Source organism: Methanoregula sp. (assembly GCF_041645475.1).
In the GTDB taxonomy this organism is placed as follows: domain Archaea; phylum Halobacteriota; class Methanomicrobia; order Methanomicrobiales; family Methanospirillaceae; genus Methanoregula.
Genome location: NZ_JBAZQA010000011.1, coordinates 57672 through 104088, shown reverse-complemented (window position 1 = coordinate 104088; position 46417 = coordinate 57672). Strand labels below are relative to the sequence as shown.

Annotated in this window: 54 protein-coding genes and 1 pseudogene (1 of these 55 running past the window's edge); 30 read left to right on the top strand and 25 right to left on the bottom strand. The window is 53.6% G+C overall.

Annotation, left to right across the window (positions count from 1 at the left end; genetic code table 11):
* From WC598_RS10155 to WC598_RS10130, 6 genes are all read right to left on the bottom strand, one after another.
* Positions 1-205: 40S ribosomal protein S19 (locus tag WC598_RS10155; RefSeq protein ID WP_372961381.1), on the bottom strand; the 205-nt coding region annotated here is incomplete at its 3' end.
* A 222-nt stretch (positions 206-427) separates the two neighbouring features.
* Positions 428-682: a YhbY family RNA-binding protein gene (locus tag WC598_RS10150; RefSeq protein WP_372961380.1), complete on the bottom strand. Its 255-nt coding sequence runs from the start codon at positions 680-682 to the stop codon at positions 428-430.
* Positions 666-992 carry a ribonuclease P protein component 4 gene (locus WC598_RS10145; protein WP_372961379.1) on the bottom strand — a complete coding sequence of 109 codons (327 nt, stop codon included), beginning with the start codon at positions 990-992 and terminating at the stop codon, positions 666-668. The genes WC598_RS10150 and WC598_RS10145 overlap by 17 nt, the downstream gene beginning before the upstream one ends.
* 116 nt (positions 993-1108) lie before the next feature.
* Positions 1109-1714: a phosphoribosylglycinamide formyltransferase gene (purN, locus tag WC598_RS10140; protein ID WP_372961378.1), complete on the bottom strand. Its 606-nt coding sequence runs from the start codon at positions 1712-1714 to the stop codon at positions 1109-1111.
* A gap of 36 nt (positions 1715-1750) precedes the next feature.
* Entirely contained in the window at positions 1751-3040 is a 1290-nt protein-coding gene (locus WC598_RS10135; protein WP_372961377.1) for a hemolysin family protein, read from the bottom strand.
* Positions 3041-3126: 86 nt separating this feature from the next.
* Entirely contained in the window at positions 3127-3948 is an 822-nt protein-coding gene (locus WC598_RS10130) for a sugar phosphate isomerase/epimerase family protein (protein WP_372961376.1), read from the bottom strand.
* A 42-nt stretch (positions 3949-3990) separates the two neighbouring features.
* Between WC598_RS10130 and xseA the strand changes: the two genes are divergently transcribed.
* Both xseA and xseB read left to right on the top strand, forming a co-directional pair.
* Positions 3991-5241 carry an exodeoxyribonuclease VII large subunit gene (gene xseA, locus WC598_RS10125; RefSeq protein ID WP_372961375.1) on the top strand — a complete coding sequence of 417 codons (1251 nt, stop codon included), beginning with the start codon at positions 3991-3993 and terminating at the stop codon, positions 5239-5241.
* Complete coding sequence (gene xseB, locus WC598_RS10120) at positions 5225-5410, top strand: exodeoxyribonuclease VII small subunit (protein WP_372961374.1); 186 nt, start codon at positions 5225-5227, stop codon at positions 5408-5410. Before xseA ends, xseB begins: the two co-directional genes overlap by 17 nt.
* On the opposite strand, the gene WC598_RS10115 is transcribed toward xseB, so the two are convergent.
* Positions 5394-5822, bottom strand: coding sequence for a DUF371 domain-containing protein (locus WC598_RS10115; protein ID WP_372961373.1), 429 nt, complete (start codon positions 5820-5822; stop codon positions 5394-5396). The genes xseB and WC598_RS10115 overlap by 17 nt on opposite strands.
* A gap of 33 nt (positions 5823-5855) precedes the next feature.
* Between WC598_RS10115 and WC598_RS10110 the strand changes: the two genes are divergently transcribed.
* Positions 5856-6431, top strand: a complete 576-nt coding sequence (locus tag WC598_RS10110; protein ID WP_372961372.1) for an HVO_0476 family zinc finger protein — start codon at positions 5856-5858, stop codon at positions 6429-6431.
* Here WC598_RS10110 and WC598_RS10105 read toward each other — a convergent pair.
* Together WC598_RS10105 and WC598_RS10100 are read right to left on the bottom strand one after the other, a co-directional pair.
* Positions 6426-6686 (bottom strand): thioredoxin family protein, encoded by a 261-nt coding sequence (locus tag WC598_RS10105; RefSeq protein ID WP_372961371.1) that lies wholly within the window; start codon positions 6684-6686, stop codon positions 6426-6428. The genes WC598_RS10110 and WC598_RS10105 overlap by 6 nt on opposite strands.
* Before the next feature lie 48 nt (positions 6687-6734).
* Positions 6735-7421, bottom strand: coding sequence for a hypothetical protein (locus tag WC598_RS10100; RefSeq protein ID WP_372961370.1), 687 nt, complete (start codon positions 7419-7421; stop codon positions 6735-6737).
* A gap of 155 nt (positions 7422-7576) precedes the next feature.
* On the opposite strand from WC598_RS10100, the gene WC598_RS10095 reads away from it, so the two are divergent.
* The 3 genes and pseudogenes from WC598_RS10095 to WC598_RS10085 all read left to right on the top strand — a co-directional run bounded on the left by WC598_RS10095 (position 7577) and on the right by WC598_RS10085 (position 8907).
* The gene (locus WC598_RS10095) at positions 7577-7765 is read left to right on the top strand and encodes a hypothetical protein (protein ID WP_372961369.1); all 189 of its coding nucleotides are present in this window, start codon (positions 7577-7579) and stop codon (positions 7763-7765) included.
* Positions 7741-7959, top strand: a pseudogene (locus WC598_RS10090) (Hsp20/alpha crystallin family protein); the annotation flags it as partial. The gene WC598_RS10095 and the pseudogene WC598_RS10090, both read left to right, overlap by 25 nt.
* A 162-nt stretch (positions 7960-8121) precedes the next feature.
* Complete coding sequence (locus WC598_RS10085) at positions 8122-8907, top strand: CBS domain-containing ParB/RepB/Spo0J family partition protein (RefSeq protein WP_372961384.1); 786 nt, start codon at positions 8122-8124, stop codon at positions 8905-8907.
* Between the two features lie 32 nt (positions 8908-8939).
* Here the strand turns inward: WC598_RS10085 and WC598_RS10080 are convergent, their stop codons facing one another.
* Entirely contained in the window at positions 8940-10118 is a 1179-nt protein-coding gene (locus WC598_RS10080) for a sugar phosphate nucleotidyltransferase (protein ID WP_372961368.1), read from the bottom strand.
* A gap of 105 nt (positions 10119-10223) precedes the next feature.
* Here WC598_RS10080 and WC598_RS10075 point away from each other — a divergent pair, with 105 nt between their 5' ends.
* Both WC598_RS10075 and WC598_RS10070 read left to right on the top strand, forming a co-directional pair.
* On the top strand, positions 10224-10490 hold the full coding sequence (locus WC598_RS10075; RefSeq protein ID WP_372961367.1) for a hypothetical protein: 267 nt from the start codon (positions 10224-10226) through the stop codon (positions 10488-10490).
* A gap of 77 nt (positions 10491-10567) precedes the next feature.
* Positions 10568-11320, top strand: coding sequence for a radical SAM protein (locus WC598_RS10070; protein WP_372961366.1), 753 nt, complete (start codon positions 10568-10570; stop codon positions 11318-11320).
* Positions 11321-11389: 69 nt separating this feature from the next.
* Here the strand turns inward: WC598_RS10070 and WC598_RS10065 are convergent, their stop codons facing one another.
* Positions 11390-12832, bottom strand: a complete 1443-nt coding sequence (locus tag WC598_RS10065) for a cobyric acid synthase (RefSeq protein WP_372961365.1) — start codon at positions 12830-12832, stop codon at positions 11390-11392.
* 191 nt (positions 12833-13023) lie between these two features.
* On the opposite strand from WC598_RS10065, the gene yciH reads away from it, so the two are divergent.
* Positions 13024-13329, top strand: coding sequence for a stress response translation initiation inhibitor YciH (gene yciH, locus WC598_RS10060; RefSeq protein ID WP_320161541.1), 306 nt, complete (start codon positions 13024-13026; stop codon positions 13327-13329).
* A 106-nt stretch (positions 13330-13435) separates the two neighbouring features.
* On the opposite strand, the gene WC598_RS10055 is transcribed toward yciH, so the two are convergent.
* From WC598_RS10055 to WC598_RS10035, 5 genes are all read right to left on the bottom strand, one after another.
* Entirely contained in the window at positions 13436-14470 is a 1035-nt protein-coding gene (locus WC598_RS10055; RefSeq protein ID WP_372961364.1) for a type II secretion system F family protein, read from the bottom strand.
* Positions 14471-14472: 2 nt separating this feature from the next.
* Complete coding sequence (locus WC598_RS10050; RefSeq protein ID WP_372961363.1) at positions 14473-15396, bottom strand: type II secretion system F family protein; 924 nt, start codon at positions 15394-15396, stop codon at positions 14473-14475.
* Positions 15389-17776, bottom strand: a complete 2388-nt coding sequence (locus tag WC598_RS10045; protein WP_372961362.1) for an ATPase, T2SS/T4P/T4SS family — start codon at positions 17774-17776, stop codon at positions 15389-15391. The genes WC598_RS10050 and WC598_RS10045 overlap by 8 nt, the downstream gene beginning before the upstream one ends.
* A gap of 170 nt (positions 17777-17946) precedes the next feature.
* Entirely contained in the window at positions 17947-18669 is a 723-nt protein-coding gene (locus tag WC598_RS10040; protein WP_372961361.1) for a roadblock/LC7 domain-containing protein, read from the bottom strand.
* 10 nt (positions 18670-18679) lie between these two features.
* A complete protein-coding gene (locus tag WC598_RS10035; RefSeq protein ID WP_372961360.1) occupies positions 18680-19027 on the bottom strand; it encodes a roadblock/LC7 domain-containing protein in 348 nt (115 codons plus the stop codon).
* A 231-nt stretch (positions 19028-19258) separates the two neighbouring features.
* Here WC598_RS10035 and WC598_RS10030 point away from each other — a divergent pair, with 231 nt between their 5' ends.
* The 3 genes from WC598_RS10030 (at position 19259) to minD (ending at position 21405) form a co-directional block, all read left to right on the top strand.
* Complete coding sequence (locus WC598_RS10030; RefSeq protein WP_372961359.1) at positions 19259-19945, top strand: hypothetical protein; 687 nt, start codon at positions 19259-19261, stop codon at positions 19943-19945.
* A 26-nt stretch (positions 19946-19971) separates the two neighbouring features.
* Entirely contained in the window at positions 19972-20547 is a 576-nt protein-coding gene (locus WC598_RS10025) for a hypothetical protein (protein WP_372961358.1), read from the top strand.
* Between the two features lie 63 nt (positions 20548-20610).
* Positions 20611-21405 carry a cell division ATPase MinD gene (gene minD / locus WC598_RS10020; RefSeq protein ID WP_372961357.1) on the top strand — a complete coding sequence of 265 codons (795 nt, stop codon included), beginning with the start codon at positions 20611-20613 and terminating at the stop codon, positions 21403-21405.
* Positions 21406-22061: 656 nt separating this feature from the next.
* Here the strand turns inward: minD and WC598_RS10015 are convergent.
* From WC598_RS10015 to WC598_RS10005, 3 genes are all read right to left on the bottom strand, one after another.
* A complete protein-coding gene (locus WC598_RS10015; protein ID WP_372961356.1) occupies positions 22062-22856 on the bottom strand; it encodes a response regulator in 795 nt (264 codons plus the stop codon).
* Positions 22857-22929: 73 nt separating this feature from the next.
* Positions 22930-24033: a V4R domain-containing protein gene (locus tag WC598_RS10010; protein ID WP_372961355.1), complete on the bottom strand. Its 1104-nt coding sequence runs from the start codon at positions 24031-24033 to the stop codon at positions 22930-22932.
* 101 nt (positions 24034-24134) lie between these two features.
* On the bottom strand, positions 24135-24746 hold the full coding sequence (locus WC598_RS10005) for a hypothetical protein (protein ID WP_372961354.1): 612 nt from the start codon (positions 24744-24746) through the stop codon (positions 24135-24137).
* Positions 24747-24907: 161 nt separating this feature from the next.
* Here WC598_RS10005 and WC598_RS10000 point away from each other — a divergent pair, with 161 nt between their 5' ends.
* The 3 genes from WC598_RS10000 to WC598_RS09990 all read left to right on the top strand — a co-directional run bounded on the left by WC598_RS10000 (position 24908) and on the right by WC598_RS09990 (position 27161).
* Positions 24908-26089 (top strand): A24 family peptidase C-terminal domain-containing protein, encoded by a 1182-nt coding sequence (locus WC598_RS10000; protein WP_372961353.1) that lies wholly within the window; start codon positions 24908-24910, stop codon positions 26087-26089.
* Between the two features lie 13 nt (positions 26090-26102).
* The gene (gene hisI, locus WC598_RS09995; RefSeq protein WP_372961383.1) at positions 26103-26468 is read left to right on the top strand and encodes a phosphoribosyl-AMP cyclohydrolase; all 366 of its coding nucleotides are present in this window, start codon (positions 26103-26105) and stop codon (positions 26466-26468) included.
* Positions 26469-26567: 99 nt separating this feature from the next.
* A complete protein-coding gene (locus WC598_RS09990) occupies positions 26568-27161 on the top strand; it encodes an antibiotic biosynthesis monooxygenase (RefSeq protein WP_372961352.1) in 594 nt (197 codons plus the stop codon).
* Between the two features lie 17 nt (positions 27162-27178).
* Here the strand turns inward: WC598_RS09990 and WC598_RS09985 are convergent, their stop codons facing one another.
* Positions 27179-27406 carry a ferredoxin gene (locus tag WC598_RS09985; protein ID WP_372961351.1) on the bottom strand — a complete coding sequence of 76 codons (228 nt, stop codon included), beginning with the start codon at positions 27404-27406 and terminating at the stop codon, positions 27179-27181.
* A gap of 134 nt (positions 27407-27540) precedes the next feature.
* Between WC598_RS09985 and WC598_RS09980 the strand changes: the two genes are divergently transcribed.
* The gene (locus WC598_RS09980; RefSeq protein WP_372961350.1) at positions 27541-27936 is read left to right on the top strand and encodes a hypothetical protein; all 396 of its coding nucleotides are present in this window, start codon (positions 27541-27543) and stop codon (positions 27934-27936) included.
* A 10-nt stretch (positions 27937-27946) separates the two neighbouring features.
* Here the strand turns inward: WC598_RS09980 and WC598_RS09975 are convergent, their stop codons facing one another.
* Positions 27947-28213, bottom strand: coding sequence for a hypothetical protein (locus WC598_RS09975; RefSeq protein ID WP_372961349.1), 267 nt, complete (start codon positions 28211-28213; stop codon positions 27947-27949).
* A gap of 149 nt (positions 28214-28362) precedes the next feature.
* Here WC598_RS09975 and WC598_RS09970 point away from each other — a divergent pair, with 149 nt between their 5' ends.
* Positions 28363-28950: an archaellin/type IV pilin N-terminal domain-containing protein gene (locus WC598_RS09970; RefSeq protein WP_372961348.1), complete on the top strand. Its 588-nt coding sequence runs from the start codon at positions 28363-28365 to the stop codon at positions 28948-28950.
* A 31-nt stretch (positions 28951-28981) separates the two neighbouring features.
* Here the strand turns inward: WC598_RS09970 and WC598_RS09965 are convergent, their stop codons facing one another.
* Positions 28982-29539 carry a hypothetical protein gene (locus WC598_RS09965; protein ID WP_372961347.1) on the bottom strand — a complete coding sequence of 186 codons (558 nt, stop codon included), beginning with the start codon at positions 29537-29539 and terminating at the stop codon, positions 28982-28984.
* A gap of 175 nt (positions 29540-29714) precedes the next feature.
* On the opposite strand from WC598_RS09965, the gene WC598_RS09960 reads away from it, so the two are divergent.
* The 4 genes from WC598_RS09960 (at position 29715) to WC598_RS09945 (ending at position 32977) form a co-directional block, all read left to right on the top strand.
* A complete protein-coding gene (locus WC598_RS09960; protein WP_372961346.1) occupies positions 29715-29858 on the top strand; it encodes a hypothetical protein in 144 nt (47 codons plus the stop codon).
* Positions 29859-29970: 112 nt separating this feature from the next.
* Positions 29971-30543, top strand: coding sequence for a DJ-1/PfpI family protein (locus tag WC598_RS09955; protein ID WP_372961345.1), 573 nt, complete (start codon positions 29971-29973; stop codon positions 30541-30543).
* Positions 30544-30625: 82 nt separating this feature from the next.
* Positions 30626-31450, top strand: coding sequence for a hypothetical protein (locus WC598_RS09950; RefSeq protein WP_372961344.1), 825 nt, complete (start codon positions 30626-30628; stop codon positions 31448-31450).
* An 87-nt stretch (positions 31451-31537) separates the two neighbouring features.
* Positions 31538-32977 carry a solute carrier family 23 protein gene (locus tag WC598_RS09945; protein ID WP_372961343.1) on the top strand — a complete coding sequence of 480 codons (1440 nt, stop codon included), beginning with the start codon at positions 31538-31540 and terminating at the stop codon, positions 32975-32977.
* A 175-nt stretch (positions 32978-33152) separates the two neighbouring features.
* On the opposite strand, the gene WC598_RS09940 is transcribed toward WC598_RS09945, so the two are convergent.
* Both WC598_RS09940 and WC598_RS09935 read right to left on the bottom strand, forming a co-directional pair.
* A complete protein-coding gene (locus tag WC598_RS09940) occupies positions 33153-33314 on the bottom strand; it encodes a hypothetical protein (RefSeq protein ID WP_372961342.1) in 162 nt (53 codons plus the stop codon).
* A gap of 297 nt (positions 33315-33611) precedes the next feature.
* Positions 33612-34346, bottom strand: coding sequence for a metal-dependent hydrolase (locus tag WC598_RS09935; protein ID WP_372961341.1), 735 nt, complete (start codon positions 34344-34346; stop codon positions 33612-33614).
* A gap of 336 nt (positions 34347-34682) precedes the next feature.
* On the opposite strand from WC598_RS09935, the gene WC598_RS09930 reads away from it, so the two are divergent.
* Positions 34683-35483, top strand: coding sequence for a hypothetical protein (locus WC598_RS09930; RefSeq protein WP_372961340.1), 801 nt, complete (start codon positions 34683-34685; stop codon positions 35481-35483).
* A gap of 267 nt (positions 35484-35750) precedes the next feature.
* Here the strand turns inward: WC598_RS09930 and WC598_RS09925 are convergent, their stop codons facing one another.
* Complete coding sequence (locus WC598_RS09925; protein ID WP_372961339.1) at positions 35751-36506, bottom strand: hypothetical protein; 756 nt, start codon at positions 36504-36506, stop codon at positions 35751-35753.
* A 157-nt stretch (positions 36507-36663) separates the two neighbouring features.
* Here WC598_RS09925 and WC598_RS09920 point away from each other — a divergent pair, with 157 nt between their 5' ends.
* The 8 genes from WC598_RS09920 to WC598_RS09885 all read left to right on the top strand — a co-directional run.
* Positions 36664-37182: a hypothetical protein gene (locus WC598_RS09920; RefSeq protein WP_372961338.1), complete on the top strand. Its 519-nt coding sequence runs from the start codon at positions 36664-36666 to the stop codon at positions 37180-37182.
* A 290-nt stretch (positions 37183-37472) separates the two neighbouring features.
* The gene (locus WC598_RS09915; RefSeq protein WP_372961337.1) at positions 37473-38795 is read left to right on the top strand and encodes a hypothetical protein; all 1323 of its coding nucleotides are present in this window, start codon (positions 37473-37475) and stop codon (positions 38793-38795) included.
* A 27-nt stretch (positions 38796-38822) separates the two neighbouring features.
* Complete coding sequence (locus WC598_RS09910; RefSeq protein WP_372961336.1) at positions 38823-39935, top strand: hypothetical protein; 1113 nt, start codon at positions 38823-38825, stop codon at positions 39933-39935.
* 641 nt (positions 39936-40576) lie between these two features.
* Complete coding sequence (locus tag WC598_RS09905) at positions 40577-40912, top strand: type II toxin-antitoxin system HicA family toxin (RefSeq protein WP_372961335.1); 336 nt, start codon at positions 40577-40579, stop codon at positions 40910-40912.
* A 10-nt stretch (positions 40913-40922) separates the two neighbouring features.
* The gene (locus WC598_RS09900; protein ID WP_372961334.1) at positions 40923-41150 is read left to right on the top strand and encodes a type II toxin-antitoxin system HicB family antitoxin; all 228 of its coding nucleotides are present in this window, start codon (positions 40923-40925) and stop codon (positions 41148-41150) included.
* Between the two features lie 658 nt (positions 41151-41808).
* Complete coding sequence (locus tag WC598_RS09895; protein WP_372961333.1) at positions 41809-43161, top strand: hypothetical protein; 1353 nt, start codon at positions 41809-41811, stop codon at positions 43159-43161.
* A gap of 133 nt (positions 43162-43294) precedes the next feature.
* Positions 43295-43819 (top strand): hypothetical protein, encoded by a 525-nt coding sequence (locus WC598_RS09890; protein WP_372961332.1) that lies wholly within the window; start codon positions 43295-43297, stop codon positions 43817-43819.
* 1491 nt (positions 43820-45310) lie between these two features.
* On the top strand, positions 45311-46417 hold the 5' portion of the coding sequence (locus WC598_RS09885; RefSeq protein ID WP_372961331.1) for a hypothetical protein. The gene runs 204 nt beyond the window's last position; 1107 of the gene's 1311 nt are visible here — the first part of the coding sequence; its start codon is at positions 45311-45313; the stop codon falls past the right edge of the window.

The following is a 46417-nucleotide window of genomic DNA, read 5'->3' as shown; positions in this document are numbered from 1 at the left end:
CCAGGGGGCCGTCGACATAGACGCGTCTCAAAACTGCTGCTGCCCGGGTAAACCACCAGTCGGGGTCTTCGGGGGGCATCTCTTTGTGTACCCCGGTCTTTGCAAAGGCAGCCCATGCGGGGGGAACGATCTCCTTCCGCTTCTTGAGCTCCTCGGCGGTCCGTCTGATGATATGGTCCGCGGGGACGTCATATACTGTTGTCATCTAATACCTCACTGTTGATAATGAAATAACAGTCTTTACATATATGTGAAGAGGGTTCTTATACGTTTCCAAGGGTAGAACCTTCGACGGATACTCAAAAAGGGAACGGGGATGTGGGTTTCTGCATTGTTCCGGACAAGTGAATGTACGGGTCCTGCAAACTTGGTCGTTTCCTGGATAGTGAAACCGGAGATGGTGCCGGATCCGGAATGATCCGTTGGATCACTTCTTTGGTGCGTTTCTCTTCTTCTCGGCAAGTACCATGGTCCGGCCCCGGACTTCGACCAGTGTGGCTTTTGCAGCTTCAGCCACTGCATCCGGATCCACTTCCGTGTTCTGGAGCCACTTCACCTTGATCATCTTGCGTGTCTTGAGTTGGGCTACGATCTCTTCGATCATGGTCTCGGAGCAGCCCTGCTTGCCAATCCAGACCGTCGGCTTGAGGTCCTGCATTGAATTATCAGTTGGTTTTTGCATCTGGTCTCACCACACGGTATCGTGTTGTTCTTTTGCAGGTTCTGCAGGTGACAACAACGTTGCCCCGGTGCACCCGCACCCGCATGTTTCGTCCCGGTACAAGGTAGGCATAGCAGTGATGGCAGTACTGGCGGCGGAGTTCCCGGTCGATCCGGATCCGCTGCCGCATGGCAATCTTCCGTGCGAGTTCTACGTAACGGTTGCTCCGTTCCGGGTGCACGGCGTATGCCAGCCGGGCCTGCTCGAAGAGCACCCCGATACGTTCCCGGGCAATCCGTTTGCCGGCCGGATTCTTGGATCGCACCTTCATGCTACTATCACCGGGATCTTTGTGTGCATACTATCAGTGTCATGGATATAAAAAGCGCCTGTCGCCCGGTACTCTGTACTTGCGGGGAAATGCTGTTCGGACGTACCGATCTGTTTTTAGCGGATGATGACTTTCCGCCCCACAATCGTAAGCCGGTCTTCACAGAAGAGCCGGACCGCTTCCGGGAAACAGATGTGCTCCTGTACGAGAATGCGATTGGCCAGTGAATCCTCGTCGTCATCATCCAGCACCGGGACAATTCCCTGGAGGATGATCGGACCCCCGTCAAGGCTCTCGTCAACGAAGTGGACCGTGCAGCCGGCGATTTTAACGCCATACTCCACGGCCTGCCGCTGGGCATGAAGCCCGGTGAAACTGGGCAGGAGCGCCGGGTGGATGTTCACCATTTTGCCTGGAAACGCCCGGACAATTGACGTACCGAGAATCCGCATGTAGCCCGCCAGGACAAAGAGATCCGCGTTGACTTCCTGCATGGCAGAAAGGAGGGCACGTTCGTAGACTTCACGTGACGGAAACGAGGTATAATCGATGACAATGCGGGGGATCCCTGCCTTCTCTGCCCGCTCAATAGCGTACGCTTTCGGGTTGTCGGTGATCAGGGCTACGCAGTCAGCCGGGATCTGGCAAGCCTGGATTGCATCAATCATGGCCTGGAAATTCGAACCCCGTCCCGATGCAAGTACCGCAATCCGTTTTTTCATACAAATCCCTCTGCACTCAATTTCATACCTGCCGTCCTACTTATTCCCGCCTGATGACCCATCCCCGGCACTGGTCATGGGACGAATAACTATCTTGACCTTAACGATCCGGCGGCCGTGCATCTGGAGGACAACGAGCGTTATCTTACCGTCATCGATCTCCACTTTCTCGCCCGGGTGAAGGGGTAGGTGCCCGAGCCGGTCGATGACAAGCCCGCCCACGGTCTCGTAGGAATCGTCCGTGGGAAGGGAAAGACCCCGACGTTCATTGACATCCTCGACCCACATCTTGGCGTCCACGACAATGACCCCCGGTGCAAGCTCCTGAACCTCGGGCTCATCCTTGTCGTACTCGTCGAGAATATCCCCGACAAGTTCCTCAAGGATATCCTCGACCGTGACAATCCCGACAAAACTGCTGTACTCGTCTACAACAATCGCCATCTGGACCCGGTGGACCTGGAGTTCCTTTAACAGGTCGTCGATCTTCTTGGTATCGGGAACGAACGTGGGGTCGTACATGACCTCCTTGACGGTGGAATCTTTCCGGTGGGAGACCATTGCCGAGAATACATCCTTGACATTGATGATACCGGTGATGTTGTCGATCTGGTCGTGGTATACCGGGATGCGGGAGAACCCGGTCTCGTTGAAGGTGCGGATGGCCTCTTCGAATGTGATCGAATCCTCCATGACAATGACATCCACCCGGGGGGTCATGATCTCGCGGGCGGTTGTGTCCCCGAATTCGAGTACCGAGTAGAGCATGTCCTGCTCGCCCTGCTCGATGGTCCCCTCTTCCTTCCCCACATCGATCCATTCCTTGATCTCCTCCTCGGTTACGGTCGGCTCGGCTGTATCCTTCCCGATACCCAGCGTCGGGCTGACCCGCTCGACCAGCCAGATGATCGGTGAACATATTTTTGACAGGAACAGGACGACAGGAGCAATCGTAAGGGCAAAGGTGTCAGGAGCCCGGGTTGCATAGATCTTTGGTCCGATCTCGCCAAAGACCAGGAGGATGATCGTCACAACACCGGTTGCGATCCCGACCCCGATATCCCCGAACATCTGGATTGCTATCGCCGTTGCTATCGCAGCTGCAGCAATGTTGACAATCGTGTTGCCTATGAGGATCGTGATGAGGAAGTGTTCAGGGTGTTCCTTAAGAGCAAGGAGGGCATGCGATCCCACCCGGTTCTCGTTATCGAGTGTCCTCACTTTTGCCCGGGTCATCGACATGAGGGCAACTTCTGAGCTTGAGAAAAAAGCCGAGAGGAGGACACAGAGTATAAAAAGAAAGATTTCAAGAGCGTTCTGTATCATTGTATTTCACAACGTGCGGGTGCACGCAATATCTTCGACTGAAAGTGTACCAGTATATTCGGGAACGGATTTAATAAACCCAGCGTTCATTCCATGGATTCGTGCATGAATCTGCAGTCCCGGGCAAGCACCGCAATTTTCTCATCGGATGTGAGTGGGTGGCCGAAGTTCAGGTCCTCGATCTCGAGGGTCAGGCTGCCGTTATACCTGCAATCCCTGAGCGCCCCCATGACGGAGGCCATGACCGGGCTCCGGTCAAGCGGCAGGTGCAGGGTCTTTCCTTCAACCCGGCTGATGTGAACATTTGCCAGCCGGTCATGACAGAGCTCGATATACGTAAGCGGCTCATCCGGGGACTTTGCAAGGGCATGGGAAACATCGAGGGTAAAAAACAGCCAGGGCTCGTCATCGAGAAGCTCCCGCATCCGCCCGGGTGTGCAGAGGAGGGAATTGACCGCAGGTTCCATATTCTCCATGCTGATCTTAAGGGAGTTCCGGAGGGCGGTGTTCCTGACCGTTTCCATGTAGCGATCGAACCGGGCAAAGTCCGCGTTACCGGGTGGCCGCTTGGCGGTCCTCCGTCCCGGGTGGAGCGTGAGCACCCGGGCACCCAGCTCTTCGGCGATTGCAATGGACCGGACCGCATAGCCGAGCGAGACTTCGGCCACTTCCGGGTTGATGGAACAGGGGTTGAGGTCCAGGATCGGGGCATGGACTGTTAAGGGAGAGATCTCCGGGTGTTCAGCCCGGCAGGCCAGCACCTCCTGTGTCGGGAGGTCGCGGAGCCAGAAGTGCGGGGTCTCGAGCCAGAACTCCATTGCATCCAGACCGGATCGGGAGATGAACGTGAAGATCTCCGGGACCGTGTACTCGTGGAAAAACATGCTTGCAACGGAGTAGGAGACCATGGTAGTACTACTTGATATGCGGTTTTCACCTAATAATTGTTGATGGACTGGTTCAATACCCCGGAGGATCTGTCGGGAAAGAAAGCCGGACCCCTGCTGGTCTCCGAGCTCTCGGCTCTCATATCCGGTCTCCTGGACGATCCCCGGCTGCAGGATATCCGGGTCCGGGGCGAGATCACCAACTACAAACACCACGGAAGGGGACACCGCTACTTTTCCCTGTCGGAGAAAGGCGGCGGCAGCACGGCGGCGGTCATCAAGTGCGTGATGTGGCGCTCGGATGCCGACCGGCTCCCGTTCGACCCGGAGGAGGGCATGGAAGTGGTTGTGTCCGGGTCGGTAACCCTGTACGCCCCGCACGGGGCATACCAGCTGCAGGTCAAAGGCATGGAGAAGGCGGGGCTTGGCGAGAAGTACCTGCTCGTTGAGAAGTGGAAGAAGGAACTTGCGGCCGAGGGACTCTTTTCTCTGGATCGCAAGCGGGACCTCCCCAGGTTCCCCAACCGGGTGGGGGTTGTCACTTCCGAGACCGGGGCGGTCATCCACGACATCAGGAATGTCCTGGAACGGCGGTACCCGGTTGAGATCATCATCTCCCCGACAGCCGTGCAGGGTGAAACGGCCCATACCGAGATCGCCCTGGCCATCCGGCGAGTTGCCGGGCTTGTCGATGTGGTTATCGTTGCCCGGGGCGGCGGGAGTTTCGAGGACCTGTTCCCGTTCAACAACCCGGCGGTTGTCCGGGCAATTGCAGCCAGCCCGGTGCCGGTCGTGAGCGCCATCGGCCACGAAGTCGATGTCACGCTGGCCGATCTTGCTGCGGATGTCCGGGCACCGACACCCTCTGCGGCGGCCGAGCTGGTTGTCCCGGACCGGAATGCCCTTCTCCTCGGTTTGCAGGAGCAGAAAGCCCGGCTTGGGACTGCCCTCCTGGGGCGCCTGGCCCGGGCCCGGGAAGAGGTTATGGCGTTCCGTGACCGGCTCCGCCCGGAGCGGTTCGTGCGGACTATCGCGGAACGGACGCAGAATACCGCGGATCTCGCGGAACGGCTGGAGCGGGCCTGTTCAACCCGGATCGAGCGGGAACGCCTCCTCCTTGCGGAGATGAAGGCCGCTCTTGTCGGGAGGAGCCCGCTTGCGGTCCTTGCCCGGGGCTACTGCGTTGCAGAAAAGGATGGAAAACTCGTAAAAAGTACCGGGGCGCTGTCAAAGGATGACCGGCTGAAACTCCGGTTTTATGACGGGAGCAGCCAGGCAATTGTGGAGCGTGTGGATCATGACAGAAACGTATGAAACAAAGATCGAGCAGCTGAGAATCATTATCGGAAAGATCGAAGACGGGAACACGAGCCTGGATGAGAGCATGAAACTCTACGAGCAGGGCGCAGTGCTGGTAAAACAGTGCGAGACCCTGCTCGCCGAGGCTGAACTTAAAATCACGACCCTCAGCCGGGACGCATAGCGGCCAGGGTAACGGTCATCTCGTTTCCGAGTACCAGGTTTCTCACCAGATCCCGTGGCAGGGTCAGCGCCACGGCATCCGACTGAATGCCAATCGTGCGCCCGCAGACGAATGTGCTCTTCCTCCAGACCATATCCGTGGGATGATCCAGCGTCATCTGCGATGAGCCAAACGATCTGATCTCGGCTAAAACCCCGTTGCATTCGAGCCGGGTTTTGAGGATCGTGTCATCATGCGCGAGCATGCTTTTGAATTCCGGGGAGAGCCCGGCACATCCCCTGTCGGCACCAATGCCAATGATGCAGTTGCCACTGGCGGTAAGGTGATCCTCGCAGGTCACTTCAAACGTTGTCGGGTGTGTGCCAAGGACAAGCGGGTGTCCCCGGCACCGGATGATCTCGGTCGCCTCCATGCTTTATCATGTGAGGGTTTCCATTCATATTCAATGTTTATCACCCTTGCCTGCCCTGAGTGCAACGATGAGACCGAACACGAAGTAGTTGCCGAATCCCGCGATCTTCTCGTCCGGTGCACCACCTGCGGTCACCACCAGCATGTTCCAAAGGAACGCGAACCGCGGGTTCTCATGATCAAGACGATAGTATCCCGCGAAGGAACCTCACGGGTCTGCGGGATCGAACTCGCTGCTGAAGATGAATGCACTATCACCGATCACCTTGTGGCCGAATGCGGGGACGATGCATTCGGGGTCGAGGTCACCTCCATTGAATGCGGGGACAAGCGCCCCGAGCGGGCAAAAGCCTCGGATATCACCGCACTCTGGACCAGGACCATCGAGCAGGTCGTGGTCAAGATCTCGATTCACGATGGCAGGAAGACCATTCCCGTGTACATGGAATGCGACGGGGAATCGCCGTTTGTTGTCGGAGATATGTACGTTGCTTCGGGAAAACGCTTCAAGATCTCCCATCTCAAACTCCGGGACGGTCCTCTGATGCGAAAAGAGGGCTGGAAGACCGTGGGCCACCGCATAAAGCGGATCTACGGTGTCCGGTTATAGATATTTTTTCAGCACGCTTTCCAGCTGTTCAGAATGGACAACGCCTTCGAACCGCTCCATTACCATCCCGTCTTTGATGACAAGGATGGTCGGGGTGGCTGTCAGCTGGTATTCTTTGATATACTGCGGATTTTTCACGGCGTCGATCTCCTCTATTTTAAGATTCAGGGCTTTTCCTACTTCCGCGTTGATGGGAGCCTGTTCCATGCACCCCATGCAGCCCGGCTGGTAAAAACAGAGTACCTTCAGTGCCATGAATCTGAATGGGCAGAGTGACGTTAAAAAAGGATTGGTTGATCCGGATCAGGTCCGGGCATTGATTGCTGCAACGGTGATGTCGATCTTCGGGCAACCGAAATCAACGGTGGCACCAGCCTCGCTCTTTCCGGTGATCTCTGCAACCCGGAAGTTGGGTGAGGTAGTGTTGCTGAGTTCCTCGCGATTGTCTGAGACGCCCATTGCCAGCATATCCCCGACCCTGATCTTGCTCAGGTTGACATTATTGCGGCTGAGCTGATCCGGTGTCCAGAGCTGGGTCATGGAAGCTTCGACCGGTAAACTGATGGTCTTTTTGTCGTTGGTTTTCATGCCGACAACGCCGGCGCTGACCGCTTCATACTCCTTTGGGAAGAATGCAAACTGGTTGTTCCAGCCATTCGCGACCGTAAATACCTGGACCGGATACACCGAATCGGTATATGACTGGTTTGCCGTGATGGAGAGCTGTTTGGAGTAGATCATGCCGCTGCCTTGGGCAATTGCTTTCTCGAACACCTGCTGGTTGGTAGTGATGATCGGACTTCCGGACGCATCATAAAGCGTGTAATCAAGCGTGACTGCATCCCCGGTTTTGGTAACTGCGAGGCTGTTGATCCAACTGGATCCCATCGACGATACTACCATGAGTACAACAAACAGTACCCCGACAACTATGGCGATAATTTTATTCCATTTTTTTCCTGTGGCTTCTTTTCGCTTCTTTTCACCCATGCTTTCTGTGCCTCCCTACTACATCGGAACCCCGGTGTCATAAACTATTCCGCTTTAATCCGGAATCCGGGCAATATTTATTAACTACTGGCCATAACTTTTGGTTAACTTACACCGTAACAGCGCGGGCACATCCGAAAAAGGCGGGAAACGTCATGGTAGGGAGATGCTATCCCTTTGAGTCTGTGTGGCGCGAGATGGAAGTGGTGCGGGCAGAGATCGATAACCTGTTCCGGGCCACGTCATCCGGTCACCGGCTCCTCCCGTCCGGGGGTGTTGGCTACCGCTTCCTGCACTCAGCGGCAAGTTCCGGGTCGATGTGCGGGAACACGAGGACGAAGTGACCGCTGGTGCGGTTCTCCCGTGTATTACGACGGAGAATGTCTCGCTTCAGCTTGTCAACCCCCGGGCGCTGGAGATCTCCTGCGAGAGACTTGATGAAAAGGAAGAGATGGCCAAAGGATACGATGTCCGGGAACGAATGTCAGGGTCCATGTGCCGGATAATAGCACTGCCCACTGACGTTGCCGAAGAGAACTCCAAAGCCTTGTTCAGGAATGGGGAGCTCGAAGTTCATCTCCGGAAGACGACCGTGCCGGCCCGAACCTGTATCGAGACAGAATCGGGCCTGCCTGCCCTCTCAAACTGCCATTTTTTTCTGACCGATCCCTTTTATTGTCAGGCACCACTATCTCTACTGATGGATAAAAAGAAGGTCAAGGATTATATGACCTATGATGTCGTCAGCGTAGATCTCAATGGTACCGCAAAGGACGTCATCGAGAAGATCCAAAAGACCCACCACGACGGGTTCCCGGTGGTGAACGGTTCAGTGGTTGTCGGGTATGTTTCTGCCCGGGACCTGTTGTTCGTCCAGGCAACAACCCCCGTAGGCCAGGTTATGTCCGACAACCTGATCGTTGCTGATCCCGATATGGATATCAACGATGCAGCCCGGGTGATCTTCCGTTCCGGCATCCAGAAACTCCCGGTTGTTGACGAGAAGAACCACCTGCTTGGAATCATCTCCAATTCTGACGTGATACGGTCGCAGATCGAGCATGTCTCCCCGGAAAAGGTCTTCAATTTCATCACAACCCTCAAAAAACTCTATGGGGTTGATCCCACTCTCGACCGGGGAACGGTGCCGGTCAAGGACCTTCTCCCCACCCAGTCCAAGATCTACGAGGATGAACTTGAAGGTCGGATCTACGAGATCAAGAAGGGCCTTGCAGAACCGATCATTGTGGTGAGGCGGCCCAAGCGGATCATCCTTGTCGACGGCCATCACCGGGCGGTTGCGGCAAAGCGGATGGGAATTACGGCTCTCGACGCTTATATCATCGAGATCAAGGAAGATATCGAACTCGGGATGGAGCGGACAGCACACGCGATGAACTTAAAAACGCTCGACGATATTCAGGTTCTCGATTATGCCCGCCATCCGCTGGTTGCAATCACTCACCGGCTCGTAAAAAGAGGCTGATTTTATCAGGGAATCAGTGGAGGTGCCGGGGGTTATGATCCCTCGCACCGCACATCGAATTTTTCATTGAGCACATGCTCTTTTACAATCGTTCCGTCCGTGACCACGACTTCAGGCCATAGTCGGGTCTTGGAGTGGACCACAACGTGGTCCCGCAGAACTACCCGGGGACCTATCACCGTGTCGTTCTCGATACTGCAGTGCTCGCCGATGTGCGTATCATTGTCCATGATACTTCCCGAGACGGTACTGTTGGCCCCGATGACCACCCGGTTGTAAAGAGAGGATGAAAAGACTTTCACGTTGTTTCTTAAGATGCACTTCTCGCCAATGGTCGTATAGGGGCCGATGAGGACATTGTCGCCAATGGTTGTGCCGGAACCGATTGCAACCGGGCCGATGACCTTGGTATTCTTCCCGAGCGTGATCGATCCGCCGAGCTGGACCGGGCCATGGACCTGGGCCCCGTGCATCGAGAGATCACCGATGATATCCGTGAACTCTATCTCCTGAAGCTTCCACCGCTCGGCCTGCCTGAGCGAATGCGGGCTTCCCACGTCAGTCCAGTTCCCCCGGGCAAGCCAGCCCTTGAGAGCATGCCCGTCGTTCATCAGCTTGGGGAAGAGGTCACGGGCAAAATCGTACTTGGTATCTGCGGGAATATGATTGAAAATTTCCGGGCTGCAGACATACATCCCGGTGCTTGCAAGGTTCGAGAAGATTTCCCCGGGTGCGGGTTTCTCCTTGAACCGCCGAATCTCGTACCCGACATCGATCTCGGCGATACCGTATTCTCCCGGGTCGTCGATGGAGATCAGGCCGATGCTGACCATGGCTTTCTCTTTCTGGTGAGCCCGGAAAAATTCAAGGACATTGAGATCGGTGACATGGTCCCCGCCAACGATCAGGAAATCCTGGTCGTCGAGGTATTTCTGGGCATTCTTCACGCTGCCGGCAGTGCCGAGTTTCGTGCTCTCGTGAACATAGGTGATCTCGGCGCCGAACAGTGAACCATCTCCGAGCGCTTCCTCAATGGCCTTTCCCATGTAGCCGAGGGTCAGGACCACTTCGCGGAACCCCATGTTGGTGAGGTGTGAGACGAGGTGCTGGATTGACGGGCGGTTGACAATAGGGATGCAGGGCTTTGGCCGTTCAAATGTGAGTGGGCGGAGGCGGGTGCCTTCACCCCCGCACATAATACACACCTTCATACCACAGATATCGGGCTGGATGCTTTTTAATGGTAATGATTTTTACGGTTCTCCGGTGTTTTTATCTCCTGCGGGACAGAGTTGTACATCAGGAGAATCGTTGTCATGCCAGAGGAAGAGTACCGGATCATTCCGGCAGTAAAGGGTCGGGTCCAGTGTCTCGATGCCAAGAAAGAGCCCGTTGAGAACTGCAGTTTCTGCGTGCACTGCAGGGAGTTTTTAGTTGGGGGAAGGTTTGTGAAATCCCCGTCGCTTGCCTACTGCACGAAATGCCGGATCACCGAGAAGGTGGATCTCACCAAAGTTGAGGCTGTGAAATGTGCTGACCGCCAGCGCGGGGGATTCCACAGCATAACGAATATCATCAGCTGATCGCGGGCTGAACACCGGCAGCACCTCTGTTTTTCACGGTGGTTTTATCGTTACGGCAGGTCAACCAACCGTACTCCATGCGTTACCGCTATCTCTTTGGCCCGGTAAGTTCACGCCGGCTTGGACGATCGCTCGGGGTTGATCTCATCCCCCTGAAAACCTGTAACTACGACTGCGTGTACTGCGAGTGCGGCAAAACAACCCATGCAACAAAAGTGCGGCAGGAGTTCATCCCGACGGAGGATGTCCTGTCTGAACTCTCGCATTTCCTCTCCACATCCCCGGCCCTTGATTTCATCACATTCGCAGGTTCCGGCGAACCCACGCTCTCCCGGGGAATCGGCAGGATCGTCCGTTTCCTCAAAGACCGGTTCCCTGCATACCGTATCGCGATCCTCACGAATGGCAGTCTCCTCACCGATCCCGCGGTCAGGACGGAGCTGCTGCCGGCCGATGTCGTGCTGCCTACGTTCTCGACCGCAATCAGCGAGACCTTCCAGGCCATGCACCGGCCCATAACGGGGACTGATCCTGCTCTCGTTCTTGACGGGCTCATCCGCTTCCGGCAGGAGTACCGGGGCGAGATCTGGCAGGAGGTCTTCATTATTCCGGGCCTCAACACGACGGACCGGGAGCTGGCCGGGCTGCGGGATGCAATCCGCGTCATCCATCCCGATCGCGTCCAGCTCAATACCCTGGACCGCCCGGGCACGGATGATCAGGTCCGGCCGGCATCCCCGGACGAGCTTGCCCGGATTGCCCGGGTACTTGGGTTTGCCGGCACGGAACTGGTCAAATCCACCTGCTATGAGGACTTCGGCTCACGGTAATCCGAAAACCCGGCCGGGCAGATGACGACGCGTCTCCTCCGGTACACACCCCTTTTTCCGGTGCCGGATTCATGCGCCCGTTACGAGCGCTTCGACAGCATCCATATCCACGTGCTTTTCAAAGATCTCAGCCAGCAGATCGTACGGGTCCGCAGCAGCGGCAATCGGAGTGAAGGGAAGTCCTTTTCTGGCATGGAGATACGAGAGCAGCGCGTTTGCCGCTGAAGGATTCAGGAAGAGCCCGTGCAGGTAGGTTCCAAAGACAAGGCCGTCATCGCTGGCAAGGCCATCGCCCTGCAGGGCTTCGCGGCTTGTTTTCGGGGTTGTTGTTCCCATGTGGATTTCGTACCCGGAAACCTCTCCGACTGATGAAAGGATCGGGGGTATATCGCAGGCGGTCCGGGTCACCTGGGTTGTCTTCTTGTCATAGGAAACAAAGTGCGTGATGCAATCGAGCAGACCAAGACCTTCATACGTTCCTTTGACCGATTCGAACCCAGCATCGAAAATGGTGGTGCCAAGCATCTGGTACCCCCCGCATATGCCGATGATCGGTACGTTCTGCTGCCGGGCCATCTGCAGTTTACGGGCCATGCCGGACTCCTTGAGTGCCTGCAAATCCTCGATCGTGTTCTTGGTGCCCGGAAGGATCACGCAGTCGTACCCCTCAAGGGATTCAGATGGCTGGACATACTCGACCGAGGCATGCTGTTCGAGAAGTTCGAAATCAGTGAAATTTGAGATCCGGGGAAGCCGGATGACTGCTATCCGTACCTTTGAATCACCGGGTTTCTTGTCCCCGAGCGAGAGCGAATCCTCGCTCGGGAGCGGGAGAGAGAAATAAGGCACAACGCCCAGCACCGGGACCCCGCAGAGGTCTTCGATCTGTTTAATACCGGGGGTGAAGATTGCCGGGTCCCCCCGGAACTTGTTGATGATGATACCCTTAACGAGCGGGCGAACATCGGCCGGCAGGAGGGAGATCGTGCCCCAGACCTGGGCAAAGACCCCGCCCCGTTCGATGTCGGCAACAAGGATGAGCGGGATCTTCAGGCGCTTTGCAAGCAGGGTGTTGGCTATGTCCCGGTCATAGAGGTTGAGCTCGGCCGCTCCTCCGGCTCCTTCAACCACGACCTGCCCATAGGCGGACTCGAGGCGCCGGTAGGATTCAAGGGCCTTCTCCAGCAGCATCGGGGTTTCCTGATAATAATTGCCAATCGGGACATCCTTCCAGGGCCTGCCGTTGAGAACGATCTGGGAGGTAGAATCTCCCTTGGGCTTGAGGAGTACCGGGTTCATGTCCGTGTGGGGCAGGACTTTTGAGGCAAATGCCTGCATGGCCTGCGCCATCCCGATCTCGCCCCCATCCGGCGTGACATATGAGTTCAGGCTCATGTTCTGGGACTTGAATGGGGCTACCGTAATCCCCCTGCGCACAAGGCAGCGGCAGATGGCAGCGGCGGTCACACTCTTGCCTACATGGGAGGAAGTTCCGACTACAAAAAGCGACATGGCGTCAGTACTAGTGTATACCCGGACCATTAAAACAGATGCCTTTTTTTCCGTGAGCTCCTCCCAACCAACCCCCGGGATACAAATTTTTTACAAGAAATGGCTGAATGGAACGGACGCGAAGAAAAGACTCCGGATTCTTCCCGGGCAATGCCAAGACATAAATAAAGAGAAACTTAAAAATAGTGGTAATGATTGGTGGGATTTGCCCGACGTGTGGGCTACCTAATGAATTATGCATCTGTGAGGAGGTAGCAAAGGAACAGCAGCGGATCAATGTCAAGGTCAATAAACGCCGGTACGGGAAAGAAGTTACCGTTATCGAGGGCCTTGATCCGACTGATATCGATCTCGAAGACCTTTCAAAATACATGAAAGGGAAACTGGCCTGTGGCGGAACGGTCAAAGGTAATTCCATTGAATTGCAGGGAAACCACCGCGACCGGGTCAAGGAACTCCTTTCTCTCAAAGGCTACAGCACGGAAAATATTTCCTGATCTTTTTTTGGCGGTTCTGCCCGGATTTTCCCTTTGGGGTCTCCTTCGTTGAAACATGGTTCACAAATGATTGGTTACACCGTCAGGTAATTTCGTTTCTTTTGGTTCAGATAAAAAACCGGAACGTGATCCAGGCAATTATTACCATGAGTGCGGAATATTTGAGACCCGCGATAACCCGTCCCTCACCCATCTGCCCGGCAACCAGTCCCGAGAAGAATCCCTGCAGGATTGCAGCATGGGAGAAGAGCCGTTTGTATACGAAGATATCAATTGCTCCCATGAATCCCGATGCCCCGGCTGCAACCGCGGCAGATCCTGCGGTTGCCATCGTAGTGAGGAAGGAGGATACCAGGATTGCTATGACAAACAGGAATACCATGAACGAGACGAGCACGATTATCACGTAGATGAGCATGTTGTTGCTGCGCTCGGTCTGGAGGTTGACCACTTCGAATGTATCCTTTGCCGCTGCCCGCAGCACTTCGCTCACATCGCCGCCGGCTTTGCTTGCGTTTGCGATCAGGTCAACCGAGCGATCGGCCATCTTTGTACCCAGACCTTTCCCGAAGCGGTACAACGCCTCAACGAAGTTCACGCCCCAGGACATCTCGTTGTCCAGTTTCCTGATATGGGGGGTGAGCGTGCCGTATTCTGCGCTGGCAACGAGATGGACTGCGTTTGGCAGCGTCATGCCGGAATCGTTCATGCCGGCGAGGTCCCGGAAAAAGTTCGGCAGGGCGTTCTCCAGGTTCCTGACCCGGATCTGCTCTCTGAAGTCCAGGAGTGCCACGGGAATGATCGCGACAAGCACGGCAAAGACCGCGAAATCATCGACCGTTGTTGTGCTGAAGAGGACATACATGCCGTGCGCTTTTACCAGGTAGAAAAAACCCCCGATGAAGATGATGAGCGCAAGGGGGATGCAGATGATGAGGATATTGACGGGCTTTTCCGTAAGCACGCGGAGGGGGTGCCTGAGGAACCGTCCTATCCCCTCGCGGCTCTTTCGTTCGTGTTCGAGTTTCCGGGTGATCTCGCTGAACTCCGCCTCCACGGTCTCCATCTCATTGCTCTTCATAGGTGGCGAACTCGCTTTCCCGTGGCTTTTGAGATGGGTGAGGAGATCCGTAAATCCCATGATCAGGCCTCCGGTGTCATGGTGCTGATCATGACAACGAATGCAATGCTTCCCAGTGGTATCATGATGTAGACGATGGCATACAGGAACAGCGGGCGGTTATCCCCGGACAGGACCGACATGATGGACTGGAGGATGATGAGAAACAATGTCCCGGCAACCATCGCCGTTACGTACGACTCTGCGATAAGCGAGAGAAATTCAAGGAACTGTTTCTGTGTCTGGCGGTTTTCAAGGGCGTACTGGTCTGCTTTTGTCCGGAAGTAGTCCGTGAGGTTGCCTCCGCTCGAGATGCTGCCCATGGCCCCCTGCAAAAACTCCTTCATCCGCTTGCTCGGGGTGCTTGCCGATACGAGCCGGATGGCATCGATGAGATCGCGGCCGAATATGTCGATCTCCCGGGCAACATACCGGGCTTCAACAGCGCATTCCCCGTAGATCGGGCTGTCGCCCAATAAGCGGAATATTTCCGCCGGGGTGATTCCCGCTGTGGACATGGATGTCACGTAGTTGATCGCATACGGCAGGCTTGCATCGATGTTCCTGCGCCGGTTGCCGGCCTCGATGCCCGGGTACATGAGGAAGACCGCGTACGTGAGCCCGCCAAAGACGAGCAGGGAGAAGATGGTGACAACAACGGTCCCGATAACAAGGCTGTAGGGCATGAGCGCAAGAACCGGTTCCGGGACCGCGCCTTTGTACTTGATGAGCAGGGGCAGTTTGAGCAGGTAGGTGAAAAGGCCGATGAAGACTGCCGCAAGGAGCCCGACAAGGACGGAACTGACCATTGCGGTCGAGATGTACACTTCAAACGGTGTCTTGGACCGGGAAGAGATGAGGTCGTTCCTGAGCTGGGCATACTCCTCCCTCCGGCCTTTCATCCGGTTGCTTAAGAGGTTGAAACAGAACCGCTCGTAGCTATTCATAGAGGTCTTTCCTCACGTTCTCGATGACTGCTTCCGGGTCACGGTGGTAGGAGATGAGGATCTTGGCAACATCCTTGTAGTGCCGGATCTTCTTGATCCGCATCCATTCGAGCACTTCCTGCCGCCGCTTGAGTTCCTCCCGCATACGGCTCTCATCCCAGCCTTTTGCCTCCATGATCTCTTCGAGAAGGTAGGACTTCCCGGAATAGGTGTGCTCATCGGTGGCAGAACGCCACTTGAAGACCTCGTTTGTGATGAGTTCGTTTGTTCTTGGATCAATATCCAGGATCTCAACGATCTGCTTGTTCCGTCGGATCCGCTTGCCGCCGACCCGCGCCTGCACCTGCACGCAGATGAAATCCAGGGCCGAGAGCATGTTCCTTGGCACGTCCATGGGCGGGTTCTCGATACGGTGCACGACACTGGCAACGGAATCGGCGTGCGTGGTCGAGTAGGTGACATGGCCGGTGCTCATGGCCTGGAAGAGGGTCTGGCACTCCTTGCCTCGGACTTCGCCCACGATGATATACTCGGGGCGCTGGCGCATTGCAGCCCGGAGGAGCTCGTACATATTGATCTCCCCTCTGCCTGCCGTATCGAACGAGTCCCGGGTAACGCTCGGGATCCAGTTCGGGTGCGGGAGCTTGAGTTCCCGGGTATCTTCGAGGGACACGATCTTCGCCATCGGGGGAATGAACAGGGAGATGGCGTTGAGGGCCGTGGTCTTGCCGGATGCGGTTCCCCCGGCAAAGATGGCGGATTTGCCGTTTTCTACCGCAAGCCAGATGTAGGCAATGGAGAGCGGGGCAAAGGTGTGCCATTCGATGAGGTCCGTTGGCGTGATCGGTTCGTCCTTGAATTTGCGGATCGTGAACGTTGACCCGTGGGCGGTCACTTCCGTCCCGAGCGTCATCTGGATACGGGAACCGTCCTGCATGGTGGCATCCAGGATCGGTTCTGCAATCGAGATGTACTTGCCCGCCCGCTGGGCAAGCTTGGTCACGAACGAGTCTAGGTCTTCTGCGGTATTGTACGCGAGCGTTGTCTTCATGGACTCGTAACTGGAGTGGAAGGCAAATATCGGGGTATGGACGCCGTCGCAGGATATATCCTCGATGTACTTGTCGTGCATGATCGCATCGATCAGACCATCGCCAAGGAAATCCTTGAACATGTTATAATGAATTTTTTCCCGCTGTAATGGCGAGAGTTTGATCCCATAATCGTGGATGATGTCCACTGTTGCCGTCCGGAGCCGGTTCTTCGCCTCGTCCTTTGTGATATCCTTGGTGTTGATATCGAGGGTCTCGAAGAGCCGCTCTTTGAGTTCTTTGAGGAGATCTTTTTCCGGGTCGGTCAATGCCGGTTCAAGGACATGGTAGGTGTACTCGTGGGTGGAGTGGTCGTATGTGATCCGGATGTAGGCATATGGCTCGTTGACCGGGTAGGTCTCCAGATCCTCGATGCCCGGACGGTCCTGAAATGCCAGGTCAACCAGCGGTCCGTGTTTTGCAGGGTCATATTCTTCCTGCTCTGACCGGATAGCCTTGAAGAGCGCTCCGATGCTGAACCCTTTTTGGACGGGTAAGGGCGTTTCTGTGTCAGTGAAGAAGTCCTTCTCGACATCGAGATCCTTGAAACTGACGCTTGAGAAGTTTTTCTTCCAGATCTCATGAAACTCCGGAGGCAGGGTGCTCAGACCGGATCCCTCGTACGAGCTGATACGCCCGTGCAGCTGGAGTTCATCGATCCTGAACCTTGCACCCCTGGGGAGGATCAGGCCGGAGATGTCCGAGATCTGGTCAACGGAGATGATCTTTTCCTCTTCATCGGATCCTCCGGTTGCCGGGACGGGTTCTTCTGCGGCTACCTTTTTCCCTGTCTTGATTTTTTGCAGTATCTCCTGATTGTTGTCTCCGGTGACCGGTCCTGCTGCTGAGGATACCGGCTGAGCTGATATCCTGGTTGCGGCTGCCGGGGGAACTCGATCCTGTGTCTCTGCCGGTATGGTTGTGACTGCTGCATCAGGATCCGATACCGGTATTTCAATGGATGAACCGGATGCCAAAATGGTATCAGTATCAGGGATGTCGTCAAGAAGGTCATCGAGACTCATCACAACCTGCCCGCGAGGCTCATCCTCCGGCAGCGGGGGTGCTGGCACGGGAATTTCTGCAGGGGCCGGTTGAGAGGCGTGTTCAGGTTTTCCGGCCTTGCCCAGTTTTTTCAGGAGTGCAGAAAAGTCGCCGGCCTGATCAGGCAGATCCGGCACAGGTGAACCGGATGCAGGGAGCGGGTCCGGCTCCCCTTTCTTTGCCCTGCCAATCTTCTTCATGAGCGAGTTCACCTCGTCAAATGAATCGTCGTTGTCTTTCTTCATCCAGGACCATCCCGCGCCAACCGCATGAAATCCGGTTTCCCCCGGCAGGAGGGGTTTTCGTATGATTAAATGATAATTTGCCTGCGAGTATATCTATTCTCTGCCAGATCCGGGTAACCGGAACCGATGTCTGGATGATTGGTTAAATCTGCCTCTATTCGCGCAGCATTTCAGGAAGAACGTTCTGAAAGGATGCTGGCAAGCACAACCCGGATAAGCCCGAGCTGGGCATCAGATGTTGTGAAGAGACAGAGGTACAGGTCCCCGCAGGGTGTGATGATGAATTTGCTTGTGGCAGTCTCGAGGATCAACTGGCCGGGGTCCCCCACCCCCATCTCCTGTGCAATTCTCGTTCCGGCCCGCATGAAATCCTCTGCTGATACGGCCACGAGTTCGAAATCTGCATCGCCTGCGGACTGGACCGGGAAACCATCGAAAAAGGCAGAAACTGCGATCACACCGGGAATGCTCATGAGTTTATTCAATGCATTTTCATTGAGCAGTGCAGGGATTTTTTCAGAACGTGTCGGGAGGTCTTTCTCGTTTGCAGCCCCCTCCAGCCCCTGGGCTGTGCAGAGAATGTGTTCGAACCTTGCGATCTGGAGAGCAAGGGAAAATTCAGCATCATCGTATTCCCTCACCCGCAGTTCAAGGAGGTGCATCTCCTCGAGAGGGGGCACCTGGATATAGGCAAGGGCAGCATTGCCGGAAAACACCTGGTCGCCGGTCCGGAAATAGGCGGCAGCCTGTCTCCCGTTATCGATGAGAATGAACCCGTATCCCTGTTCAGTCTCGATCTGGCAGGCTCCGCGGAACGTACTGAGTTTCCGGATAAATGATTCCTCTTTGGGATCTGTCACGATCCCCTTGTCGGTACCGGCAGGAAAATTCATAGAACCGGGTTCACAGTGCAGCCACTATGCGTTCTTTGTTCTTCTTCAGTTCGTACCGGATCCGCCCTACATTGGAACTCTTGTCCGCAACAATGGCGATCAGTTCATCCGGTGAGAGCGGGGAGAGGAGGATCGGCCCTTTTTCCAGCTCAACGATCATCTGCAGCAGTTCGCCTTTCCCGAGCGTGCTTCCCATCACTTCAGAGGTCCCAAGGCCGGTTGATGCCATGGCTCCCAGTGCGTCGATATCTACTTTGCCGGAGACGGCGCTCTCGATGACAAAACCGTCTCTTCCCACTACCACGGCAGCGGTTACCCCTTCCACTTTCAGGAATTCCTCAAGTAACGGTTTGAGCATTATTCCACCCGTTGATAAACCACTCTCTCTCTTTCATTTCTTATTAAAAGATTGATCTCTCCCTGCATCCCGTTTAATTCCTCCAGGCTCCCGGGTTTCCGTGAACAATTTGTCGCCGATTCGTACGGGGAAACCCTGTACGGAAAAACGGTTCTTCACCAACCTCGTGAATGGAAGCCCGCTGACGTGTCAAAGAAAGTATTTAGGGAAAAGTAGCCAAGATAAAAGACCATGCAGCTTCCGAGAGGGACATTTCGTGAGATAAAAAAACACGAGAAGATCCGTCTCATCCTTGAGGCGCTCGGACACGAGCGGTTTTGTGGGATTTGCACGCTCTCGTATCCTGCCGGGAAAGGGACCCTGGTCTTCCGGCATGGGGACTGTATCCTTGCAAAGGTCATGGCCCTGTACGGCGATGCAGGTCTTCTGGACCTTCTCCCGTTCCTGGACGAGACCGGGGATGCTGCCATTACCCTGCTCGATGAAGCCCAGCTCCGGCTGGCTCTTGAATTCAACAAAAAGGCCCTCGTAAAGAAACCCGGCATACTGGCAGTGGCCCGTATCGCAAAATCCCATCATCTCTCTGTATCCTTGGCTGATGCGAACCCTCCCGCAGGAACGGGATCACCTTCAGGAACGGAAACGGTCATTCTCCGGTCACACACTCCCAAAAAAATGGTTTCCGCTCAGCCTCACACGCCCCATAACGCCTCCCGCTCTGCCCCGCGTAATACCCTGCAGGATGAGCACGATATAGCAGATGGTGGATTGGATGGTACAGGTTCCGGCTCCACCAGCTTTGATCAGGACATGGAGACGCTTGACTCCCTGGATCTTGAAAATGTCACCAACAAGATTCGCGGTGACTGCAGAACTCTCGTAAAACAGCTCGATCTTGAACATCTCCTGGAGCGCTGAAACGCCCGGGAACAGGTACGATTATCATGAGCCTTCTTCCATTCCCTGACACCTGGCTGCTGCCCGCAGCGGTTATTGCCGTACTGGGTATCCTTGTCCTTGTCGTTGTTCTCCGAATTCGTCGCAGGTCTGTTCCGGCCAGGACTGCTGCTCCCGGTCCAACACCGGGCCGGAAGTTCGCCTACCAGCCGGAATCAAAAACGGTCCTGCACATTCCTGCGGCCCGGAAGTCTGTACCGGTACGAAAAGAACCCGAGCCTCCCGTGGCACGTCAGATCGATCTCGTCAGCGGGAAACGGGATCTTTCCGACAGCCTCGCCGCCCTCGCAACAAAGTATTCCCTTGATTCGGTCACTCTTGCCACCTGTGACGGTCTCGTTATTGCCTCCACCAGCCCGGATGGTGCAGAGATCGATGCAGCCCGCTTTGCAGAAATTTATGTGAGCAGCCCCCTGTTCGAGACCCCCGGTGCAGTGATCATCGGTATTGCCCACGAAGGTTCCGACATTATCGGGATAATTCGGGCGAATAATGAGATATCGGACGAAATCTGCGGGAATATTGAATCTGACACAAAAGTTATTTTAAACTCATGGATATAACACGAATATCAGAGAGCCTATCCATAACCTGAACGGGAGATTTTCACCACATCAGGGGGGCCAATGGTCAAGGTTTACACAATCGCTTCCGGAAAAGGGGGAACCGGTAAGACCACGGTCTCCGTCAATCTCGGGACCATGCTTGCCGAGCTTGGGAAGGTGACCTACTTAATGGATGCGGATATCGGGATGGCGAACGTGGGTCTCCTCCTCGGGCTGCAGGACGCTCCCGTTACCCTGCATGAGGTCCTGGCCGGCAAGGGCAACATCGCTGACGCCATCTACGAAGGGCCGGCCGGCCTCAAGGTGATCCCGAGCGGGATCTCGCTCCAGGGATTCCAGGAGGCCGATCCCGACCGGATCCGGGAAGTCTTGACCGAACTCGTCAAACGCTGCGAGTTCCTCCTGATCGATGCCCCGGCCGGGATCAGCAAGGACGGGGTTGTACCGCTGGCGGTTGCCGATGAGGTGATCCTTGTCGTCAACCCGGAGCTCTCCTCGATTGTCGATGCCCTCAAGACCAAGATCCTCACCGAAGTTGTCGGGGGGCACATCAAGGGTGCGATCATCAACCGGGTTGACCCGGATAAGACCGAGGTCATAACCCGCAAGATGGAGAAAGTGCTCGGGGTACGTGTGCTCGGGATCATACCGGAAGATCCCAATATACGGCGTTCCTCCTCCTCAAAGATCCCCATCGTCATCAGGTATCCCGCGTCCCCGGCTGCAAAAGCCATACGGAGGATTGCGTCCGATATGATTGGCGTTGCTTACAAGGAAGAAGAGACGGTTGTCGTCAAAGAAGGGTTCATAGACCGGTTCACAAAAGCCCTTTTTAAGAAAAAGCAGAAGTCCTGATTCCTCTCGTTTTCATACAGGGTCCCTATCTGCCCCTGGTACCTGCCCTGGAGATACGCAGAGTAACGGGCGTTCACACCCGGGATCCTCAAAATCCTTCTCGCATAAGTGCCCCTCTGCTCAGGGCCCCGGTACGAGCGGGGCAAGGCCGGGATGTTTTTCGTCTCTGATCATCCGTTAATGGCAGGATGCAAAACAGGGCATTCCTTTGTAAGCCAGATGAAGTGAAATGATTGATCTGGTGCACTCGCTCGTGTTTCAGCTTTCTTGTGAATGCATGTCTGCATCACCATGTGCGGCAGTTTTTTTAATCGCAATCGATCTCCGGCAAAAAATTTTCAATCACCCCCTCAGCCCCTGCCTGGAATTTTTTAATCGACCTTTGGCTGATCAACCGGACAACGCACCCCGGAGAAAATGATTTGCTGTTGGATAATTATCCTACAAACGGATAATTATCCTACTGTAGGCAGGTTTACCAACACCTTATGATCGCGATTGAAAAAATTTCAGCAGACCCTGATTGAAAAAACGGACCCGGTGAAACGCACATGAACGCGAGTTAACTGTACCAAAAATGCGGTATGATGTCTTCCTGCATCAGGGCCCCGGTATGGTATGCCGGTAACCGGATTTAAAAAACGGCGAGGGGAGGGTCAGTTTTTCTTTATTGCCATCTTGATCTGGTCGAGCGTCTTCTCCTTGATGTGCATCAGCACACCCAGGAGTTCGTTGTGATCGTCCTTGATCGGCCGCACAATGACGCTGACCTTCCGGCTCTTGTTGGTCCGGGTGACCATGGCGGTATTGAACTCGTGCATGACCACGAGCATCTGTTTTATTACTTCCGGCACGGGATCCTTGAGCTCCTCGCTGGTCTGATCATTCACGAGCATCATCGTCTCTCTCCAGTGATGCATCAGGATCTGGTCCTCAGGGATGTCCAGCAGCCGGGGCGTATAGGGATTGAAAAAGACAATCTTTCCCCGGGTATCGAGAATCATAATGGCATCCAGGGCCGCCATGATTTTCTTGGGATCCCCCACCGGGAAGGCGTCCAGGAACTTTTTCCGGAAGGCATGGTTGTACAGGGCGAGCTCCACGTTGGATCCCAGTTCCTTGTCCGTGAACGGCTTGAGGATGTACCCGAGAGGCTGGGCTCCCTTGGCACGTTCGAGCAGGGCCTCATCGTACAGGGCGGTCAAGAAGATGATCGGGTTATGGAAGAGCTGGAAGATGAACCTTGCCGCGTTCACCCCGTCCATCTGCCCGTTGAGATTGATGTCCATGATGACGAGATCCGGTTCCAGCTCCGCAGCCTTCCGGATCGCCTCCTCCCCCGAGCCCACTTTCCCGACAACCGCGTACCCCTTGCGTTCCAGCATTGTTGTTATCAGGTTGGCGATGATGTCATCATCTTCGACTATGAGGATCCGGGGAATAGGTGGCATGGGTCAACCTTGAATTCTGATCATATTTGTTTAAACTTGGTATATAAAATATTTAAAACAGGGTATGCGGGGGTTATTTGCTGGTAATGGTAAAGACGCAGTGTTCGTCCCCTTTTGACCGGCACATGACTTCGCGGGCCTGCACCCTGATCCCAAAGGAACCTTCAATGATCCCGGCCAGGAGACCGGCCGTGCAGTAACAGACGTTCTTGCCGGTAGTGCCGAACGATTCCGACTCCACCGTGTGTTCAAGTGTCATGGTCCTGGTCTTCGTGCCCTCGTCCCACTCCGTTCTGATGATCCTGAACCAGCCCATCTGGGAGTAGAAGGTAAAGGCCATGTCCGCAAGCGTGCCCGGACTGGTTATTCCCATCTTCTTGTAATGCTCGACATTCTCCTTTCCCATGTCCAGGTATGCCCGGTAATTCACGCCGCTTGCCGGTGCCTCCCCCATGGTCTTTTTCAAAGAGGTGGTCATTGAGGTGAAGATGAAGCGGGGCATCATGACAACCGGCTCGTCGATGAGCCGGATTGAGCCGGCAAGGGGTTTGTGCTCGATGAACTCGGTGATCGCCGAGTCGCCCCGGACAACTGCCTCGGCCTTGAATTTCCAGCTGGGTTCAACCTGGTCGATGACAAACTCGCAGTACTCGTCGCCCCTGGCATGGCAGGTCTTCTCGATACAGAACCAGTTCCTGCCGGTCACTGCCTTGAGAACCCCCTCTATCCAGCCCTGGTGAATGCCGCAGACCGGCATGTTCCAGGCTTTCATAACCTCGGATTCGAAGGTGTGCCGGGTGCGCAGCACGATCCTCCTCTCGCCCGCTTCCACGAGTTCGAACGGGGCTCCCCATCCCTGCTGGTGCTGGAGCTTGAAGACGAGCATCAAAAACTCGGGCGGCGTTAAGTCCATGCCCAGTTTTTTTAGGAACCTGTCCAGGCCGATTGATCCGGCACCCACCGAGCGGAAGAGTTTGCGCACCGCTTTTACGGCAAGTTTCCGGTCAAGGTTTGTCTCGTACATCTCGTAGATTGATTTGATCAGGTAGTTGGGGTTACCCGCCGTCCTGACACCGAACACGGAATAAACGCCATCGAGCGGATCCAGTTCTATATACGGAGCAATCGTCTTTTCCCCGCGGATAAGCGCTTCGAAATCCTCGCGTCCGATCTTCATGGAGCAATGATCTGTCCTGATCCGATATAAAAGGTACCGGCCTTTTTCCTGTAATGCGACCTATTTAGCGTTGGATCGGAAAAAAACGGATGATATGCAGATTAAATGGTAACGACCAGGATCGCGTGGGTGGCATCGAACGTTATGCGGGACGAGAAGATCGCGCCCTGGCGGTCCTGCACGATACAGTCGTAATTCCCATGCACGAGGCGGAACCGGGCCTTCCCGCCATCGGTAGTGACATCGCTTGCCACGACCTGCCCCTCCTTCCGGATCGAGATCCGGTACCCGTCCCTTGGCTCGTTGTTCTGCATGACTTTGAGGGTGAGGACACCCACTCCCCCGGCCTTCCGGCCTACCTCGGGGATATCCTCTGTCAGGTTCACACGGATGTGCGACTTCTCGAAGATCCTGCATCCCATGACCAGGGCGGTGACCAGATCGGATCCAACCCCGTTTACCACAAACTGCTCCCGGCCGGTCAGGTGCACAACGGCCTTGTCCCCGTAGAGCTCCCCTTTCTCATCCGCATAGACTGCCCCCTCCGGCTCGCCGTCCAGGAGTGCAAGGTAAAACGCCTGCTCCCCGTCTTTTGCAACCGCTATACCACTCACCCGGCCGGCACCGGCAACGCGGAGCAGCCCGGGCAGGGGATAGGTACCGAGAACCGGTGAACCGCATATTATCTGATCGAGCTGGGGTTGTATCTTCAAGACGTTCCACCTCAAGGTGCGGGTGCCGGTCAAACGATCGTCACCCTCACGGTCTCACGAGGAATATTCGTATGCCGCTTATGTTATAGTTATGCGGGTTTCCGGGCCTCCCGCTCATCGCCATACATAAGTGTTCCAAAAAAAAACGGTATACGGGACATATGGAAATATTTTACCCGATGGTGATCTCGGCGGTTGCGGTCCTCGCCACCCTGATCTATACCTCGTACCTGGATATCAGAGACCGGCGGGTGCCCTTCATCCACTGGCTCCCCATGCTTGCTGTCGGCGTTGTCTGTACCGGCTGGCTCATCTGGCAGACAACGGCAAACTTAAGCCTCCTGTTCGGGTACTTAGCCCTTGTTGCAAGTTTCCTGTTCGCAGATTATCTTGACAACCGGGGCAGGACCGACTCCCTCGGTCTTACCGGGTATTACAAAAAATCTGCACTCTGGTACTACCTTGCCGTCGTTCTTGTCCTCCCGGTCCTCTCGTGGTTTGTCCTTGCGCCGTCCGTCAATTTCCAGCTGGTTCCCTGGTACGCGATGTTTGCCGGGATTTTTCTTTACGTCAGCTACCGGGAATACAAGGGTACTCCCCCGGTGAAGGCCCGCAAGGGAAAACAGAAACCCGAGACCAATATCTCCGAGGCCATTGAACGCTGGTACTTCGTGCTGATCATCCTGATCTTCGCGATAACAGGGATACTCCAGTTCCTCACAAAGGGTGGCTGGGGCTCGCCGGCGCTCCTCCTCCTCCTCCCCGCCGTCTTCTGCGGGGTCTTCTATGTCTTTGGGAGGATGCACCTCTTTGGCGGAGCAGATGCCTGGGCGCTCATCTTCATTTCGCTTGCGGTTCCCACGTTCCCCTTCACCCCGCTTCTCGGAAATCCCCCGCTGGGGTTCCTTGCGTTCTCGGTGCTGGTCAATGCCCTTATCCTCAACCTTGCGGCCCCGCTCGGCATCTTTGTCATCAACGCCATCCGGGGCAACAGGGCCCCCGTAAGCTACCGCTTTTTCGGGTTTCCCGTGCAGGGCGATACGATCCAGGACTCCTGGGGATTTGTCATGGAAGAGTTCGAGGAGACGGACGGTAAGGTGAACCGGAAGTTCATCGGGTTTTTTGACTCCCTCCGCCGGATGTATGCCGGGACGGACCGGGTATACACCAAGGATCTCCGCGAACACCCGGAAGAGTTCAAAAAAGAACTCGCGCTCTACAAAAAAGCCGGCACGGTCTGGATCTCCTACGCGGTGCCTTTCATCATCCCGATCACGGCCGGGTTCATCACCGCGGTGGTTTTCGGGGACATCCTCTTTGCAATCATGAAACTCTTTACCTGAGGGAATTGTCATGCTGAACCTGAAATTTGCAGACGGGCTTATACCGGTAATCGTGCAGGATGCACGGAGCCGGGAAGTGCTCATGATGGCGTACGCGAACGATGAGGCAGTCCGGCTCACGCAGGAGACCGGGTTTGCCCACTACTACAGCCGGAGCAGGAAGAAACTCTGGAAGAAAGGCGAGGAGAGCGGCCACTTCCAGAAAGTCCTGCGGGTGCTTGCCGATTGCGACGAGGACTGTCTCATCTACGAGGTGGAACAGACCGGTGCAGCCTGCCACACGGGCTACATGTCCTGCTTCTTCCGGACGCTTGACGGGCAGATTGTCGGGACCAAAGTGTTTGATCCCGAAAAAGTGTACAAGAAACCGGGTCATTGAACCGGGCTCCCTTTTTTACGGTTGTTCTCCCTGCCGGTACGTTTTTCCGATACTCCCATTAAGCTGCGGGTTGCATAGGAACCTGAGTGGGTGATAACCATGACAGTACCCCCCGATGAACCTATTACGGTTGTGCGGATCCATTACGTAAAAGAAGGCTTCGAACCTCAGTTCGAGGCAGAATTAAAAAAACTCATGGAAGTGTTCGGTGCCATTCCGGCAAACCTCGGGATAACGATATTCCGGCCGGGAAAGCGCAACGACGGGGTGTACCGGGTGGTGTACAAGTTCGCATCGAGAGTCGAGCTCGAGCGGTGGCATACATCGCCGGCATATCATGCCTGGCTTGAGACCGAGCGGACCCTCACGATTGCCCCGCCCCACATGGAGGTTCTCACGGGCCTTGAGACCTGGTTCACCCTTCCCGGGCAGCACGTGGTAAAACCCCCGAAACGATACCGCCAGGCTATCGTGACCTGGATCGCGGTCTTCCCGCTCACCTTCATCATCGCGGTCCTGATCAATCCCTTCGTGGAATCGCAGGCGCTGATCGTCCAGAAGCTTATTGGTGCTACCATCCTTGTACCCGTCCTTGCCTGGCTTGCAATGCCGGCGCTCTCGAGGCTGTTTGCCTGCTGGCTGTACGAGCCCGAGGAACCGGTGGTACACGGCGAGCAGGAACCGTTCCGCTGACCCGTGCCCAGGATGGATTACCCGTCTTCAGCAGTAATGATCCCGGCCGGGCAGAGGCCGGCAGCCTCCCGTGCACATGCCCCGAGATCTTCCGGGATAAACCCGTCTGCCCGGTCATTGCTGAACCGGAACGGTTCTGCGATCTCTGAAAATCCGTCGCACGGGTTCTGGTAAAAGACTTCCGGGCAGCTGTTCCAGCAGGCCCCGCAGGAAAGACAGTACGAACGATCGATCGTTACATGCATGATCCAAGGAACTCTTGCGCTCCCGCCATAAAAACCTGAATCCGTGGCAGAAGGGTACTTTTCCAAAGGAAATGTATCGGAAATGCGCCGGACCGGTTTCCTAACTTTTCACGGCCCAAAAAAAACTCCGGCAGGTGCAGTATCCTTTATCATTTCTCCCCTGCAAATGTGAGTCAGGAGAGATCAGGCTGGAAGAGAAAGAGAAGATCGAGATGCCCCCGCTGAGGCCGTACGAAATGCCGGATGTACCGGCGGTTCCCCTGGACATTGCACCGGAGCCCTCCGAGTACCCGATTGCCGTAGAGGACGTGACCCGTGACGAGAGCCGCGAATGGGCAGAGCCGGTCGAGATGCCGCCGCTGCGGGACGACGAACTCCCGGACACGGTCGTCACCGTTATCCGGGCAGACCCGGATGCCCTGCTGGACGACCCGTCCTGGGGAATGGGGAGACCCGCACCCGAGATTGTTATCCGGAAGGGCCGGCTCCTTCACCCGTGGGATGACGAGCCGGAAGACGACGCCCCATAAAAAAGCGCGCTCACGTTTCCTGCCAGACCGCTAGCGACTTCTCTTTCAAAGGCCGGGCCGGCGCCGGAAGCGGCAGGTCAAACGTCTTTTCCACAAGGTCGAGCAGGCAGAAGAACGCGGCAGCTTCGACCGGGTCGCTGAAGAGAGCAAGCTCCGCGTCCGTCCTTTTCTCAAGCAGGTCTGTCATGTACTTCCCGTATGCCTGCTCGTGGATCTTCAGCGCCCGGGTGGTATACTTCCACCGCAGGATAAGCCCGTCGAGTTCTTTTCGCTTCATGCTATCACTCAAGGATCCGATTGCCCCTGCCCATCAGGAGGTGGCAGGCGGGATGTGAAAGTGCTGCAAACAGATATGCATAAACTGTCCCGGAACAGAAAATAGGGTAACAAGCCCGCAAATTACGGGCGGGAAAGACGTGTGTCTGGATGAAGAAACCGGTGCAGGACTCGGCATTTACCGGCCTTGAAGCAGCTGTTGTTCTCATTGCCTTTGTCGTTGTCGCTGCCGTCTTCTCGTACGTTGTGCTCAACACGGGTTTCTTTGTCACCCAGAAGAGCCAGGAAGTCATTTACTCTGCCGTGAACCAGGCAGATTCCGTGCTCGGGCCAATCGGCGGGGTGTACGGCGTTACGGACCCGGTCTCCGGGCAGCTGGTGAAGATCAACTTCTCCTGCCGGGTTGCATTCGGGACAACAAAAGTTGATTTCGGGCGCGTGACTGTCGTCTATACCAATGCCACGGTGTTTGAGACGCTGCAAATGGACCCGGACACCTACAACCCGGCGGGATGCCAGGCCAACTCGGGGACATGGGCGGTGTACGAGCGGATCAACTCCCCCGCACCCGACAACCAGCTCACATCCGGCGCCGAGTTCATGATCAGTGCGTGCCCTTCACAGCCCCCGGTGAATGACGATACCATCCACCTTGAGATCCGGCCGGCGGACGGGGTTGCCCTGGATATCACCCGGTCGGTCTCGAACCTCGCGGGTACGGTGCATCGCCTTCACTGATCCCACAGACAAAAGAAGAGTGCCATCGGAATCAGATAGTCCCGTCCTGGATCTGGATGATGAGGGCGCCGAGTTCCTCGACAATCCCCTGGAGGTCAGAGCCGCTTCGTATGACCGGGGAACCTTTTGAGAGCTCCCCGAGATTGAGATCAATGGCCTGTCCCCGGACAATGAACCGGAAGATCCGGTTTGGCCGCAGGGCAAAGAAGAGAATACCGATAATACCCAGGATGCAGAATACAATTCCCATGAGGAGGGGGATGCTGCTGCCCTGGCTGATCGCAGAGCCGGCAAGGCCTGCACCAAGGCCGGCTATGAGAGCGATCACCGAGCCTGCGAGGAGGGTGAAGTTATACCGGACTGCCTGGATCACATCCAGCCCCCGAATCTCGCTGATGGCGATCTGCTGGAAGAGCGAGCCCTGGTCCAGCACAAAGAAATTGTTAACCGAAGAATAGATGATCAGCCGCTTGTTGGTCACGGACAGGTTGATCTTTGCCTTGACCGGGGAGTACATCCTGAACCCGGCATATTCCTTGATGAGCCGTTCCTGCTGTGCGAAACCTATAAAATTCTGAATATCGGCCATGCTCTTTCAACCCGTAATGGGTGGTTGGCTGTTGTGCGTATTACGGCTTTCCCTTCTTCCCTGTCGCCGGGTACCGGACGGCCAGGCCCGGTGGATACGGCTGCGGGGCCACGCGTTTCCTGTCCCACTGGAAAGTTCATATATCCAGCCGTAGACGCTAACCATAGGAAAACGTATGGAAGATATTGAGACCCCTGTCTGTACTCACGACAATACCCCCATGAAACGGGTATGGGCCGACGGCCGCGGCAATGCGTTGTACCAGTGTCCGACCTGCGGGCGGAAGACCGACGTAAAGGCGAACGGGAACCGGCGCTGACGCTGCTCGTGGGAAGCGGTGGAACCCCCACCTGTACACCTGCTTCCTGTACCCTCCCTCAAGAGCTCCGGCGGTTAACCTGCAGACCGGAATTGGCAGGAGTAGTGTTAACGTGACTGCGATAGTGTTTGTTGTGTATGACGGCCTGACGCTGCTGGATCTCGCCGGGGCATACGATCCCGTTACCCGGCTCCGGACCATGGGTTTTGTTCCTGACCTTAAGTACGAGGTCTGCGGCCAGGCAAAAACCGCCCGGACCTCTGAAGGGCTCGTCCTCATCCCGGATTCGATCCGCCGGGATCTCTCGCAGTTCGATTATGTGGTAATCCCCGGGGGAAACGGGGTTATGGAACTCATGAACAACCCGGGGTTCTTAAGCTGGATCCGGGTTGCGTCCGGGCGGACAACCGTTGTTGCGTTCTGCGGGGGAGCGCTGCTTGCCGGGGCTGCGGGAATGCTCTATGACCGGAAAGCCACGACCCATCCCGCGCTCCTGACAACTCTCCGGCCGTTTGCAAAGGAAGTCCTGGCCGAACGGATCGTGGAGGACGGAAATATCATCACTGCCGGCGGGGTGACCTCGGGGATTGATCTTGGACTATTCCTGTGCGAAAAAATTGCAGGCAGGGACGTGCGGGAGAAGATCCGGATGCAGATGGACTACCACGCTTACCCGTATCCCTGATCCGGAAACCAGTCCCTCATTTTTGTGATGGGAGAGATGCACGTATGAACCTTGAACCTATCCCGGGTAATAACGAACACCTATGAAAAAAACCGGTATCTTTTTTGTCCTCCTCATCGTGGTTTCCGGTTTTGTTGTCAGTACCGGCTGTACATCGTCAGATTCCTCCGATAGCATTCCCGCAATCACCCCGTCTGCACCGACCCCGGTTGCGAATACAACGACAAAAACGATTGCACCGGTGAACGTAACAACCCGGGTGATTCCTGTTGTCAAGAAAAACACCACTATCGTGACCCCGACAGCCAGCCCCGATCCGGTGGACGTGTCAGAGATCCGGTTTGTCCGCTATGCTGACAACGACTTCAGCCTGGATTACCCGTCAGCATGGACGGTGTCAGACTCTCTCTATGCCTCGTATAACTGTATCAGTACTGCAACGAAGCGGTGTTACCAGAAAGAGCTCAAAACCATAGGCCCGTTTGATTTCTCTGATAACGAACAGCTCAAAAAATCCTCGCGGATCGTAACCTTCACGAGTGCGGACAAGAAGCAGAACGTTGTGGCGTTCACCTCAGATTTTCTGGATACTTTCAATGGGAATTATGTGCTGAACCCGTCCCAGGAGTGGTGTAAAGAGCTGGTGACCGTCAATTATCCAGATGTTCCGGGTACCGTTGTGAGCGATTATACCTACACGAAGAGCGGGAACACGATGACTTCGAGTCATACCGTCACCATGCCGAAGGGATCTGCTGCGTATCCGTTAGCGTATACAATGAAGAATTTCGTCACCCTTCACCACAATTACCGGTTTGCCTACATCTCGGATACGGCAAATCTCAGGAAATACCAGAACCTGCGGGACCGGATCCTCTCCTCAATAACGCTGAATGATCTGGCATAACCGGTCCCGTTTTTCCTTCATCTTGCAGAAGCGTGCCGGAAAAAACAATGGTTCTTTTATAATAACAGATTTCATTTTCTGTAGGATATGGGCCGGTCTTGGCGGAACCTTGAGATCCGGCCCGTTGTTGTACGGTATACCTGCTTATGCAGCTCCCATGAACGAGGCCCCATGAAACTTCTCTCGCAGATCGATGAGATCCCCCCGGCAAGAACCCTGGCAATTGCTACCCTCCAGTGGTTCATCATCCTGATGCCATCGGCCCTGATCTACGGGATGATGATCGCGCCCATGCTGTATGCCGACCCGGCCCTCCAGATGCAGGTCATCCAGGCTGTCTTTGTCGTGAGCGGTATCTTCCAGATCCTCCAGGTGTTCATCGGCCATCGCCTGCCCATCGGTGTTGGTCCCACGGCCATCATCATCATCGGCGTGGGTGCCGGGCTTGCCTACACCACGAATGCAATCTTCACTGCTATGGCCATCTGCGGTCTCGCCATCTGCGGTCTTGCGGCTGTCAAGGCCCACCATTTCTTAAAAAAGATCTTCACGTTCAACATCATCGTGACCGTGCTGCTGATGGGCTGTTTTGCCGTTACTCCCATGATCCTCGGCCTGATTATCCCGAAATCCGCGGCTGCGAACCCGACCGATTACCTTGCCTTTGCCATCCTCTTCACGCTCTTCATTCTCGGCCTTTCCGGGTTTCTCAAAGGGATGGCAAAACAGCTCCTGCTGCCGCTTGCCATGATCCTCGGCGTGGTCCTGTATGTCGTGATCTTCCCCTTCCATGTCCCGGCCATCAGCAGCGCCCCGTTCGGGCTGTTCACCGGGATCATCCCGACAGGATTCGATTTCAGCCTCCCGCTTCTCGTCGCCTTCCTGTTCTGTTTTTTTACGGTCCTGGTCATCGATTTCTCCGCGGTTGAGTCCATGGAACTCTCCCTCAAGCCCGAGGGGATGGACCGCCGGTTCCGCTCCGGCATGGCCATAACGGGGCTCTCCAGTGTTGCGGCCGGGCTTCTTGGGACCATCGGCTGTGCGAACTCCAACTTCTCGATGAACGTTGTCCTTGCGAGCCGGCAGGCTTCCCGGTACCCGCTTGCGATTGCCGGCATCCTCTTTGTGATCATCGGGTTTTCCCCGGTGATCGTCTCGACCCTGATGGCGATTCCCACGATCGTTATCGCGTGCCTCTTCATCTACCTGCTCGGGGGGATGTTTGCAGCAACGCTCAGCCTTGCCAAGGAACGGAGCGGGGGCATCGGGTATAATTCCGGTCTTGTGATAGGCATTGCCCTCATCTTTGCCACCCTCATCGCATTCCTCCCGGTCACCACAAAGACCTTAATGAACACCCAGATCGAACCGGTCCTTGCCAACTCTTTTATTGTCGGGATCTTCTCCGCTCTTGTTATCGAGCATCTCTTCTTCCGTGGCCAGGCTGAACAGGAGATTCATCGTGAGGAAGAGATGGAGACTGTTGAAGAGGACACCCGGGTGCAACACGGGAACGGTCCCTTGTGAATGCGGTACCGGTTCCTGATCTTCTCCCCTCATTGATCCCTGGATCCTTGTGCAGGGTGTGTCGTGGAACCAGGGTCGGGTATTCAATTTGTACCCGGGCTTCTGGCTGATCTGTCCTTGTGATGAGAGAAAAATGCCTGCGGTTCACGGGATGGCTGACCCGTCCGGGAAATGATTAAAGGGTGGGTTTCAGAGTCCTTGGCAGCCCACACAGGTTGCCGTACTGGTTGATGCTGTATAAGGAAAGGATGGCTTCATCGGTCAGGCTTTTTTCCCCGATACCGATCCTGCTCAACTTGTCACGGATTATTTTGATCTTCTTTTCAGTATTCTGCATAGGGTTGATGCTTACTTGGCGGGTGATACGATAAAGCGATGTATTGGGATTCCGGGTTTTTTTGGCCTGCTCCAGCCCCGGAACCCGGTCTCTTGCCTGTGCCCCCTATTCCTTGGAGCTTCCTCCAATCCCCCGGTGGCGGGCCGTGCCTGCGAACCTGGTTCATCGCCGGCCGGTTTCACCGGGCTCCCGTTCCCTCATCATCGTGACCGCAGATCAACCGGCTTTGCAGAACCCTAAATTTTACCGAAGCAGGATAGCGACCAAAAAGACCGCCGAACAATATCTCCTGACCTGTCATTGGGCCGGTTGTTCACCGATCCTGTCCTGCCAGCGCCAGACCAGCCAGGCTGCGATGGCAATAACTATCCCCCCGATAATGAATTCCTCGGGACGACTCCACCCGATAAATGCCAGATGCATTTTTTTCATCCCCCGAATGATGGTTTTATCCAGACCAAGCCCGATAACAATTCCGGAAACCATGCAAAGGACCAGTGCAACGGCTTTCATGATATTTTTGAGAATACGATAAAACCTGGCACTTCTCTTCATGGTGGAATGGCCATGTGCAAGATACACAAGAAAACCCGCACCGATCAGGATTACCAGAATACCTTCTGATGTATTGGCAAGCTCGCCGTTGATGAGGGTGATGAAATAATCCGCGGATAATTTATTCCCGAATGGTCCCATGAGCGGGTAAAGCCAGTTTTCCATCTCAAGCCACATGAGATCAAGAATGCTGTGGGAGAAAATCCCCACCGATAGTGCCAGAAAAACCGGTGATTTCCAGTATTTCCAGACTATAATCCCGATAACCAGGATTATCAGGAAAAAGAGGAGGGTGTGACAATAGATCCTCCCATAGCCGAGGGTTGATGCAAATATGATATGCCCGAGAGGTTTATCGATCAGATCCGGAAGAACCGCACCTATAGAACAGGGTATGATCCACCGGCGATCGCAAAGGATTTCCGCAAGCAGAAATCCAAGGATAATGCCGGTAATCAAGTGAAAGAAAAAATACATGGGATACGTGAGTGGTATGTAAGGTCAAGGATAAAAATGATCACAATGTCATTTTTCCCTCATGGGATCTTAAAAATAAGTCTGTTCTTAAAAAAATGCATGTGCGGATATGCATTGTATTTCTCCCTTGGGGGGTTAGCGGGTGAGTGCGGTTGTTCTCACTGAACCGTCCCTATGATTCCTTCAACCATTTTTAGTCAGTCTCAATTCAGTCAACCAGGTTCTCGCTGACAGACTTAATCCGGTTTTTTTGTGATCCGGATTTGAATCCCGTTCATGTGCATTTCTGCAGAACGAATGAACACATTCATTACCGGCCCGGCAGATACTGGATCGATGAAAGGGAATCTGCTCTGTTTTTTCTGCATGGTACTGGTTTTCGGGTTCGTATTCTCAGCAGCATGTACCTCCTCCCCCTCCCCGGGAGGGCCTGTTGTTGCCACCCTGTCAGTAACCCCCTCTGCTGCAACTGCTCCCCTGGTGCCGACACTCACTCCTGCCGCGACGCCGTCACAATCTCCCCCGGTAACAACGAGTCCCGCCGGCAGGGCAATTGCGAGCCTCCCGGTCTCGACAAATACGCAGGTGCCGCAAACCACGGTAAAAGAAACGTCGGACGATCCCCAGATCCTTGCTCTCGAATTCACGAAAAATTATTTCAACGCGGATATTCCTGACTGCGGCATGAGGGCCGTGTTGCCACAGGTTGCAGCGGATCCCGGGTACGGCATCCAGCCCCCGAAATCCTACCTTGTCGCCATTCCCAAGGATCTGATGCTCGCTTTCATCACGGCGAATATCAAGGATTATGCCCCGGAACCCACAACGGTGGAACGCTATGTCACCCATTACCTGGATCCCAACCTGCTCGGCGGTACCAGTTGCAGCGGTGTGCCTGCACAGCCTGCGTGGAATGTTGTCAGGATCGATCTGACGATCATACCAAGGAATGCCCGGCCGGCAAACTATGATATCGGTATCGATGTCCGGTCGCAAGGGAGAACTGCTGCACAGATCACGATGAACCGGAACCTGACCCTGGATACGCCGGTCAGCTATGAACTGTACGTCCCGTTAAAGACGGCAGAGATGGACCGGTTCGACAGTATTGCAATGAATTTCACGAAGCAGTCGTGAACAGAATCCTTTATTTTTCTTTCGGCTTTTTTTTTAACCTTGCACGGAACTCCGGGCAATGGCCCCTTTCCCTCCCGTGATGCAAAGGCGGGACAACCGGCCCGGTACGGGTCCGGGACCGGCTGCGGGATGCCGGTTTTTCACGGGAGAGAATTGCCCGGCTCCGCTCTCAACGGGCTATGCAAAAAGGCAGAGTATTGCACTCTTCATGGTTCATTGCCGGAACGCTGGCGAAAAGGAAAAAGGGGGCGATCAGATGCCCGGAGATCACCGGTTCTTTCTGGCAATACCCAGGACAACGCACAGGACTCCTATCCCGAGAACGGGTATGAATGGCGGAAGAGGCGTCTGTGTTGGCGAGGCCGGGACATTGACGATAACAACCACCGGTTCGGGGGCCGGTGTCGGGGTGGCTGAGAACACCGCCGGGATGCTGGTTACTGCGGGAATCGATACCCCGGTCCCGCTGCTCTCGACCTCGGACATTGAATGGCATGTGCCGTCATAATAATACGGGTACCCTTCCGGGCAGCAGTGTCCGTCACTTGTGGAGTATTGCTTGAATCCGTACCGGCAGGTATGGCAGGAACCGTCGTAATAGTTGGGCGTGTCACCCGAACAACAGTAACCGGAGTAACTGTCGTACACGCTGCCGTAATCGCACTGGTGGCATGTTCCGTCATAATAATACGGGTACCCTTCCGGGCAGCAGTGCCCGCTGCTCATGGAGGTTTGTTTGTACCCGTCCCGGCAGGCATGGCAGGTACCGTCGTAATAGTGGGGGGAATCGCCCGGACAACAGGTGCCGGAGTAACTGTCGTACACGCTGCCGTAATCGCACTGGTGGCACGAACCTCCGTAAACATACGGGAAGCCTTCGGGGCAGCACATGCCGTTGCTCGTGCTGTAGGTATAGTATCCCGGGTCGCACGACCCGGCAACCGGAGCCACCGCTGCAAGGAGAAGAAGGATGGATCCGATCGCCAGCATGAACCGGGTTGTTGTCAAACGTGATGCACTCATAGCGACACCGTTCGTGGTTCGTAATGATTCAACTGGGGGGCGATAAACGTTTGGATTTGCAGGCGGGGCCCCCCGAACTTCCGGAGCGGGTCGGAATTTTCTCCTGAACAAATGTGAATGAGCAGCATTTATTAGATGACAGTTCACCAGTTCTGGTATGCAGGATGCGGGCTGCAGGGAACAGTATCCCCTGTCGATTGTCGTTGTGTCAAATCTTGTACCGGTTTTGATCTATGTCACTGGCGTCATCCTCCTTTCCCGGTTCAGCCTCTTCTGGGTCATGGCGTATGTGGTTTTTATTCTTCTCCTGGAGTTCCGGCTCATCAGCGGACACTGCGTGGACTGTTACTATTACGGCAGGACCTGTGCGTTTGGCAAAGGCCGGCTGAGCGCCCGGTTTTTTGCACGGGGCAACCCGAAGAATTTCAGCGCTATGAACCTGACCTGGAAAGATCTTGTCCCGGATTTCCTGCTGTTCCTGATCCCCGTTCTTGCAGGAATCGTTCTCCTCGTGCAGAAATTTTCCTGGACCGTTGTCGCCCTCATCATTGCTCTCTTACTTCTGGGTTTCCTCGGGAATGCCCTGGTGCGGGGACGGCTGGCCTGCAGGTATTGTAAGCAACGGGAGATCGGGTGTCCGGCTGAGAAACTGTTCGAGAAAACCGGTAAACCGTAATCCCCCCACCCCCCACTCATTTGCGGGAAAGACTGTTCGGAACTCACGAGGTGTTTATGGGAGGGGAAATCGTTCGGATCCCGGCACAGAGATCGTATATATTAGTAATTATAAATCGCACATCGGGAATAACCGGGGTTTGTCCCGAAAACAAGAAGGACGGGTTCACCAAGCGTCGAACTTTGTGTTGAACCCGGTCCTGCCCGTAGGCATGTGATCATTATCTTTCATTCTTATGAAGATTTTCCCATGCCTCCGAGCGTAGCGTATTGAAACAGGAGGTAAGAAAAATGAAACTACGCGAAGTAAGCGTCGTAATGCTGGCCTTGCTGCTGGCAGCGATGGCGATGGTACCGATGGTGAGTGCGGGGGAGATATCACAATCGGACAAAGTACAGATGGCTGAACTGAATGCATTTGCTGCCAGCGAGAACAGCAAACCGCTGCCGCAGTTACAGTATGACAAAAGCCCGCTAATGGTCAGCGTCACAGGAGAATTTCAGGTTAATGTAAATGCTCAAAATTCCCCGGTCAGGTCCCGTATCGCAACATCTGCAACACCGGAGGTTTCGCAACTCCCCTTTGGTGCTATAGTCTATGATTCCGGGAGCATAACGACCGTGTTCGATCCGACCGGGAAACAGTTGTTCGCGGTCGATGATGCCACGACGCCCCTGGTCAGTACACCGGACGGATCCCTGCCGGCAACATCGGTCTTCGAGATCCCGGACAATTCTCTGATCATGGAAAATCAAAACACCATCAACGTGTTTTATGACAATAAGCGCATTCTGACCGTTATGGGAAATCCGGCGGGAGCCCGGAAGAAAACCGTATCGAAAATGAAGACATACTCACCGGGTACATTGTCCCCACAATGGATTGAATACGGTGAAACTGCACCTATATCCAGCATTGGACAGTTTTCAGCACGATATAATGTTCCCAAGAAACCTACGTTGACAAAAAATTTTACAACTGGCCATCCTTCTCTTGACGGATCACAAAGCACTATCTGGAATGGCCTTCAAGACAGAAATGGCACATATCTGCTCCAGCCAGTTCTTGAATGGTATATAAGACATAATGCCGGTGATCCTTATCCGTATGAGGCAAACTGGAGTATTGCCACGTGGTGGATTTCTCCATGGGAGTTTAATAATAATGGGTTTCACTCAACCCGACGGTATGGAATCCCTTCTACCGGAGAATTAGTTTCGACGGGAGACCTTATGCAGGGCAACATGTACTATAATGCAGGGTCGTGGTCTGGAGCGATTACGGATTTGACTTTAGGTATCAGTTCATCTCTCCAGCTTAACACCACGCAGTCTTCAAATCTGACGTACCGGAACCTCCGGGCATACACGGTACTGGAGGGATGGGATCCCACAATAATTGGAATGAGCACAACAAATTTTAATTCTAATTATATCCCCGGCAATATAACATTCGGCAATATCATCATTAATGACCGGGACGGGAACAGTGTAATTCCATCAGGTATGCCTGGTTATATCAATTCGGCAACATGGGATGTGACTTCCTACGGATTATCGGTAACGAATACATCCTGGCCTACATCTATTAAACTGAATACGGGGAATATATAATATTATTTTTTTATAAGCGGGATCTGTATGAAAATTTTTGTTCTCTCCATTCTCGTGCTCTTTTTTACCCTCACTGGGATTGCCTATGCTGAAACACCAGCGTACGGAAACTGGACCGAAATAACCAATAATGCTGATTTCGGTCCAAAGGGATATTTTGGGAGTTGCTCGTTTGATAACCAACTCTGGGTTATCGGTGGATCTGATGATCGTGGCAATTTTACAAATGATGTCTGGTCATCATTTGATGGAAAGAATTGGAATCTGATCACCAGTAACGCGAGTTTCAGTCCGCGTGTTTCATTTGGAGTCGCGGAATTCAACAATCGTCTCTGGGTGATTGGCGGGGCTTCAAAGGAAAGTGGAATGAATGACATATGGTCGTCCCGGGATGGGAAAAACTGGGATCTGGTCACCACTAATGCAAATTTTACTCCGCGAAGTGACATGGGCGTCACCGTATTCGATAACCGGCTCTGGGTGATTGGGGGTTATGACAGTAAGGCGATTAATGATGTCTGGTCGTCCCGGGATGGAAAAGACTGGATTCTTGTTACCAGCAATGCAAATTTTTCCCCGCGCTACTCCCCGGGCGTTGCCGTATTCGATAACCGGCTCTGGGTGATTGGCGGGGCTGAAACAAATGAGGTGTGGTCATCCCAGAATGGAAAAAACTGGATCCTGGTTAATGGGAGTGCTCCCTTCAAAAAGATGGAGTTTACGCCGGTCGCGGTCCTTGACAATAAACTCTGGATCGTTGGAGGTGGTTCGTATTCGCCGACCCATCAAACCAGTCATCCCCGTGAGACTGCATATGATGAGATCTGGTCGTCACCGGACGGAAACAACTGGACACTTGAAACAGAACACGCCGGGTTTGGTCCGCGATTTCTTCACGGGGTAATTGTTTTCAAGAACGGGATATGGGTAATCGGAGGAATGGGCACTAATTTTAAAGATGTCTGGTATATGCCGTCATTGCGTCCTCAACAGACCCCAGAAGCATCATCCCCACTCATTACGTCAACCCGGCCGGGTCTCCCACAAACAACGGCGAAGGCGGGTAGCAGTCCCCTTCCGATATGTGTCAGTCTCTGCATTGCAGCAGGTGTATATCTGGATTTAGCACGGCGCAATTGAAATGTTTGAGGTTCCCGGTCAACCCTCCCACCCCCAATTTTCTAAATGCTCCCATACGTCCCCGGATTTCCCCCTGAAGATCCTTTTCTTTCTCGTTTTTACAGGCTGAAAACCAGATAATCCCAGAAACCTTCAATTTTTTGCAGGATTTCCAAAAAACGCCCAATTCGTGCCCGGAATAATCTCTTCACCGGTGCGGTCCTGTGGCCGTTCTGAGTATAAACAGACCTCCCGCGACAGATGCAGGAACCCGCAAAAATCACCCTGCAAAAATTCGCCCGTATTCGCGTTGCAGCAGCCGTCCCGGCCAAAAATTACCTGCACGTTGTGGGAAATTTCAGGTCCGCGCAAAGCCCGCTATTTTGCAGGTCTGAACCCCCTGATTATCGGGTATTTTTTGAAAATATCCGTAATCCAACGACTTTTCGAGCCGCGTGGACACCATTTCCTGTGGAACCGGAAAATCGGGTCACAGGATGGGGAAACTGGGCGCTATAATGGCCCGGATTGGGGGTGAGTGAGCAGGTCCTTGGAGTGGGTGACCCCCATCTCTCTTCCAGGGCCCCCCTCTAGCCACCCCCTCTGGTTCGGAACCGGGGCTGGAGTGACGGGAGGGTTAGCCGATGTGAGGTGGTTGGGTTTTGGGAAAAGCGGGGTATGGACTGGGAGTTTCTTACCTCTTGATTGATCCCCTCTATCCCTCACAGCAAAAGGATGATGAATTACAAGCACTAACAATCAGCAAAGGATCGTTACCCGTGACCTCGTTTTATCAGGTAAAAGGAAAAGATGCGGTCAGGGTATTTGTCAATGCCGGGGGAACGGTTCGCCACGGAAAAGGTGATCATGTGAATATCAAAATGCCGAACGGGCAACTGATCACGATTCCAGTATCCGGTGATGTGAAGATCGGGCTTTTGAAAGCTGCTATCAGAAAGGCAGGATTGACCGAAGAGGAATTCGCACAATTATTGTGAGGAAGAGATCATGGAATATACCATTTTAATCCACAAGGCAGAAGAGGGGGGTTTCTGGGCAGAAGTGCCGGCGCTTTCCGGCTGTTTCTCGCAGGGTGAGACGATTGAAGAGACGATCGGAAACACCAAGGAGGCAATTGAACTTCATATCTCCTGCCTGAAAGAAGACGGGGAAGAGATACCTGCGGATAATGAATTTATCATCAGCCGCATACGGGTTGAGACCGTAGCTGTGTAACATAATTCTCTTTTCATCGTTTCGTCCCTGGTATTAGTTCGGTTCAAGGGGGGGATCCCACACGGACCTCACCCCCTTCCAACGTATGTGAGGCATTTGGTACCTCCAATCCGGATCCCGACTGTATGAGAATGCTTCAAATCTCTTATGAAAACAAAAATTCTGGAAGTTTGAGCAGAACGGACCGGAAGCCATTTCCGGATAGTATTGAGGACCGGATATCTCCGTTGGTTCTTCCGGAATATTCCGGATCTGAATATCAGAATAAATTTCGGGTTTTTTTCAACAAATCCGGGCGCGAGCCGATGATCCCCCGGACATCAATAATGAGCAGCTCATTTTCCGTGTCTCATTAAAACAGAAGTATGAGGATATGCCAATCCATTCTATTTCCACAAAACTGTTCGGTGCTCACTATGTGTTTATGTGATGGGAAATCGTTCGGATCCCGGCACAGAGATCGTATATATTAGTAATTATAAATCGCTCATTGGGAATAACCGGTGGTTGTCCCGAAAACATAAGGCCGGGTTCACCAAGCGTCGAACTTTGTGTAGAACCCGATCCTGCCCGTAGGCATGTGATCATTATCTTTCATTCTTATGAAGATTTTCCCATGCCTCCGAGCGTAGCGTATCGAAACAGGAGGTAAGAAAAAATGAAACTACGCAACGTAACCGTCGTAATGCTGGCCTTGCTGCTGGCAGCGATGGCGATGGTACCGATGGTGAGTGCGGCGGATTCAGCAAGTGATTCAAATACTCAGGATCCTTTGGGACAGACCGCAACAGAACATCACACAATTTCATCCGATTACATGAAGGATGCAAAACCTGCCCCGTGGCTATCGGAATCTGAGATGATGACTACGGTTATCTCTCAAAAAACGCTTGGTAAATTCGGTAACAGCGAGAAAACGGATATCATTACTCTTCCGATTGAGTTCCTGAATGCCAAAACCTCATTTACTGTCACAAAAGAGAATCCGGATATTTCTATCGAAAAAGATCTGACTGCTTCGACTGAAAATATTGTTCTCATCCGTCTGCCTAAAGAGATGTACAAGCAGTTTGTTCAAAACGCTCATGATGGGAAAATCTCCCTGCCGGGTCCCTATTTCTTCAGGCATTACGAAAACCTCACAGATCTGAATTCTCACATGAAACGCGATGGTGACACTCTTCGGATTCTTCCCAGTGATAAATATCCCCTGCAGGATAATCCCGGCGTACCAAACGGAGAAATGATAAAACCGTCGTCTCCCATGACACAATTCACAAAATCTGGTGCAGGATTGATCCCCACGAAGAATTCTGTATGGAATGGAACATTGCCTCACCTGTTTGGTGCATGGGAAAAAGCGAACCGGACATATCCCACCCGAAATTATGATTATTGCATTGGACAGATCAGACCCGTCAGCTGGACCCTTCTCGGTGCTGGAAACGACCAATTTGAACTTTTCCAGGAGAGGGAATATAAATTCAATTCTAATGAAGCGATTGAGATCGTAGTTGCACACCGAGACAGAAGCGGCAATGGAATTTTGGAATTATTCCCTACCACCTGGAGAAGCGGTGCCAGTGTACAGCTCCCCCAAAGTGGTTATGTTCAGTTTCCAGGATACGTGGCTATAAACATTAATAATCTTCCTCACTCATTCGGCTACCATGTCCAGTTTGCTTCAGGTTTTTATTATATCGATTTCGAAGATATGGAAACGTTAGATTTCATAAAACGATACATTGTAACTTCTGCACAAGGTACTTCTTCATTTACCGATTTGGCTGGGAGTAGCGAATATAAAAGGGAAACAGATCCCACAACAAATACCTTCGAGGCAACAACAACTGCCAGGGATGAATGGGCACGAAAGGTGAATGACGCAGATTTCCAATATGCAACAAATGTCTGGACAACAATCCCCCCAACAATCGATCAACACGTTAGTGTCAGTACGAATACAGATAATGGACGGTATACAACTACCTCTCACGCGGCTTATCCTTGAGAAGGAATTAACCTTTTTTTTTGGGTATTCATTTTATCCGAGAAGTGAGATTACCAAAAAGGATTAGCTGAAATTATCCCGGATAGAGACAGAATCTCAAAGAATAATGAATTGAGAAAAGGAGTGGGAAAAGATGAATCTGCCAATATCGAAATCAACACTTATTATGATTATCAGTGTGCTTTTAATCTTGGGAATCGTGGGTACTTATCTCACTTGCGGGATTTTATTTCCTTCAAAAGAGGTGTTACTAAATACTTCCTTTGCTGGAGATCACCCGCCTCAGGAAAAGAAAATGATTGATATTCATTACGTAATAGAGGAAAATAACCTCAGTTTTGTCCATAATATGATAATTATTCACCTGACTTCTGATGAACTAAAAGAATTCCCGGATCTTGAGTGTGCTATGCATGGTGAAAATGATAATCCCGTTTTCCAGCGTTATGGTACCTGGGTTGTATCCGATTTTGATGGGAACATGAGCGACTATCTCCGGTTTCATAATCTACCCTGTAAGAACAAGACGCTCCTCGAATGTTATCCCAATCCGCCGCTCTACGAATATCACGGACAATACTACGTTATTCACGCAGAATCAATTGGATCTCATACCCTCGCCGGATGCGAACGGGGGAATTATAACTGCACCAATTAACCTGGGAATTTTCAGGTATGAACTTAAAAAGGCCCGGGGGGATCAGGGAATGTCAGAAAAAACAGAAGTGAGAAGGGGCCGCGTTTCGCAATCGCACCATACAGGATCACCATGGGGGAGTACTACCATCTGGATTTGATTCCGGGCCTGATTCGAGCCTCGATTGCAGGAAATGGGAGCCCAGGGACCGGTCAGTTACGGGCACTTTTTTGGGGCGTTATCTCAAATCCCGCCATATCGCGCCGGAATACCCGACGGGCTGTTTTAATGCGGGAAAAACCTGGGAGTACATAACCGTTCCCGCGGCCGTTCTCCTGCTCCACGACAGTTTGTCTGCGCAGGAACCCGCAAAACTCACCCTGTGAAATTTCGCCCGTATTCGCGTTACAGCAGCAGTCCCGGCCAAAATTTACCTGGACGTTGTGGGAAATTACAGGGCCGTGCAAAGCCCGCTATTTTGCAGGTCTGAAACCCCTGATAATCAGGTATTTTTTTGAAAATATCCGTAATCCAACGACTTTTTGAGTCGCGTGGACATCATTTCCTGTGGAACCGGAAAATCGGGTCACAGGATGGGGAAACTGGGCGCTATAATGGCCCGGATTGGGGGGTGAGAGGGCGGGTCTCGTGGGGGGTTCACTCCCTACCCCCCCACCATTATTTTTTAAAATCGATCCGACCCCCCACCCCCGGGAAGAGGGGGGTTCGGTGCCCGGACCCCCTCCGGAGAGCCCCGGGGCAACGGAGCCCGTATAAGGCCCGGTTGTACCTCTTTTACATCACCCCCTTTTTGGCAGAGGCAATAATTCGAAAAAACACGGTAATTCTTCCGGAACAATTCGCCATTCTCCGGCGGGAATCGGTGAGGTAATATATAGCAATGATCCAAGGGCGGGTAGCGAGAGCGAACGTGCTCCGGATGGGGGCGGGGACCGGGCAACCGGGGGTCCACCCCCCTTCATGATCGCGGAAAATTTCCATCCTCTCTCATTTTCGGGAAGCCCGGCAAAATGCAGCTCACGCCGGGAAGTCCACGCGAAGTCATGGTAATCCGCATGCAGATCCGGGGGGTTTACTCATATTTGATGGGGGGTGGACATTTAATTTCCCAAAGGGGAATGGTCACCAATAAAAATAAAACCCGAGACAGGGGGATAATCCCGCGCACTTTTTCTTTACGCCGGCAGGTAATAGATTCCCTGCATCGCGGATTAATCCTATTTACGTTTTCTCGTTGTAAGCTTTACACATTTTTTTATCAAGCACGCCAGTTTGATGATGAGGACAGAAAATATAAATACCGTAATTATAAATCGCTCATTGGGAATAACCGGTGGTTGTCCCGAAAACAAGAAGGACGGGTTCACCAAGCGTCGAACTTTGTGTAGAACCCGGTCCTGCCCGTAGGCATGTGATCATTATCTTTCATTCTTATGAAGATTTTCCCATGCCTCCGAGCGTAGCGTTTAAAAAAAACGGAGTTGAAAACGAATGAAACTACGCAATGTAAGTGTCGCCCTGCTGGCCCTCTTGCTGGCATCGATGGCGATGGTACCGGTTGTGAGTGCGGCGGATTCCCAAAGAATATCCGCTGGTCAGGACCTCATAGAGGCAAATTATATCCCGGTAGATACTGCGCGGGAACAGGCAACGATAACGATGCTGAACATGATCCAGTCCGGGGCACTGGATGAAAACTGGATCGGTGCAAAAATCAATCCGACTCCTCAGGAAATATTCGATATAAATGGTGATCGACTGTTCTACCTGTTTTCAGTTCAGAAAAATGGGAAACGTGTTGGAGAGATTTACGCAGCTGCGAGCAAGACTCTTGGGGGGTCTGTAATTACAATTGGATCCATTAATGAACCGGATACTGCAAAAAAATTGCTGGAATTTTCTAAAAAAGCGGTGAAGGAAAATTATCCGGGATATCTAGTGCTATCTGAAAAAACCGTATGCTTTGATTATCCAGTCATTGGCTCAATGATGACATTAAAAAACCAAAAAACCGGGGAGAAGAAAGAGATAATTATTGATTCGAGAGACGGATCTGAAAAAAAGATGAATTCACAGGTTTCGTCATATTACGATCAATATTCTACTGAAAATATGAAAAAGAATATTGCGACATGGGATTCGCAGAATGTTGTAATGAATGAACAAAAAAAGGGACTGCTTGCAGTAAATCCAGAGATCTTGTCAAAATATTCTGATTTTGATATCGTAAAAATAACTACCGCGTTTGCGGAATCTAGAACAAATGAGACCGCCTCAAGAACCTCTCTTGATCCGGATGGCATGAAGGTTCTTCCCACATTAACGCACTCCACTCAATATTTCGATGACTGGTGTGCTGTTGCAACTGCCCAAATGATATCGTCGAAATACATGACACCTTCTCTGACACCGGATCACCCCAGTCCTTGGAGTCAGTATCATATTGGAGAAAAGATGGGAGCATATTTCCCAAATGGGTCCCCGGGTACAGGAACCGATCCAAACAAAGAACTGAGATATTACTCAGTTTCGATAGATAATGGCGGTCTGGGTAAATTGAGTTCTATAGACACCTATTCCCCTTATACAACATGGGAA

Coding starts and splice junctions, on each gene's coding strand:
- WC598_RS10150 (WP_372961380.1), bottom strand. CDS start 682: ATGCAAAAACCAACTGATAATTCAATGCAGGACCTCAAGCCGACGGTC.
- WC598_RS10145 (WP_372961379.1), bottom strand. CDS start 992: ATGAAGGTGCGATCCAAGAATCCGGCCGGCAAACGGATTGCCCGGGAA.
- purN (WP_372961378.1), bottom strand. CDS start 1,714: ATGAAAAAACGGATTGCGGTACTTGCATCGGGACGGGGTTCGAATTTC.
- WC598_RS10135 (WP_372961377.1), bottom strand. CDS start 3,040: ATGATACAGAACGCTCTTGAAATCTTTCTTTTTATACTCTGTGTCCTC.
- WC598_RS10130 (WP_372961376.1), bottom strand. CDS start 3,948: ATGGTCTCCTACTCCGTTGCAAGCATGTTTTTCCACGAGTACACGGTC.
- xseA (WP_372961375.1), top strand. CDS start 3,991: ATGGACTGGTTCAATACCCCGGAGGATCTGTCGGGAAAGAAAGCCGGA.
- xseB (WP_372961374.1), top strand. CDS start 5,225: ATGACAGAAACGTATGAAACAAAGATCGAGCAGCTGAGAATCATTATC.
- WC598_RS10115 (WP_372961373.1), bottom strand. CDS start 5,822: ATGGAGGCGACCGAGATCATCCGGTGCCGGGGACACCCGCTTGTCCTT.
- WC598_RS10110 (WP_372961372.1), top strand. CDS start 5,856: ATGTTTATCACCCTTGCCTGCCCTGAGTGCAACGATGAGACCGAACAC.
- WC598_RS10105 (WP_372961371.1), bottom strand. CDS start 6,686: ATGGCACTGAAGGTACTCTGTTTTTACCAGCCGGGCTGCATGGGGTGC.
- WC598_RS10100 (WP_372961370.1), bottom strand. CDS start 7,421: ATGGGTGAAAAGAAGCGAAAAGAAGCCACAGGAAAAAAATGGAATAAA.
- WC598_RS10095 (WP_372961369.1), top strand. CDS start 7,577: ATGGTAGGGAGATGCTATCCCTTTGAGTCTGTGTGGCGCGAGATGGAA.
- WC598_RS10085 (WP_372961384.1), top strand. CDS start 8,122: ATGGATAAAAAGAAGGTCAAGGATTATATGACCTATGATGTCGTCAGC.
- WC598_RS10080 (WP_372961368.1), bottom strand. CDS start 10,118: ATGAAGGTGTGTATTATGTGCGGGGGTGAAGGCACCCGCCTCCGCCCA.
- WC598_RS10075 (WP_372961367.1), top strand. CDS start 10,224: ATGCCAGAGGAAGAGTACCGGATCATTCCGGCAGTAAAGGGTCGGGTC.
- WC598_RS10070 (WP_372961366.1), top strand. CDS start 10,568: ATGCGTTACCGCTATCTCTTTGGCCCGGTAAGTTCACGCCGGCTTGGA.
- WC598_RS10065 (WP_372961365.1), bottom strand. CDS start 12,832: ATGTCGCTTTTTGTAGTCGGAACTTCCTCCCATGTAGGCAAGAGTGTG.
- yciH (WP_320161541.1), top strand. CDS start 13,024: ATGATTGGTGGGATTTGCCCGACGTGTGGGCTACCTAATGAATTATGC.
- WC598_RS10055 (WP_372961364.1), bottom strand. CDS start 14,470: ATGGGATTTACGGATCTCCTCACCCATCTCAAAAGCCACGGGAAAGCG.
- WC598_RS10050 (WP_372961363.1), bottom strand. CDS start 15,396: ATGAATAGCTACGAGCGGTTCTGTTTCAACCTCTTAAGCAACCGGATG.
- WC598_RS10045 (WP_372961362.1), bottom strand. CDS start 17,776: ATGAAGAAAGACAACGACGATTCATTTGACGAGGTGAACTCGCTCATG.
- WC598_RS10040 (WP_372961361.1), bottom strand. CDS start 18,669: ATGAATTTTCCTGCCGGTACCGACAAGGGGATCGTGACAGATCCCAAA.
- WC598_RS10035 (WP_372961360.1), bottom strand. CDS start 19,027: ATGCTCAAACCGTTACTTGAGGAATTCCTGAAAGTGGAAGGGGTAACC.
- WC598_RS10030 (WP_372961359.1), top strand. CDS start 19,259: ATGCAGCTTCCGAGAGGGACATTTCGTGAGATAAAAAAACACGAGAAG.
- WC598_RS10025 (WP_372961358.1), top strand. CDS start 19,972: ATGAGCCTTCTTCCATTCCCTGACACCTGGCTGCTGCCCGCAGCGGTT.
- minD (WP_372961357.1), top strand. CDS start 20,611: ATGGTCAAGGTTTACACAATCGCTTCCGGAAAAGGGGGAACCGGTAAG.
- WC598_RS10015 (WP_372961356.1), bottom strand. CDS start 22,856: ATGCCACCTATTCCCCGGATCCTCATAGTCGAAGATGATGACATCATC.
- WC598_RS10010 (WP_372961355.1), bottom strand. CDS start 24,033: ATGAAGATCGGACGCGAGGATTTCGAAGCGCTTATCCGCGGGGAAAAG.
- WC598_RS10000 (WP_372961353.1), top strand. CDS start 24,908: ATGGAAATATTTTACCCGATGGTGATCTCGGCGGTTGCGGTCCTCGCC.
- WC598_RS09990 (WP_372961352.1), top strand. CDS start 26,568: ATGACAGTACCCCCCGATGAACCTATTACGGTTGTGCGGATCCATTAC.
- WC598_RS09985 (WP_372961351.1), bottom strand. CDS start 27,406: ATGCATGTAACGATCGATCGTTCGTACTGTCTTTCCTGCGGGGCCTGC.
- WC598_RS09975 (WP_372961349.1), bottom strand. CDS start 28,213: ATGAAGCGAAAAGAACTCGACGGGCTTATCCTGCGGTGGAAGTATACC.
- WC598_RS09970 (WP_372961348.1), top strand. CDS start 28,363: ATGAAGAAACCGGTGCAGGACTCGGCATTTACCGGCCTTGAAGCAGCT.
- WC598_RS09965 (WP_372961347.1), bottom strand. CDS start 29,539: ATGGCCGATATTCAGAATTTTATAGGTTTCGCACAGCAGGAACGGCTC.
- WC598_RS09960 (WP_372961346.1), top strand. CDS start 29,715: ATGGAAGATATTGAGACCCCTGTCTGTACTCACGACAATACCCCCATG.
- WC598_RS09950 (WP_372961344.1), top strand. CDS start 30,626: ATGAAAAAAACCGGTATCTTTTTTGTCCTCCTCATCGTGGTTTCCGGT.
- WC598_RS09945 (WP_372961343.1), top strand. CDS start 31,538: ATGGGCCGGTCTTGGCGGAACCTTGAGATCCGGCCCGTTGTTGTACGG.
- WC598_RS09940 (WP_372961342.1), bottom strand. CDS start 33,314: ATGCAGAATACTGAAAAGAAGATCAAAATAATCCGTGACAAGTTGAGC.
- WC598_RS09935 (WP_372961341.1), bottom strand. CDS start 34,346: ATGTATTTTTTCTTTCACTTGATTACCGGCATTATCCTTGGATTTCTG.
- WC598_RS09930 (WP_372961340.1), top strand. CDS start 34,683: ATGAAAGGGAATCTGCTCTGTTTTTTCTGCATGGTACTGGTTTTCGGG.
- WC598_RS09925 (WP_372961339.1), bottom strand. CDS start 36,506: ATGAGTGCATCACGTTTGACAACAACCCGGTTCATGCTGGCGATCGGA.
- WC598_RS09920 (WP_372961338.1), top strand. CDS start 36,664: ATGCAGGATGCGGGCTGCAGGGAACAGTATCCCCTGTCGATTGTCGTT.
- WC598_RS09915 (WP_372961337.1), top strand. CDS start 37,473: ATGAAACTACGCGAAGTAAGCGTCGTAATGCTGGCCTTGCTGCTGGCA.
- WC598_RS09910 (WP_372961336.1), top strand. CDS start 38,823: ATGAAAATTTTTGTTCTCTCCATTCTCGTGCTCTTTTTTACCCTCACT.
- WC598_RS09900 (WP_372961334.1), top strand. CDS start 40,923: ATGGAATATACCATTTTAATCCACAAGGCAGAAGAGGGGGGTTTCTGG.
- WC598_RS09895 (WP_372961333.1), top strand. CDS start 41,809: ATGAAACTACGCAACGTAACCGTCGTAATGCTGGCCTTGCTGCTGGCA.
- WC598_RS09890 (WP_372961332.1), top strand. CDS start 43,295: ATGAATCTGCCAATATCGAAATCAACACTTATTATGATTATCAGTGTG.